Annotated in this window: 52 protein-coding genes and 14 tRNA genes (1 of these 66 running past the window's edge); 47 read left to right on the top strand and 19 right to left on the bottom strand. The window is 34.2% G+C overall.

What is annotated here, in order from left to right; all coding sequences use genetic code 11:
* Positions 1-207 precede the first annotated feature (207 nt).
* On the bottom strand, positions 208-648 hold the full coding sequence (locus H2O64_RS11960; protein ID WP_187562447.1) for an exosortase F system-associated membrane protein: 441 nt from the start codon (positions 646-648) through the stop codon (positions 208-210).
* A 4-nt stretch (positions 649-652) separates the two neighbouring features.
* On the bottom strand, positions 653-1180 hold the full coding sequence (xrtF, locus tag H2O64_RS11965; protein ID WP_187562448.1) for an exosortase family protein XrtF: 528 nt from the start codon (positions 1178-1180) through the stop codon (positions 653-655).
* Positions 1181-1350: 170 nt separating this feature from the next.
* On the opposite strand from xrtF, the gene H2O64_RS11970 reads away from it, so the two are divergent.
* From H2O64_RS11970 to H2O64_RS12010, 9 genes are all read left to right on the top strand, one after another.
* Complete coding sequence (locus H2O64_RS11970) at positions 1351-1809, top strand: GAF domain-containing protein (RefSeq protein ID WP_187562449.1); 459 nt, start codon at positions 1351-1353, stop codon at positions 1807-1809.
* Between the two features lie 185 nt (positions 1810-1994).
* On the top strand, positions 1995-3527 hold the full coding sequence (gene purH, locus H2O64_RS11975) for a bifunctional phosphoribosylaminoimidazolecarboxamide formyltransferase/IMP cyclohydrolase (RefSeq protein ID WP_187562450.1): 1533 nt from the start codon (positions 1995-1997) through the stop codon (positions 3525-3527).
* Positions 3528-3593: 66 nt separating this feature from the next.
* Positions 3594-4622, top strand: a complete 1029-nt coding sequence (locus H2O64_RS11980; RefSeq protein ID WP_187562451.1) for a rod shape-determining protein — start codon at positions 3594-3596, stop codon at positions 4620-4622.
* Between the two features lie 14 nt (positions 4623-4636).
* Complete coding sequence (gene mreC, locus H2O64_RS11985) at positions 4637-5458, top strand: rod shape-determining protein MreC (protein WP_187562452.1); 822 nt, start codon at positions 4637-4639, stop codon at positions 5456-5458.
* Positions 5459-5965 (top strand): rod shape-determining protein MreD, encoded by a 507-nt coding sequence (locus H2O64_RS11990; protein ID WP_187562453.1) that lies wholly within the window; start codon positions 5459-5461, stop codon positions 5963-5965.
* On the top strand, positions 5962-7845 hold the full coding sequence (mrdA, locus tag H2O64_RS11995) for a penicillin-binding protein 2 (protein ID WP_187562454.1): 1884 nt from the start codon (positions 5962-5964) through the stop codon (positions 7843-7845). Before H2O64_RS11990 ends, mrdA begins: the two co-directional genes overlap by 4 nt.
* The gene (gene rodA / locus H2O64_RS12000) at positions 7838-9130 is read left to right on the top strand and encodes a rod shape-determining protein RodA (protein ID WP_187562455.1); all 1293 of its coding nucleotides are present in this window, start codon (positions 7838-7840) and stop codon (positions 9128-9130) included. The genes mrdA and rodA overlap by 8 nt, the downstream gene beginning before the upstream one ends.
* A 113-nt stretch (positions 9131-9243) precedes the next feature.
* Positions 9244-9405 carry a hypothetical protein gene (locus H2O64_RS12005; protein WP_187562456.1) on the top strand — a complete coding sequence of 54 codons (162 nt, stop codon included), beginning with the start codon at positions 9244-9246 and terminating at the stop codon, positions 9403-9405.
* A gap of 180 nt (positions 9406-9585) precedes the next feature.
* Positions 9586-11139 (top strand): vitamin K epoxide reductase family protein, encoded by a 1554-nt coding sequence (locus tag H2O64_RS12010; RefSeq protein ID WP_187562457.1) that lies wholly within the window; start codon positions 9586-9588, stop codon positions 11137-11139.
* A gap of 46 nt (positions 11140-11185) precedes the next feature.
* Here H2O64_RS12010 and H2O64_RS12015 read toward each other — a convergent pair whose 3' ends face one another.
* The 4 genes from H2O64_RS12015 to H2O64_RS12030 form a co-directional block, all read right to left on the bottom strand.
* Complete coding sequence (locus H2O64_RS12015; protein ID WP_187562458.1) at positions 11186-11671, bottom strand: SPFH domain-containing protein; 486 nt, start codon at positions 11669-11671, stop codon at positions 11186-11188.
* An 89-nt stretch (positions 11672-11760) separates the two neighbouring features.
* Positions 11761-12603 carry a DNA/RNA non-specific endonuclease gene (locus tag H2O64_RS12020; protein ID WP_187562459.1) on the bottom strand — a complete coding sequence of 281 codons (843 nt, stop codon included), beginning with the start codon at positions 12601-12603 and terminating at the stop codon, positions 11761-11763.
* Positions 12604-12713: 110 nt separating this feature from the next.
* Positions 12714-13823 (bottom strand): ABC transporter permease, encoded by a 1110-nt coding sequence (locus H2O64_RS12025; protein ID WP_187562460.1) that lies wholly within the window; start codon positions 13821-13823, stop codon positions 12714-12716.
* Positions 13824-13837: 14 nt separating this feature from the next.
* A complete protein-coding gene (locus tag H2O64_RS12030; protein WP_187562461.1) occupies positions 13838-15964 on the bottom strand; it encodes a carboxy terminal-processing peptidase in 2127 nt (708 codons plus the stop codon).
* Between the two features lie 236 nt (positions 15965-16200).
* On the opposite strand from H2O64_RS12030, the gene surE reads away from it, so the two are divergent.
* From surE to H2O64_RS12055, 5 genes are read left to right on the top strand one after another with little or no spacing between them, the layout of a single operon-like run.
* Positions 16201-16980 (top strand): 5'/3'-nucleotidase SurE, encoded by a 780-nt coding sequence (gene surE, locus H2O64_RS12035; protein ID WP_187562462.1) that lies wholly within the window; start codon positions 16201-16203, stop codon positions 16978-16980.
* Positions 16970-17263, top strand: a complete 294-nt coding sequence (locus H2O64_RS12040; protein WP_187562463.1) for a hypothetical protein — start codon at positions 16970-16972, stop codon at positions 17261-17263. The genes surE and H2O64_RS12040 overlap by 11 nt, the downstream gene beginning before the upstream one ends.
* Positions 17264-17267: 4 nt before the next feature.
* The gene (gene lpxB, locus H2O64_RS12045) at positions 17268-18377 is read left to right on the top strand and encodes a lipid-A-disaccharide synthase (protein ID WP_187562464.1); all 1110 of its coding nucleotides are present in this window, start codon (positions 17268-17270) and stop codon (positions 18375-18377) included.
* Between the two features lie 8 nt (positions 18378-18385).
* Complete coding sequence (locus H2O64_RS12050) at positions 18386-18907, top strand: C40 family peptidase (RefSeq protein ID WP_187562465.1); 522 nt, start codon at positions 18386-18388, stop codon at positions 18905-18907.
* A gap of 25 nt (positions 18908-18932) precedes the next feature.
* A complete protein-coding gene (locus tag H2O64_RS12055) occupies positions 18933-19445 on the top strand; it encodes a hypothetical protein (RefSeq protein ID WP_187562466.1) in 513 nt (170 codons plus the stop codon).
* Here H2O64_RS12055 and H2O64_RS12060 read toward each other — a convergent pair.
* On the bottom strand, positions 19438-21723 hold the full coding sequence (locus H2O64_RS12060; protein ID WP_187562467.1) for a T9SS type A sorting domain-containing protein: 2286 nt from the start codon (positions 21721-21723) through the stop codon (positions 19438-19440). The two genes, H2O64_RS12055 and H2O64_RS12060, sit on opposite strands and share 8 nt — an antisense overlap.
* Before the next feature lie 241 nt (positions 21724-21964).
* On the opposite strand from H2O64_RS12060, the gene H2O64_RS12065 reads away from it, so the two are divergent.
* Positions 21965-24001, top strand: coding sequence for a ComEC/Rec2 family competence protein (locus H2O64_RS12065; protein ID WP_187562468.1), 2037 nt, complete (start codon positions 21965-21967; stop codon positions 23999-24001).
* Between the two features lie 350 nt (positions 24002-24351).
* On the opposite strand, the gene H2O64_RS12070 is transcribed toward H2O64_RS12065, so the two are convergent.
* The 4 genes from H2O64_RS12070 to H2O64_RS12085 all read right to left on the bottom strand — a co-directional run bounded on the left by H2O64_RS12070 (position 24352) and on the right by H2O64_RS12085 (position 30471).
* On the bottom strand, positions 24352-24900 hold the full coding sequence (locus H2O64_RS12070) for a thioredoxin family protein (RefSeq protein ID WP_187562469.1): 549 nt from the start codon (positions 24898-24900) through the stop codon (positions 24352-24354).
* A 162-nt stretch (positions 24901-25062) separates the two neighbouring features.
* Positions 25063-26844: a peptide MFS transporter gene (locus H2O64_RS12075; protein WP_187562470.1), complete on the bottom strand. Its 1782-nt coding sequence runs from the start codon at positions 26842-26844 to the stop codon at positions 25063-25065.
* An 11-nt stretch (positions 26845-26855) separates the two neighbouring features.
* A complete protein-coding gene (locus H2O64_RS12080) occupies positions 26856-28265 on the bottom strand; it encodes a peptide MFS transporter (RefSeq protein ID WP_187562471.1) in 1410 nt (469 codons plus the stop codon).
* Between the two features lie 37 nt (positions 28266-28302).
* On the bottom strand, positions 28303-30471 hold the full coding sequence (locus tag H2O64_RS12085; RefSeq protein WP_187562472.1) for a S9 family peptidase: 2169 nt from the start codon (positions 30469-30471) through the stop codon (positions 28303-28305).
* A gap of 330 nt (positions 30472-30801) precedes the next feature.
* On the opposite strand from H2O64_RS12085, the gene H2O64_RS12090 reads away from it, so the two are divergent.
* The gene (locus H2O64_RS12090) at positions 30802-32127 is read left to right on the top strand and encodes a hydroxymethylglutaryl-CoA reductase, degradative (protein ID WP_187562473.1); all 1326 of its coding nucleotides are present in this window, start codon (positions 30802-30804) and stop codon (positions 32125-32127) included.
* Positions 32127-33035: a GYDIA family GHMP kinase gene (locus H2O64_RS12095; protein ID WP_187562474.1), complete on the top strand. Its 909-nt coding sequence runs from the start codon at positions 32127-32129 to the stop codon at positions 33033-33035. Before H2O64_RS12090 ends, H2O64_RS12095 begins: the two co-directional genes overlap by 1 nt.
* 190 nt (positions 33036-33225) lie before the next feature.
* Here H2O64_RS12095 and H2O64_RS12100 read toward each other — a convergent pair whose 3' ends face one another.
* From H2O64_RS12100 to H2O64_RS12130, 7 genes are all read right to left on the bottom strand, one after another.
* A complete protein-coding gene (locus tag H2O64_RS12100) occupies positions 33226-35340 on the bottom strand; it encodes a peptidylprolyl isomerase (RefSeq protein WP_187562475.1) in 2115 nt (704 codons plus the stop codon).
* Positions 35341-35437: 97 nt separating this feature from the next.
* Positions 35438-36715 (bottom strand): hemolysin family protein, encoded by a 1278-nt coding sequence (locus tag H2O64_RS12105; RefSeq protein ID WP_187562476.1) that lies wholly within the window; start codon positions 36713-36715, stop codon positions 35438-35440.
* Positions 36716-36916, bottom strand: coding sequence for a DUF6526 family protein (locus H2O64_RS24040; protein WP_187562477.1), 201 nt, complete (start codon positions 36914-36916; stop codon positions 36716-36718). It lies immediately after the preceding gene.
* 31 nt (positions 36917-36947) lie between these two features.
* Positions 36948-37520 (bottom strand): LPS export ABC transporter periplasmic protein LptC, encoded by a 573-nt coding sequence (gene lptC, locus H2O64_RS12115; RefSeq protein ID WP_187562478.1) that lies wholly within the window; start codon positions 37518-37520, stop codon positions 36948-36950.
* A gap of 1 nt (position 37521) precedes the next feature.
* A complete protein-coding gene (locus tag H2O64_RS12120; protein ID WP_187562479.1) occupies positions 37522-38895 on the bottom strand; it encodes a tetratricopeptide repeat protein in 1374 nt (457 codons plus the stop codon).
* A 17-nt stretch (positions 38896-38912) separates the two neighbouring features.
* Positions 38913-40226, bottom strand: a complete 1314-nt coding sequence (locus tag H2O64_RS12125; protein WP_187562480.1) for an outer membrane protein transport protein — start codon at positions 40224-40226, stop codon at positions 38913-38915.
* The gene (locus tag H2O64_RS12130; protein ID WP_187562481.1) at positions 40219-40956 is read right to left on the bottom strand and encodes a type III pantothenate kinase; all 738 of its coding nucleotides are present in this window, start codon (positions 40954-40956) and stop codon (positions 40219-40221) included. Before H2O64_RS12130 ends, H2O64_RS12125 begins: the two co-directional genes overlap by 8 nt.
* 98 nt (positions 40957-41054) lie before the next feature.
* On the opposite strand from H2O64_RS12130, the gene H2O64_RS12135 reads away from it, so the two are divergent.
* Positions 41055-41127, top strand: a tRNA-Phe gene (locus H2O64_RS12135).
* 212 nt (positions 41128-41339) lie between these two features.
* Positions 41340-41558, top strand: a complete 219-nt coding sequence (locus H2O64_RS12140; RefSeq protein WP_187562482.1) for a hypothetical protein — start codon at positions 41340-41342, stop codon at positions 41556-41558.
* Here H2O64_RS12140 and H2O64_RS12145 read toward each other — a convergent pair.
* Positions 41555-42571 (bottom strand): helix-turn-helix transcriptional regulator, encoded by a 1017-nt coding sequence (locus H2O64_RS12145; protein ID WP_187562483.1) that lies wholly within the window; start codon positions 42569-42571, stop codon positions 41555-41557. The two genes, H2O64_RS12140 and H2O64_RS12145, sit on opposite strands and share 4 nt — an antisense overlap.
* Positions 42572-42732: 161 nt before the next feature.
* On the opposite strand from H2O64_RS12145, the gene H2O64_RS12150 reads away from it, so the two are divergent.
* The 28 genes from H2O64_RS12150 to H2O64_RS12285 form a co-directional block, all read left to right on the top strand.
* Positions 42733-43029: a phage repressor protein gene (locus H2O64_RS12150; RefSeq protein ID WP_187562484.1), complete on the top strand. Its 297-nt coding sequence runs from the start codon at positions 42733-42735 to the stop codon at positions 43027-43029.
* Between the two features lie 104 nt (positions 43030-43133).
* Positions 43134-44162, top strand: a complete 1029-nt coding sequence (locus H2O64_RS12155) for a T4 RnlA family RNA ligase (RefSeq protein ID WP_187562485.1) — start codon at positions 43134-43136, stop codon at positions 44160-44162.
* Positions 44163-44195: 33 nt separating this feature from the next.
* Positions 44196-45077 carry a phosphatase domain-containing protein gene (locus H2O64_RS12160; RefSeq protein WP_187562486.1) on the top strand — a complete coding sequence of 294 codons (882 nt, stop codon included), beginning with the start codon at positions 44196-44198 and terminating at the stop codon, positions 45075-45077.
* Between the two features lie 111 nt (positions 45078-45188).
* Entirely contained in the window at positions 45189-45914 is a 726-nt protein-coding gene (locus H2O64_RS12165) for a DUF434 domain-containing protein (RefSeq protein ID WP_187562487.1), read from the top strand.
* A 141-nt stretch (positions 45915-46055) separates the two neighbouring features.
* On the top strand, positions 46056-46619 hold the full coding sequence (locus tag H2O64_RS12170) for a 3'-5' exonuclease (protein WP_187562488.1): 564 nt from the start codon (positions 46056-46058) through the stop codon (positions 46617-46619).
* Between the two features lie 120 nt (positions 46620-46739).
* Positions 46740-46964 carry a hypothetical protein gene (locus tag H2O64_RS12175; protein ID WP_187562489.1) on the top strand — a complete coding sequence of 75 codons (225 nt, stop codon included), beginning with the start codon at positions 46740-46742 and terminating at the stop codon, positions 46962-46964.
* An 11-nt stretch (positions 46965-46975) separates the two neighbouring features.
* Positions 46976-47722, top strand: a complete 747-nt coding sequence (locus H2O64_RS12180) for a nucleotidyltransferase domain-containing protein (RefSeq protein WP_187562490.1) — start codon at positions 46976-46978, stop codon at positions 47720-47722.
* Positions 47719-48780, top strand: coding sequence for a nucleotidyltransferase domain-containing protein (locus H2O64_RS12185; protein ID WP_187562491.1), 1062 nt, complete (start codon positions 47719-47721; stop codon positions 48778-48780). The genes H2O64_RS12180 and H2O64_RS12185 overlap by 4 nt, the downstream gene beginning before the upstream one ends.
* The gene (locus tag H2O64_RS12190) at positions 48777-49487 is read left to right on the top strand and encodes a hypothetical protein (protein WP_187562492.1); all 711 of its coding nucleotides are present in this window, start codon (positions 48777-48779) and stop codon (positions 49485-49487) included. The genes H2O64_RS12185 and H2O64_RS12190 overlap by 4 nt, the downstream gene beginning before the upstream one ends.
* On the top strand, positions 49474-50841 hold the full coding sequence (locus tag H2O64_RS12195) for an SDR family oxidoreductase (RefSeq protein WP_187562493.1): 1368 nt from the start codon (positions 49474-49476) through the stop codon (positions 50839-50841). Before H2O64_RS12190 ends, H2O64_RS12195 begins: the two co-directional genes overlap by 14 nt.
* Before the next feature lie 13 nt (positions 50842-50854).
* Positions 50855-50931, top strand: a tRNA-Ser gene (locus H2O64_RS12200).
* 33 nt (positions 50932-50964) lie between these two features.
* Positions 50965-51035, top strand: a tRNA-Met gene (locus H2O64_RS12205).
* A 15-nt stretch (positions 51036-51050) separates the two neighbouring features.
* Positions 51051-51123, top strand: a tRNA-Asp gene (locus H2O64_RS12210).
* Positions 51124-51854: 731 nt separating this feature from the next.
* Positions 51855-51938 (top strand) — tRNA-Tyr (locus H2O64_RS12215).
* A 6-nt stretch (positions 51939-51944) separates the two neighbouring features.
* Positions 51945-52015: transfer RNA gene (locus H2O64_RS12220), tRNA-Trp, on the top strand.
* 87 nt (positions 52016-52102) lie between these two features.
* Positions 52103-52175: transfer RNA gene (locus H2O64_RS12225), tRNA-Asp, on the top strand.
* 6 nt (positions 52176-52181) lie between these two features.
* Positions 52182-52253 (top strand) — tRNA-Glu (locus H2O64_RS12230).
* 151 nt (positions 52254-52404) lie between these two features.
* Positions 52405-52478, top strand: a tRNA-Leu gene (locus H2O64_RS12235).
* A 28-nt stretch (positions 52479-52506) separates the two neighbouring features.
* Positions 52507-52578: transfer RNA gene (locus H2O64_RS12240), tRNA-Arg, on the top strand.
* 6 nt (positions 52579-52584) lie between these two features.
* Positions 52585-52655, top strand: a tRNA-Gln gene (locus H2O64_RS12245).
* 7 nt (positions 52656-52662) lie between these two features.
* Positions 52663-52733: transfer RNA gene (locus tag H2O64_RS12250), tRNA-His, on the top strand.
* A 6-nt stretch (positions 52734-52739) separates the two neighbouring features.
* A tRNA-Phe gene (locus H2O64_RS12255) sits at positions 52740-52812 on the top strand.
* Between the two features lie 94 nt (positions 52813-52906).
* Positions 52907-53221, top strand: coding sequence for a hypothetical protein (locus tag H2O64_RS12260; RefSeq protein WP_187562494.1), 315 nt, complete (start codon positions 52907-52909; stop codon positions 53219-53221).
* Between the two features lie 123 nt (positions 53222-53344).
* Entirely contained in the window at positions 53345-54352 is a 1008-nt protein-coding gene (locus H2O64_RS12265; RefSeq protein WP_187562495.1) for an RNA ligase, Rnl2 family, read from the top strand.
* Positions 54353-54972: 620 nt separating this feature from the next.
* Positions 54973-55062, top strand: a tRNA-Lys gene (locus tag H2O64_RS12270).
* Positions 55063-55393: 331 nt separating this feature from the next.
* Positions 55394-56494 (top strand): slipin family protein, encoded by a 1101-nt coding sequence (locus tag H2O64_RS12275; protein WP_187562496.1) that lies wholly within the window; start codon positions 55394-55396, stop codon positions 56492-56494.
* A gap of 106 nt (positions 56495-56600) precedes the next feature.
* Positions 56601-57041, top strand: coding sequence for a helix-turn-helix domain-containing protein (locus tag H2O64_RS12280; protein WP_187562497.1), 441 nt, complete (start codon positions 56601-56603; stop codon positions 57039-57041).
* A 403-nt stretch (positions 57042-57444) separates the two neighbouring features.
* A protein-coding gene (locus tag H2O64_RS12285; RefSeq protein WP_187562498.1) for a S53 family peptidase crosses the window boundary here: on the top strand, positions 57445-57671 show its start. The gene runs 1312 nt beyond the window's last position; only the first 227 of its 1539 coding nucleotides appear in the window; its start codon is at positions 57445-57447; its stop codon lies beyond the right edge, outside the window.

Below are 57671 nucleotides of genomic sequence, written 5' to 3' on the forward strand. Positions count from 1 at the left end.
TCCAAGAGCGAAGCGATCCAAGAGCGAAGCGATCCAAGAGCGAAGCGATCCAAGAGCGAAGCGATCCAAGAGCGAAGCGATCCAAGAGCGAAGCGATCCAAGAGCGAAGCGATCCAAGAGCGAAGCGATCCAAGAGCGAAGCGTTCCAAAAGCGAAGCGTTCCAAAAGCGAAGCGTTCCAAGAGATTCCACCTTCGCAGGAACGAGCCTACACTTCTTCATGCTTAATTTTTCTTTGATAGTAAAAAGCGGGCAGTAAAATCATGACGAAAAGCGGTTGAATCAGAAAGCGGCGTACGTAAAACGTAAGTAAATAATCGTGCTCTAAATCGTGTTGAATCAAGTAAAAATACAACGCGACTAAAATCACGAAAGCAACGATGTATAAACCAAATGAAAACTTCAATACATGACGGTTTTCAAATGCAATGTAAATAATTGCTAAGGAAACAATCATGTTTAATCCAAACCTAAAAATATGATTCAAAAATAACAACCAAGCATTGTATTCGGGAATATTTGAATGTAAATAATCGTCTTTAAAGAAGCTCAAAAATGGATCATAAAAGAGTTCGTTTTCAAACGCTCTAATCAATACGAGCAATCCAAAAAGGAAACCAATCACGATATATTTCCAGACTTTATTCACACATTTACTTTTTTGAAAATTTTTGAACCCAAAACATCCACAATAAAAACACCATTCCGTAAATAATAGTTGGAAATATAATATGATGTAATATATATTCGTGTTGTGGAAAACGATACAATCCAATTCCTAAAATAACAATTCGCAGCAAGTTTGCGAGATACACTAAAATGCTTCCAATACTAATAAAAAGCACCGTGTTCTTAAGGTTTCCTGTAAAGGCAATCACAAATGTGATAAATAAAATCAAAACACTGATAGAATTGCAACCTTCTACAATTCGCCCAACGTAATTGTCATGTACCAATAATTTCATTGTTGGTTCTACTTCGTGTTGAACGACTTCTGCTGAATATCCAAATGCATTAATGATTTGTTCGGTTTGTTGTGCTACAATTCGGGTAACTCCATCAGGTTCACCTTCAAAATTAGACAAATACGTACTATATACAAACGTTAAAACGGCGTATACAATAAAGAATTTTATCATAAATCCAAGAGCAGATTTATATCGCTTAATACTTTCTAACACAATTCTAATTAAAGGTCAAACTCATACAAACTTACTGTAAAAGCAGTTGAAAATCTCACATTTTATCTAAATTTTGTGTGATTCGTTTTTTTAGCAACTTTATTCGGTATTTCATGAAAGATATTTATATATTTCTCGACTATTTTTGCCAACATTAAAAAAGGAACATCATGACATTCGCAACATACAAACCTCAAGTAACCGAAATAGTAGCTAACGAAACGCTTTCTGTAAATGATCGCATGACAAAAATCTGTGAGTTATTACAAGAAAATATTTCACATTACGATTGGGTTGGATTTTATTTTAAAAACGGCGACAAACCTGAACTTAAACTCAGAGCGTTTGCTGGTGAACCAACAGATCACACGATTATTCCATTCGGAAAAGGAATTTGTGGACAAGTAGCCGTTTCCAACGAAAATTTCTTAGTCCCTGATGTAAAAGCGCAAGACAATTACATTGCGTGTAGCATTTATGTAAAAGCTGAAATTGTAATTCCGTTGTTTGTCAATGGTGAAAATATTGGTCAAATTGATATTGATTCGCACACACCAAATCCATTTACAAAAGAAGACGAAGAGTTTTTAGAATTTATCAATGCGAAAGTTGCGGAGATTTTGAGCTAATTACTCAAAAAACAATATTAAATTCAAAATAAGGAAGGAATAAAATAGCATATTTCTTTATTTCTGCTATCTATCTCATAATAAGTTGAATTTCTCTGTTTTTTTCTTTCGATAAGAAGGTGTTTTTTTAGTGTTAATTATTACTTTTGCAGCTTCACAACAACACATTAAACAACACAACTCGAATGAATTCCCAGAAACAAGCAAAATCAGCTTTAATTTCGGTCTTTAGCAAGGACGGATTAGCGCCAATTGTTAAAAAACTGCATGCATTAGACATTACCATTTACTCTACTGGTGGCACAGAAAAATTTATCAAAGACCTTGGTATTCCTGTCGTTCCTGTAGAAGATGTAACTTCATATCCTTCTATTTTAGGTGGACGCGTAAAAACATTACATCCAAAAGTATTTGGAGGAATTCTAAATCGTCAAAATAATGAAAGTGATGTTGCTGAATTAGCAGAATACGAAATTCCACAAATTGACATTGTCATTGTAGATTTATATCCTTTTGAAAAAACAGTAGCATCTGGCGCAAGCGAAGCCGATATTATTGAAAAAATTGATATTGGAGGGATTTCATTAATTAGAGCTGCCGCGAAAAACTTTGCAGATGTACTTTGTGTATCTTCTGTAAATGATTACACGAGCTTTTTAGACTTATTAGAAACACAAGAAGGACATTTTTCAATAGAAAATAGAAAAACGTATGCTGCAAAAGCATTCAATGTTTCTTCTCATTACGATACAGCAATTTTCAACTACTTCAATAGCGATCATGAAATTCCTGCTTTAAAAATAAGCGAAACAGAAGGAAAAGTGTTGCGTTATGGTGAAAATCCTCACCAACGTGGATTCTTCTTTGGAAACTTTGATGACATGTTTGATAAATTACATGGAAAAGAATTAAGCTATAACAACTTACTAGATGTGGATGCAGCTGTAAACTTAATGAACGAGTTTACACATGACGATCCAACATTTGCTATTTTAAAACATAACAACGCTTGTGGTTTTGCAACACGCTCAACGATTCATCAAGCATACAAAGATGCCTTAGCTGGCGATCCGATTTCTGCTTTTGGTGGCGTTTTAATTTCAAATACAAAAATTGACAAGGTAACGGCGGAAGAAATTCACCAACTATTCTGTGAAGTTGTCATTGCGCCATCGTATGATGATGATGCATTGAAAATGCTAAAAGGAAAGAAAAACAGAATCATATTGATTCAAAATGAAGTTGCCTTACCAGAAACACAAGTTCGTTCGTGTTTGAATGGTGTTTTAGTACAAGACAAGAATGCGAAAACAGATACGTTGGAAGGTTTAACATATCCAACAAACAATAAACCCACAACTGCGCAGTTAGAAGATTTATTATTTGCTTCTAAATTGTGTAAGCACACAAAATCAAACACGATTGTTTTAGTGAAAAACAAACAATTATGTGCGAGTGGAACTGGACAAACAAGTAGAGTTGACGCGTTGAATCAATCAATTGTGAAGGCAACGAATTTTAAATTTGATTTACATGGAGCTGTCATGGCAAGTGACGCATTTTTCCCGTTCCCTGACTGTGTAGAAATTGCAGGCAACGCAGGAATTCAAGCGGTAATTCAGCCAGGCGGATCGATAAAAGATCAATTGAGCATCGATTATTGCAATTCAGCTGATATTGCAATGGTATTTACAGGGACAAGACACTTTAAACATTAATTTTTTCGTACCTTTATAAGTCACTAAAAATGAATTACAAACGTACATAAACAGGATATATAACAGATGGGATTTTTTGATTTCTTAACAGAGGAAATAGCAATAGATTTAGGAACCGCAAACACATTGATCATTCATAATGGTAAAGTGGTTGTAGACAGTCCTTCTATCGTCGCCAGGGATAGAATATCTAACAAAATTATTGCTGTCGGACAGGAAGCTGCTCGTATGCAAGGAAAAACCCATGAAAACATCAAAACTATTCGTCCGTTAAAGGATGGAGTTATTGCTGATTTTGATGCATCTGAGAAGATGATCAGTATGTTTATAAAAAATATTCCAGCGCTCAAAAAGAAATTATTTCCGCCTTCACTTCGTATGGTTATTTGTATTCCTTCAGGAATTACAGAAGTTGAAATGCGTGCGGTAAAAGAATCTGCGGAGCGTGTAAACGGAAAAGAAGTCTATTTGATACACGAACCAATGGCAGCAGCTATTGGTATCGGTATTGATATTATGCAACCAAAAGGAAATATGGTCGTTGATATCGGAGGTGGAACTACTGAAATTGCCGTGATTGCTTTGGGCGGAATTGTCTGTGACAAATCTGTGAAAGTTGCGGGAGATGTATTTACCAATGATATCGTATACTACATGCGTACACAACACAACTTGTATGTTGGAGAACGTACTGCAGAAAAAATTAAGATTCAAATTGGAGCTGCAACAGAAGACTTAGAAGTTCCGCCAGAAGAAATGTCGGTTCAAGGACGTGATTTGTTGACAGGGAAACCAAAACAAGTACAAATATCATATAGAGAAATTGCGAAAGCTTTAGATAAATCAATTTTACGTATTGAAGATGCCGTAATGGAAACGTTGTCACAAACGCCTCCAGAATTAGCTGCTGATATTTACAATACAGGAATTTATCTTGCGGGTGGTGGATCTATGTTACGTGGACTCGATAAACGTTTGTCTCAAAAAACAGATTTACCTGTATATATTGCTGAAGATCCGTTGAGAGCCGTTGTACGTGGAACAGGAATTACCCTGAAAAACTTAAGCAAATTTAAAAGTGTATTGATCAAATAAGAACATAAAAGTAGATGCAACAGATTATTAATTTTCTGATAAAGAATAAAAACTTTATTCTCTTCATGCTGTTGCTGTTTATTTCGCTTGTTTTTACCATTCAATCACATTCTTATCACAAAAGCAAATTTATCAATTCTGCCAATTGGCTTACAGGCGGCGTTTATGAACAAGCCAATGGTGTTTCATCCTACTTTTCATTAAAATCTGAGAATGAAAAATTGGTGGAGGAAAATCGTCGATTGAAGAATATTTTATACAGTAAAAAAGATAGTTTAGACACCGTTCAGTTTATTGATAGCACTTCCTATCCGACGGATTATTTGTTGCGTACTGCCAAAATCACAAAAAACAGTTATTCCAAATCCAATAATGTAATTCTCATCAATAAAGGGAGCGCTGACAGTATTAAAACAGATATGGGCGTTATTACACCTAATGGAATTATTGGTGTTGTTGATAGAGTTGGTGGAAGTCATGCAACAGTAATTAGTATTTTAAATTCAATCTCTAAGATTAATGCGCAATTAAAAAACACAACGCATTTTGGAACGTTAAGCTGGAATGGTAAAAATCCAAATATTGTGCAATTGGAAGATGTTGAAAAATTGGCAAAGTTTAAAATAAGTGACACCATTATTACTGGTGGAAACTCTACATTATTTCCAAAAGGAATTCCAATTGGAACCATAAAAGACTTTACACTGAATACTAGTAAAAATTTATATGATATAAACGTGCAATTGTTTAATGACATGACCAGTTTGGAACATGTATACGTCATTGAAAATTTACACAGAGAAGAAATTGATAACTTATTAGCTCCTAACAATTAAATGGGTTCAGTTGTATTTTGGAATAGTCTCCGATTTGTTGTGGCAGTATTAGCCCAAATATTGATATGCAATCATATTGATCTCTTTGGCTATATTAATCCGTTGGTATATATCTATTTCATTTTGTTGTTTCCGTTTAATGCAAATAGAAGCTTGTTTCTTATACTCGCTTTTGCTTTGGGGTTGACTATTGATCTATTTTCCGATTCTGGTGGCGCAAATGCAGCAGCATGCGTTATTATCGCTTATATACGACCTTTTGTGTTGCGTTTTGCTTTTGGAATCAGCTACGAACATCAATCTGTAAGACTAGAAAACACAGCCTTCGGACAGCGAATGGTATACATTATCATCTTGGTATTTATACATCATTTCTTTCTGTTTTTACTAGAAATTTTTAACATTTCTAATATACTACTCACACTTAAGAATACGTTATTCTTTAGTATCTTTACGATTCTAATCATCACATTATCAATAACTTTATTTAGTAGAAAAAGCTCATGAGGAAACTGTTGTTATACCTTGTTGTTATCTCTGTTGGAATTATTTACACAGGAAGACTTTCGTATCTTCAAGTGTTTAATGAGGATGCAGTCGCCACAACGATTGAAAATGACACAGCTATCAAAACAATTTATGATTATCCCGAACGTGGATATGTGTACGATAGAAACGGAAATCTTCTAGTGGCCAATCAGCCATCGTATGATGTCATGGTCATTCCACGTGAAGTGAAAGCATTAGACACCTTAGGATTTTGTAAATTATTACGAATTCCGAAAGAAGAATTTACAAAAAAATTACAAAAAGCAAAAAACTATTCTTGGCGAATTCCTTCGGTTTTTGTGCCACAAATGGCAAAGAAAGATTACGCGTTTCTTCAAGAGAAAATGCATCGTTTTAAAGGTTTTTACATTCAAAGACGTTCCATTCGTAATTACCAGACAGCTGTTGGCGCCAATGTTTTAGGTTCTATTAGTGAAGTGAATGATGCCGATTTAAAGAAAAATCCAGAATATCAATCAGGAGAACTTATTGGGCGAACAGGAATTGAAAAATCGTATGAAGACGAATTGCGCGGTACGAAAGGTATAAAACGACTTCAAAAAGATATTCACAATAAAATATTAGGTCCATTCGAGAACGGAAAACACGACACACCTCCGGTAAACGGAAAAGATATTCAAATCACGATTGATAGCAAATTGCAAGAATACGGTGAAAAATTGATGATTAATAAACGTGGCGGAATTGTTGCCATTGAACCTTCAACAGGAGAAATATTAGCGTTGATTTCTGCGCCAAGCTACAACCCAAATTTATTAGTCGGACGACAACGTTCTAAGAATTACAGTGCGTTACATTATGATTCTATCAATAAACCTTTGTATGATAGAGGTTTATTGGCTTCTTATGCACCAGGTTCGCCATTTAAAACTATGAATGCGCTAATTGCGCTACAAGAAGGTGTTGTTACGCCACAAACAACTTACACCTGTCATCACGGTTATATTTATGGTAGAAGCGGTCGAAAAATGGGTTGTCATTGTGGAGGCGGAAGACGAAACATTATCAATGGTGTAGCAAAATCATGCAATGCCTATTTTGCCAATGCATATCGTCAAATTATTAGCAAATATGATTCACCTCGCGAAGGAATGAATGTTTGGAGCGATCATCTTAAAAGCTTTGGTTTGGGTGATTATTTTGGGAATGACTTATCTACTGGACGCGCAGGAAGAATTCCATCAGGCGATTATTATACGAATAGCTATTTTAAGCATAATAAATGGCATGTATTAAATACGATTTCAAATGCTATTGGACAAGGTCAAGTAGAAGCAACACCGATTCAATTGGCAAATATGACGGCAGCTATTGCCAACAGAGGTTTTTATTATACACCGCATATCATCAAGCAAATTGATGGTCAACCAATAGAGAATACACATTTTACAGAAAAAAAATATACGACAATTGATGCGGAGCATTTTGAACCTGTTATTGAAGGAATGCATGATGTATTTAGCATGCAAAAAGGTGGAACTGCTCGTTATTTGAATGTTCCTGGAATTGAAATTTGTGGAAAAACAGGAACTGCTGAAAACTTCGCCATTGTTGAAGGAGAAAGAAAACAATTAACAGATCATTCTATTTTTATTGCGTTTGCACCAAAAGATAATCCAAAAATTGCGATTGCTGTTTTTGTAGAAAATGGCTATTATGGTTCACGTTGGGCTGGAAAGATTTCTAGTTTAATGATTGAATTGTATTTGAATGGTGAAATTACCTTGAAGCAAATGGAAAAATTGGTCTTAGAGAAGAGTTTGGAAGAAGAATACGCAAAACCATTGAGCGGAAAACCATTTATAATTAATGAGTAGAGAAGTAAAATTTGTCAAAAAAATCGATTGGCTTTCCATTCTCCTCTATTTTTTATTGGTCGGAATTGGTTGGATTAATATTTACTCGGCTTCTGTTACGGATACTTCAATAGGTATTTTTGACATGACTCAGTTATACGGGAAACAACTCGTTTTTATTAGCACAAGCATCCTACTTATCATTCTTATACTATCGGTAGAAGCCAAGTTTTATGAACGGTTTTCTAGTATTATTTACATCATTGGGCTCTTAAGTTTACTGGGATTAATGGTATTTGGTAAAAATATAAATGGCGCAACTTCCTGGTATGCAATTGGAAGTTTCACGCTTCAACCTTCTGAATTTGCAAAAGCCGCCACAGTATTGGCACTCGCAAAATTTCTGAGTGATATACAAACAAATATTAACGTCTTCCGCGATCAACTCATTGCCTTTGCCATTATTTTAGCGCCACCAGTACTCATTATGCTACAACCCGATGCAGGAAGTGCTATGGTGTATTTGGCGTTCTTCTTTGTTTTGTATAGAGAAGGTTTGCCTTCTTTTTATTTATGGATAGGTTTATCGCTCGTACTCCTATTTATCATTACGCTCAAAGTTGGCTACATCTATACCATAATAGCAACACTAATTTTAGGCTTGGTGTGTATTTTTATCATCTTTAAAAAAGTACTGAAACGACGACGAAAAACAACGTTGGCATTGACTTCTTTAGTGGCTGCAATCGGATTTGTTTTAGCGGTAAATTATATCTTTTATAATATCTTTCAGCAACACCATCGCGATCGTTTTACCTTAGTTTTAGGTTTGGAAAAAGATCCTGTAAAACTCGAAAAGATTCGAAAAACTTTTGGCTTCAATACCAATCAATCTGAAATTGCAATTGGTTCAGGTGGTTTTTGGGGAAAAGGTTGGCAAAAAGGAACACGAACCAAAGGTGATTTTGTTCCTGAACAAGATACAGACTACATTTTTACAACTGTGGGTGAAGAATGGGGATTTGTTGGAAGTTCAGTTGTTATTTTTCTTTTTATAGCATTACTATTGCGAATTTTGCATCGCGCCGAGCAACAAAAAAACAAGTTTAGTCGCGTGTATGGATATAGTGTCGCCGCCATACTATTCTTTCACTTTGCCATTAATATCGGAATGGTGATTGGACTCTTTCCAACCGTTGGAATTCCACTGCCTTTCTTTAGTTATGGTGGATCGGGACTTTGGGGATTTACTATTTTACTCTTTATTTTTATAAAGCTTGATGCGAATCGAATTAATGAGTGGTAGCTTTAACCATTTATGATCTAAAATGTTACAGAAACGTTAAGTAAGGACTTCCCGTAAAAGCGTGTTCTTGAGTTTTCGTACTTTTTGATATGTTTAACCAAAAATTATAAATCATGTTAAAAAGTATTTCAAAATTAGGAACTGAATTAAGTAAAACAGCACAAAGTAAAATTACTGGTGGTATGTGGCCACGAACCCAAAGAGAATGTGAAATTTGTGGTGGTGAATGGGGCGCACCATTGTGTGCCTTGCCAATGAATTCTCCTTGTGCATAATACTCTAAGCGAACTTCGGTTCGCTTTCCTTTTTTTTATTGAATCCTATTTATTTTATAAATTGAACAGATGAAGTCTTTAAAAAAAGCCTTCCATACTTCGCACTTCAAAAATACTTTCTATCTTTAGCTATCTGTATTACAAATTTTAATTTCCCCTACCAAAATTGAAATGAATTAGATGGAAAATATTATACTTTCTTTGTTAACGAATAATAGTTATTTAGATGTCGATCGCGAACGTCTAAACCTACAGTTATTATCACATCCTGAATATCCAAGTTTAAAATCGATTACCGATACATTGGATTATTTTGAGATTGAAAATCTAGCTGCTACAGTGCCAAAAGAAGCATTGTCGCAAATGCCAGCATCATTTTTAGCATTGATCAGCACTGACAGTGGTGACGAAGTCGTGCTTACTGAAAAGAAACGCGGCATGGTGCACATTACATATCCTGATGAAAAGAAAGAGAAAGTAACCGAAGCCGTATTTACAGAACGTTGGACAGGAACCATCATCGCAGTTGAAGCACAGGAAAAAACAGTCAATACAAAATCTATTGAAACTGCATTACCGTATTTTATTGTTGCCGCAGTTGCTTCCACCAATGTAATGCTCAACTTTAGCTTAACGTATTTATTGTACACTGCGCTTACGTTGGTTGGCCTGTACATTAGTGTGTTAATTATCCGAGAAGATTTAGGCATAAAAAGTAAAGCTGTTGCCAAAGTTTGTGGTGCTATTTCAAAAAATAGTACCTGTGGCGACGTGATTAACACAGTTGGAAATAAACTATTTGGAATCATTTCTTTGAGTGATGCTTCTTTTGTATTCTTTGCAGGATTGTTCTTGATATTATCTTCTATTGGTTTTCACCAAACTACACTTTTAGGACTTTCATTAGCAGGACTTCCCATTGTACTTTATGCATTGTATAGACAAGGTGTTGTTTTAAAACAATGGTGCGCGCTGTGTTTATTAATTGCTGGAATTTTAGTACTTCAAACTGCATTGCTGGCAAGTACATTTAGTTTTATTTGGGTATTAAATTCAGCATATATTGCAAAAGCGATTGGAATCTTCTTATTGATTTATATCGGTTGGATGTATTGCAAATCGTATTGGGAAAGCCATGAAAAATTGGCTGCTACCGAAACCGATTTTTTAAAATTTAAAAGAAATCCAGAGTTGTTTAAAACCATGTTGCAAGAAGAAAGCGTGTTGAACACAAAGGTGATTCCTGAGCAATTAAGTGTTGTATTTGGAAATCCTAGTGGCGCTATAAAACTTCAAGGTGTTACCAATCCGTTGTGTGGTTTTTGTACTGGCGCATTTGAATCGTATGATAAATTAATGAACACCTACGGAAATGATATTCGGTTAGAATTTATTTTTAATGTCCCACCGGATGCTGAAAATAAGAGCACGCAAATTGCTTCCCGATTGGTCGATTTGTATTTGCAAGATCCTAAAAAATCTTATACCGCTTTACAAGCATGGTTTGCGGATAGAGATATTGATACGTGGCATAAAAACTTTGGACATTCTGAAAACCCAAAGGCTATGGAAGTATTAAACTCACACAGAGAATGGTGTAATATCAACGATATTCATTATACACCTGCGAGTATTTTGAATGATAATTTCTTCCCAAAAACATACGAGGTTAAGGATTTACCGTTATTTATTCAGGATATGATTTTAGAGTCGCAACAAGTTGAAAGTGAATAGAAACTATCTGGTTTTTTAATTGCTGAAAGAACGATTACTATTGCCCCTAATATTTATAAGGCTCAATTTTTAATTTAAAAGATTTTGTTTTTATCAATTCAGAAAATTCTATATCATTTTTAAGTATAGATATAATTTCTTTTTCAATTTCAGCTACTTCTATATCTGCAAAATCATATACTGAAGATGACTTGCGCATTATTGAACGTATTTTTGGCAAAACGAGGTTTCTATTAAAATCTACCCCAACTTTTACATGTAATTTCCTTATTGCTTTGGAATTTAAATTGTACCAATAGTCTACTTTACAAGCAATCTGTTTTGCATCTTTGGTTAGCGCCACAATATTTTCTTTAACATGCACATCTTCAAGCGAATAGTTGTAAAGTGCAGCACTACGCGGAATGTTGTGTTTTCCTGAATTTAAAATGACCATCTTTTCTGCAGAATCGTCATAATAAATTCCAATTTCAGATGGTTTTACAAGAATTTCTTTTTCCGATATCAGTTTACATGAAAAAAATAATACCATAAGAAATATTGATATAACTGAAAATATTCTTTGCTTGTTCATTGGTTAAATTGGTATTAGAAAATTTTTTAAAATAAAAGACAACGATACTATCTAAAACTCCATTTTTTATAGGTTGTCACAGCTTCTAAGGCATTTTCTTTAGAGTCTTCTAATTCTGGAAAGAAATCAATTCCTGTGCGCTTTTCAATCTCGTCAACAGAGACAACAAATTCATATAACGGCTTGTTAGAATCTTTGTGTGGCATTAAGAAAGCGATCATTTTAGTGGTTCCGCCAGAATTGTCTAACAGTATTTTATAAAAGTAATTTGGTACGGCAACGTCTTCGGTTCCGATGGCTTTTAAACCATTTTCTAAAATTCCACCTGTAATCACATATACGCCATCATATTTCTTTGCCCAATAGCGTACTTTTTGCTCCAATCGATTCCAAACACCTGCGTTAAACTTATGTTCTTGAGGCGAAATATTACTCGTTAAAAAAGTTTCCGTAAAGGCTGCTTTTGTATATTTTCGATCGGCCGCAGGACACAAATGCCCACGATCGTATCCAGATTTTTTATAGTTTCTCCAATGTGCCGATTCCGTTGTCACTGCTTTGTCTTGTTCAAAATAAGGACGTTTAAAATCGGTATACACCACTTGATTCTTTTTCAGTTCATACGCAACCCATTCTGCTTGTTCAAAAGCTTCATGGTACGACAATGAATAACCTTCATGATGCACAATTTGCCCTGTGGTAGAGCTTGGCAAATAGTAGTTATTGGTTAATGGTTTCAGAGTACTATTTGTCGTTTGCTTTTTTGTTCCATGAACTTCAACATTCGGATTGTACGTGTTTGCTTTTTCATTTTCGCTATATTTTTCATAGACAATGAATGCAGCTCCAATCAACAATACTAATAAAGGATATATTTTATTTCTTTTCAAAAGAGTTGTTTTAAATTATAAATGCTAAATTTTAAATATTCTTTTTCAACTTAGCTTACTATCTTTTTGTTACTTATTATTAATTAAAAATCTATTATCAAATTGATATATTAGTTTTTCACATCCAACGCATCACGCATTGCGTTTCCGATTAACATAAACGCCATCACTAAGCTCATAATAGCAATTCCAGGAATGATGGCTAAATACGGTTTTCCAAGAATGATGTAACTATAATGATCTTTGATCATTGCGCCCCAACTTGGCATTGGTGGCTGTGCTCCTATTCCTAAAAAACTCAATCCACTTTCTATTAAGATGGCTGCCGCAAAGTTTGCGGCTGAAATAACAATAACTGGCGCCATAATATTTGGCAATATATGCTTAACGATGATTCTAAAATCGTGATAGCCTAATGCGCGCGCCGCAGTGACATATTGCATGCGTTTGACGCTTAATACTTGTCCACGCACAATTCTCGCGACCTCAACCCACATGGTTAATCCTACCGCAACAAATACTTGCCAAAAACCTTTTCCTAGTGTAAGCGTAATAGCAATAACGAGTAATAAGGTTGGAATTGACCACGTAACATTGATAATCCACATGATGATGGCATCAACTCTTCCTTCAAAATATCCTGCTAAGGCACCTAGCGCAATTCCAATTAACAACGAAATAAATACAGCTACAAAGCCAATGGTAAAGGAAATTCGCATACCGATGAGCATTCTACTGAGCACATCTCTTCCGTATTTATCAGTTCCTAAACGGAATGTTTTTTGTTGAATGAATTGTGTTGGAATTTCACTCGCTTTTGTCAGTGTTGGAAATGATGTGAGTGGAATTTCTTTTTCAACTCCTATTACAACTCCATCTGAATATTCTGTGATAAAGAGTGTGTTTTCTTCTATTCTATAGTTTGATATTGGAATTTCAGTCGCGGTGTTTTCTTTTCCGAAAAAAAGTGTACTTATATAACTTTCCTTTGTTTTTTCTTTGGAAGGAATTGTGAGCATTTGTACTGAGAAACCAGGTCTTTTAGAGTGAATAGACAAATGCATTTGGTTTGCATTTTTGGTATCATCAGGTGTGAATAGATAGGCGAAAACTACAATAAATGCGCAGATTACAATAAAGCAAAAACTGAAAACGCCCCAAAAATTCTTTTTGAATTTCTGGAGCGCTAATCGTGTTAATGAATTTGAGTTTTTACTCATTAATGTCTTTTATATTAACCTTTTACAACAGCTCTTTTTTTCTTTTTGATGTTGTTGAGTTGAATGTCTCCTAATACATTGATCGCTTCTTCTACATATACATCTTTAGATAATTCTTCATGCCAAGCTTGTCTTTTTCCTTGTAAGGAAGAATCTTTTTTCATGAGTAATTGTTCATACGGCAATGATGTAAATGTCAATTGCGTGTTGTAATCTGAAAGTGCTTTGAATCGTTTTGCATATTCTTCATCTTCGTCTGCTTCTTTCTTGTATGCTGCGTAATTTAATGGATATTCATTATCATCACGTCGTTTCTTGATCCACTTTGCATTTTCTTCAATGAGCTTTAATTGTGGATTGTCTGCCATACGTTCTTTACTTCTACTGATGGTTTTCTCGTAATCGATATACCCATCCCAAAGGTCGTATTTTGCAGGATCAATTTGATCCCAAGGTAATGGATTTTCTTGATCTTTTTCACCAATGTCAATAAAACTGTATTTATCAACGACTACAACATCACTTTTTACACCTTCTAATTGTGTAGATCCACCATTGATTCTGTAGAATTTCTGAGTTGTCAGTTTTAAAGCACCAACGTTTCCATCGCTACCTTTCACAAATCTATTTAAGTCTACAATATTTTGAACCGTTCCTTTTCCATACGTTTGCTTACTTCCAATAACAACCGCTCTTTTATAGTCTTGCAACGCTGCAGCTAATATTTCAGAAGCTGACGCTGATAATTCGTTTACTAAGATTACTAATGGTCCGTCCCACTGAATGCGACTGTCTTCATCTTTTAAAACTTCTTTTCCATCAATCGAACTTTTTACTTGTACAACTGGGCCATCTTTGATGAAAAATCCAGCCATATCCACAACAGTTTTTAACGATCCACCACCATTGTTTCTAAGGTCTAATACTAAACCTTCCATGCCTTGTTCTTTGAGACGTTCAATTTCTTTCTTTACGTCGCTTGCAGCATTTCTTTTGTTATAATCTTCAAAGTTTACATAAAATTTTGGCAAGTTGATCACACCAAATGTACGCTGTCCTTTTTTGACAATTGCCGATTTTGCATACGTTTCTTCAATTTCGACTAAGTCTCTTTTGATGGTGATTAGTTCAATAGAACCATCAACTTTTTTTACGGTTAAACTCACCATGGTTCCTTTTGGTCCTTTGATTAGTTTTACAGCATCATCCAATCGCATTCCTACGATATCAACTGATTCTTCTCCGTCTTGTGCTACTTTTAATATAATATCTCCTGCTTCTAGTTTTTTACTTCTCCAAGCGGGTCCACCCGAAATGATTTCAAATATTTTTGCACCTTCAGTACGTTTTTGCAAACGTGCTCCAATTCCTTCTAGCGTTCCAGACATATTCATATCGAAACGATCTTTGTCTTGTGGTGCTAAGTATGTAGTATGCGGATCAAATTCTTCCACAATTGCATTTATATACATACTAAACCAATCTTTGCGCTGTAAATCATCCATTAAGTCATAAAACTCTAGGTATGTTTTTGATGTAGATTCACGCGCTTCTTTTTCTAACGTTACATCGTCTCTAATTAGATATACATTGTCTTTTTTCTTTTTATCTTTTTCAATTTCGAGTTTGATGTCATAGTTTGCTAGTGTAGAAAATTTCAGTTCTTTTCTCCAACGTTCTTTTAATTCATCGATATCGTTTGCAAATTCTATTTTTTCATAATCTCTATTGATGGTTTCATCCTGAGTGAAATCGAATGGATTTAGCAATAATTCCTGTTGGTATTTTTTAGATTCCTCCATACGCTTCATTAAACGTGTGTGAACTAAACTAAAAAACTGAACGCCAGGTTCTTTGATTTCGTCATCAATTTTATCTTTGTATTTACTAAACTCTTCAATGTCAGACATTACAAAATAACGCTTCATTGGGTCTACTGATTTGATAAAGTCGTTGTATACATTTTCAGAGAACTCATCATTGATATCTTGTGGATCAAAGTGCCATCTGCTTAACACATAAGAAATGAGGTCAACCAATGTTTTATCTTGTTCTGGATCATCAAATGATTTTTTGGCAAAGCCACAAGACACCATTGCAAAAATTAATAGTGCTACTAAGTATATTTTATTCCTTCTCATAAACGCTTGAATTTTCGACATTTTATTTTTTCATTCACATAGATTAGCAGTGTATTTATTCTCAATTTGAATACTAAGATACGTGGGTCTGCTAATTCTTTTTAATTTTCTACTAAAATAAAGAAAAAACCATGCCGTTTTTTAACATTGTTACTAATTTTTTGTTAAAGAAAAAATGACATGTATATAAACGCTAAATTGTGTACTTTAGCAACTCAAAATGAAGCATATTTTTTATGAAAGATAAACCGTTAATTTTAGTTACCAACGACGATGGTATTACCGCACCAGGATTACGTGCATTGATTGAAGTTATGAACGAATTAGGCGATGTTTTTGTTGTAGCACCCGATAGTCCACAGAGTGGAATGGGACATGCAATTACTGCCAATTCTACTATTTATTGCAATGATATTACAATTGACGATGGTCCACAGCTTGAATATGCAAGTTCAGGAACACCTGTTGATTGTGTAAAACTTGCCGTGAATGAAATTTTGAATCGCAAACCAGATATTTGTATTTCTGGAATTAATCACGGTTCTAATTCTTCCATTAATGTCATTTATTCAGGAACGATGAGTGCCGCTGTTGAAGCTGGTATTGAAGGAATTCCTGCAATTGGCTTTTCATTGTTAGATTATGACTGGGAAGCAAATTTTGATGCCGCTAAGAAATATGTGAAGCAAATTACGAAGAAAGTAATTAAACACGGTTTGCCAGAAGGTGTTGTGTTGAATGTGAATATTCCTAAGTTGAAAGAGAAAGATATTAAAGGAATTCGTGTTTGCAGACAAGCCAAAGCCTATTGGCAAGAAGATTTTGACAAACGCACAAGTCCACAAGGAAAACAATATTATTGGCTTTCTGGAAAGTTTGTAAATAGAGATAAAGGTGAAGATACAGACGAATGGGCATTGGCAAACGGATATGTTTCGTTAGTTCCTGTAATGTTTGATTTAACAGCACATCACGCAATACAAAAACTTAATAGTTTAGGATTCAATGAAAAATAAAGAAATCATTTTAGGAGCCATTGTTGGAATAGCAACTACCGTTATTGGCACATTGTTATTTATGACGTATGTTTCTTTCTCTGAAAATGCAAGTTTAGGCGCTGTCTGGGATAATAGTATAAAATCTGGACGTATTAGTTCTGTTATAGCATGGGGCGCAGCGCTTAACTTTGTTGCCTTTTTTGGATTTTTAAAATACAATAAAGAAAACCACGCAAAAGGTGTTTTAATTATGACCATTCTTACAGCTGTTTTTGTCATGATTCATAAATTATTTGGCTAAAAATATGAAGTACTACATTGTTGCAGGAGAAGCTTCGGGAGATTTACATGGTTCTAATTTGATGAAAGCCATTGTAAAACAAGATCCAACAGCCGATTTTAGGTTTTGGGGCGGAGATTTAATGCAAGAAGTTAGCGGTACTTTAGTGAAACATTATAAAGATCGTGCTATAATGGGATTCATTGAAGTGATTATGAATCTTCGTAAAGTTTTAGGCATGATTTCTTTTTGCAAGAAAGATATTGAACAGTATCAACCAGATGTTGTCATTTTTATTGATAATTCTGGTTTTAACCTTCGTATTGCAAAATGGGCAAAGGTTGAAGGCTTCAAAACCCACTATTATATTTCTCCGCAAGTATGGGCAAGTAGAGCTAGTAGAGTTGAAAGTATTAAGAGAGATGTTGACGAAATGTTTGTGATTCTTCCTTTTGAAAAAGAATTCTATAAAAAGTATGACTACGATGTTCATTTTGTTGGACATCCCTTGTTAGATGCGATTGCAGATAGAAAACCTGCCGATCCAAAGAAGTTTAAATCCGAATTTGGCTTGGATGAACGTCCAATTATTTCGTTACTTCCCGGAAGTCGAAAACAAGAAATTACTAAAATGCTCAGCGTGATGCTTTCTATAGTAGACGATTTTCCTGAGTATCAATTTGTCATTGCAGGTGCGCCAAGTCAGGAAAAAGCATTTTACGAGACCTTCACAAAAAAGTCAGCAGTTCATTTTGTGAGCAACCGCACGTATGATTTATTGTCCGTTTCGTATGCTGCTTTGGTTACTTCCGGAACCGCAACTTTGGAAACTGCATTATACAAAGTACCGCAAGTGGTTTGTTATAAAGGAAGTGCTATTTCCTATCAAATTATAAAACGAATTATTACGTTGAAGTACATTTCCTTAGTGAATTTGATTATGGACAAGGAAGTTGTAACCGAGTTGATTCAAAACGATTTTAATACAAAAAGATTGAAAGCTGAGTTGCATAAAATTCTCGACGAAGCCAATCGAGCTACATTATTTTTAGATTATTACGAATTAGAGCAAAAATTAGGTGGTAAAGGTGCAAGTAAGAATGTTGCAAAGCTGATTATCGAAAAAATTAAGTAAATTACCGCATGATTAAAAAACTACTGTTACTTCTCCTTTCTATTTTTGTATTGTCTTGTGGTTCTTCCAAAAAAACAACTTCCACAAGAACTGTTAACAAAAAGACAACACGTACAAAAACGACGAATCCTTCTAAGAAAACAGCGACTAAAGCAACTGCTATTGTACAAACGGCACTTGCTTATAAAGGAACACGCTATAAATTTGGCGGAACTACCAAAAAAGGAATGGATTGTTCAGGGTTGATGTTTGTCGCCTTTAAGAAGCATCAAATCCAATTGCCAAGAATTTCGTATCAGCAAGCAACACGTGGAGAACGCATCAAATTGAATGCTGTAAAAAAAGGCGATTTATTATTCTTTCAAACGAATAAAAACAGAAAACGAATCAATCATGTTGGCTTGGTGGTAGAACATAAAAGAGGCGTAATTAAGTTTATTCATTCTACTACTTCTAAAGGTGTGTTGATTTCTTCTTTGGACGAACGCTATTGGAAAAATGCTTTTACAGAAGCGCGGCGTGTGCTTTAGTTTGAAACTATAAATTTCTAAGAAAATGAAAAAATATTGTTTGTTGTTACTATTGCTATACAGTTGTACTATTAACATTCAGAAAGAAATTTCATTATCAGAAATTGATATAAAAACAATATTTGAAGACTTAGAATGTGGAGAAGCGTTGGAATGGTGGCCTACTATGGAGGAAGCTACTCAATCGTTTATTAATATTTTGAAAAATGATTACAATCAAAAATATACTAAGATCGTATTAGTTGAGTTTTGTCATTCAGGAGAAACAGTCGTGCATAATTCGTTAACAATCTTTCATGATTTAGAAGGAAATATGACAGTTCTCTCATTTGGAATGGATTGGCATACCGTTCGAAAAAAAATAAAAATGCCTTTCATTACTACTGAAAAAATTCTATCAAAATTAGCTACTACTAATGGAAATTTTACTAAAATGTGGATATTAGATATAACAAAAGATACTGCAAAATGTGATTTCATAAGAAATTTCAGTTACGAAAATTACAAAGGACTTCAAGATTTAAGCTTTTTTAATTGACGATAATTTTCTTCGTGAATTGCGCTGTTGCTGTTGTGAGCTTTAAGAAATAGATTCCACTTTGTAAGCTTGAAACATTGAGTTCAATTGTTTTGCTATCTTCAACTTGTTGCAGGATTTGTTTTCCTTGCACATCAAATAGCCGCACGTTTGAAGTTTCGTTTTTATCAAATGTTACATATAATATATCCGTCGCAGGATTTGGATAGGTTGTCACGTTTATACTTGAAACTTCACCAACCGAAAGCGGTGCTACAAATTTTGTTTCAAACGTATTTGTGATCACAGGCGCATTAAAGTCAAAATAAATTCCTGCAACTCCGGGAATGATATCGCCAATAGCATATCCAGCTTTTGGTTTTATTTTAAAGTATACAAAACCATTACTTCCATCGGCATCAAACATTTCGGCAGGCAAGTTAATATCATCAAACCGCCAAACCAATTCATCATTCGTGCGAACTACTTGAAAATCATGACTTGACGCTACCATTTGAAACGTAGTTTCGTCTAATTCTGTATCTAAGGTTTCTTCTATTCGCACATTTACAGCTTCCGCAGTTCCTAAGTTTTGGAATCGGATGGTATAGTACAAATAGTCTTGTGATGTAAAATCTTCGTGAATAATTTCTGGTCCACGCGATTCTGTGATGTCATTTGGATCCCAAGAACCAATCACAGTTTCTTCTAGTGAAGATGTATTGTTTCCTAAAACGAGATCATTTGTATCCGTTGTATAGGTAACTGTATTTGTTGTGATTTCTCCTAAAGCAACTGTTACAGGACACAATAATTCTATTTCAATAAGTTCAGTCGCAAAAGGTGCTAGATTCACAAAATCGACTGTAAATCCTGTTGCTGTATTTGTAACCGTATAATTCGAATTGATGCTAATGATATTATTGAATACTAGTAAATTATCAACCACAAATTCTATCGTTCCAGACGCAACCGTTGTTGTTGAATTGTTTTTGAGCATTAGTAAATTATCATGCGTAAATCCTGGTCGTGGCGGACGCGAAGTATTTATCAAAAGTACTTCTATATCTTCACAAGCTTGTGGTGCTGTCAGTGGAAAGTCGACAAAAATAGCATTTCCAATAGCAACATTTACGTCGTTTATGGTTGGTGTTGCGATCGTGTAACAATTTACATATTCAGGAAATAAATCAAATGTAATATCATACGTATTCGCGCCATCATCACTTAGTATGGTATAAATTTGGTTCGTTGTGCCTACATTTATGATTCCATCGTCGTTTTCTTCGTATAAAACATTTCCAAACGGAACTAACACTTCTCCAACATCATACGTTCCATTAGTATTATCATCTAAAAAGCTTCTTACATTTATGATTCCGACTACTGAAGTATCTAAGCAAGACGCTTGAAATTGTAAAGGCACAAATGAATTTTGGCAAGAAATAGAACCATCTGAGTCTATTTTTACTGTAATTTCATCGCCTGTAGATTCAAAAATTAATCCTGTGACATCTCCATTATTTCCATAACCAGTATATAATACAGTAATATCATCTGAGTCAATTATAATTAGTTCATCCCAGTTTTCTTCTACCATACCTTCTATAAATTCTATGGTTACTGGAGAACCGCTTGTACTTCGAAATCTGAATTCTGTATCATCATTGTTCGTGTAGCAATAGGTCGTTGTTATTGGAGCTTGAGAACAATCTACACTTGTATATGTTATGATTTCTAAATCAAAATTTACAACAGCGAAACAACTCAAACTCGGATCTTGAGCACGTGCAAAAATAGTTTGCGGATTTGTTAGATTGGTATAACTGGTTGGATTTACAATAGGGTTGAGCTCATTTTGCGCTTCCACAAAACTCTCATAAAACGTGATTTGTAAGTTTGTATTTCCATTAATGATTTCCGGAATTTTCACAGTTAAATCAAATACATCAGAAGTTGCATTTGTGGTAGTTTCTATGATAGAATCTGACGGATTGTTTACTGCTGGTGAGCTACTAAAAGTAACCAAAGAATCATCAGAAGATGTAATTCCATTCACTATTACTGTGGCTTCATATAATCCAGATTGTGTTACAACAAGCGTTGCCGATGTTTCTCCTGCAATTGTTTGTCCATCTTGAGACCATTGGTAGGCAGTAGCGTTTTGTGTGGTTGCATCTAACACAATCGCTTGTCCATCACAGATTTCTATATCGTCACCTACGTTGACAGTTTGAGAAAATCCTATTGCGGTAAAAGATAGAAAGATAATTAGTATATAAAGTAATCTTGTTTTCATAGCGTCATTCGTTAGTTATGCTAAAAATAACATTTTATATGTAATTTCTGTAAAAAACATCTTTTAAAATTTCGGTGATACTTATTTTTAATATTCTCAAAACAAGTAAGATAAATACAAATTTTAGTTGTTTTAACACAATTTCACAACGCTTACGAAAAATAATTGACGCTTATACAATTATTTTTTATACACTAAATTTTTTAACTACTTTGAATTCGTTTTAATTAATTCGTAGACAATGAAGTGGCTCAATTTTACCATCACTAAACTTACTTTTTCTATCATTTTTGGTATTTTGATTGGTTACTACAGCAGTATTTCTTGGACCACAAGTTGTTTTATTTTTGGTGTTTTATTTGTGGTGTTATGCATTTTCTTTTGGATGGCTCGAAAGCAATTTTTACAAACAATTGGTTTTGGATTGATGGCACTTTTGACAACAGTTAGCTTAGGAATTGTCATTGAGAATTTTCATGAAGAGAAAAATCATGAAACACATTTTAGTAAAATTTCAGCAGTCGAGACTGTTCAGTTACGCATTCGCGAAGTTTTAAAATCAAACCGTTATTACGATCGATATGTTGGCGAAATGCTGAAAGCAAATGAAAAATTAGCTTCTGGAAAAGTATTACTTCACATCCAAAAAGATAGCCTTTCAAAGCCTTTACACGTTGATGCGGTTTTGCATACTACGCTGCTTCCAAAAGCAATCAAACCTGCATTAAATCCTACTAATTTTGATTATAAAACCTATTTGAACGATCGGTATATCTATCATCAACTCTATGTGAAACCTTCAGAATTTATTGTTGCCAAAACACATCCAAAAACAGTTTATGGATATGCAGATGCGATTCGAACTCGGATTCATAAAAATTTAGTAAAAAGTGGTTTTGAAGCAGATGAATTAGCCGTTGTTGAAGCATTATTGTTAGGACAACGACAGCAAATTTCAAAGGAATTGCAAGCCAATTACGCAAATGCTGGCGCTATTCATATTTTGGCAATTTCCGGATTGCACATTGGAATTCTCGTGTTGTTGTTACAATTTTTATTGAATCCGATGAATCGATTTAGAAAAGGAAAATTTGTAAAACTCCTTTTAATGGTTTGTATGTTGTGGAGTTTTGCCGTTTTATCAGGTTTGTCGGCTTCCGTTGTTCGCGCCGTAACGATGTTTACCGCAATTGTGGTGGCCTCACATTTCAACAGACAAACTAATACGCTTCAAGTGCTCACGGTTTCCATGTTTTTCTTGTTGCTCTGCAAACCACATTTTTTGTTTGATGTCGGTTTTCAGTTGAGTTATGCTGCGGTTTTTGCTATTGTTTGGCTACAACCTTTATGGAAGCAACTTTGGAATCCGAAATCATTTGTACCAAAATCATTTTGGAGTTTACTCACGGTGAGTTTTTCGGCACAATTGGGCGTTTTACCATTGAGTTTGTATTATTTTCATCAGTTTCCTGGATTGTTTTTTATTGCCAATTTGACCATTATTCCTGTTCTTGGAATTATCTTGATTTTAGGAATTTCAGTAATCGTGCTGGCTTATTTTCAAATGTTGCCCGAGTTTTTAAGTTTGATATATATCTTCGTCATTCAACAGATGAACGCTTTTGTTTCTTGGATTGCTTCTTATAAACAGTTTGTGTTTGACGATCTTTTCATCAGCTTCAGTCAAATGATTGGCTGTTATTTGGTCATTATTGCGTTTGCACAGTATTTCCATCTCCCGAAAGGGAAAAACTTAAAATTAGCTTTGTACAGTATTTTGGTGTGTCAAGGTTTGTGGTTATTTGATCGTGTTCAGCAAACTCCAACGGAAGCTTCTTTTATGGTTTTTCATCAGACTAAAACTTCTATTTTAGCCAAACAACACGGAACTTCTTTAGCATTATTTCACGAGTTGGATAGTATTGCTTTCGCGAAGAATTATGTGATTCAAAATCAAATTGGGAATCAATTTATAAAGAGCGTTTCTTTTGATCGTTTACAGAATGTATATAGTTTGAATGATTCCTATTTATTGCGAATTGATAGTTTGGGCGTATATGAAATTCCAGCATTGAAGCCTGCGTATGTATTGTTGACCAATTCGCCAAAGATCAATTTGAATCGCATGATTGATTCGCTTCAACCAACATATATTATTGCGGATGGAAGTAATTATCGAAGCTATGTGAATCGTTGGAAAGCTGCTGCTGAGAAACAAAAAATCCCTTTTCACTATACTGGTGAAAAAGGATTTTTTTCTATTTCCTTGAAAGAATAAATTTAGCTTTTGAATTCAATATAAATATATCTAAGAATGAGTTTTAATGCTAAATAAAATTATTAGATAGATAGTAAAATTGAAATTATCACTTTCATTTTCTTTGCTCGCACAAAGAAAACAGAAACAAAAGAAAGTGCGCTTTTTAGTTCATGTCATTTATATCTTAAACTAAAGTATTCATGAATCTTCGATTTCCATAGGTATTTTTAGTTTTCTCGCTGGAAAACTAAAACCGAAAAACTTTTACTAAATTTTTTCCAAGGCTTCAAAAATTCTTAACGTAAAAATTTTCTATACTGCGGAAAAAGAATGAGTTTCAAAGTAAATATTGAAATTTACTGTCAAAACTAGCTTTTGAATTCATAAACGAACTCTTTTTGATATTTCTCCCAATCTTCTTTTGATTTGACTACTTTGTATTTGTCTGTTTTGAAAAGCTTTAGGTAAATTTCTAATTGCTTTGGCACTAAATATCCTGAAATTGGCGCGATTAAATTGAAGTCATTGTCAAAAAACACCATTGTTGGATACGCGCGAACGCTTAAGTATCGTGCAAATTGATGTTGTGCGTTTCTTTTGTTTTTCTTTGCAGGATCGTAATTTGGGTTTGTAAAGGTGTTGTCCTTAAACGTAATACTCGAATCGCCTTCTGCATTGAATTTGATAGCGTAATAATTCTCATTGATATATTTTGCCACATCAGGATTTCCAAACGTATTTTTATCTAACATTTTACACGGTCCGCACCAAGTTGTATAGACATCCATGATGATTTTTCGCGGTTCTTTTTTCATTAATTCTTGGGCTTCTTCGATCGTAACCCAATTAATTTTTTGCGCATTCAGCGTTGTGATACTCACCAAAAGGATGCTTACGAGTGCTATTAAATTTTTCATCTGTGTGTTTCTTTTTCTTATCATTTGCAAAGTTCGTGCCTTTTTACAAATGCAAGTTACGAATTGAGTTTGAGATGTAATATCATTTACTGATTGAATTTGTTGCAATAAAAAGCGCTTCCTTTCGAAAACGCTTTTTTAGAATATATGTTGTTTTACACGTTATTTGACTCCGTGCATTAGTTTTTTCAAGACTCCATTTAATATTATTGAAAGTAATCCAATAACTATTGGAAATAATGTGAATATTAAAAAGAATGTACTTAAAGAATATTGAGCTGTTATTTCTTCAATCATTCCTCCCATAGTTCCTGCTGATTTTTGTCCTATAGCAATCGCTAAGTACCAAATACCAAACATAAAACCAATCATACGCCCAGGCACTAATTTACTTAAGTATGATAATCCTACTGGTGAAATACAGAGTTCGCCCATGGTGTGGAATAAGTATGCTAAAATTAAAAATACCATACTTACAGAAGCTGTTGTAGCTCCTTGCGGAATTCCTAAGGTTCCAATTACTAAGATCCCAAATCCTCCACCTAAGAGAATTAATCCGAGACCATATTTCATTGCGGCACTTGGATTGTATTTGCTTTCCCACCATTTAGAGAATAAAGGTGCTAATGTGATGATAAAGAAGGAATTTAAAATTCCAAACCAAGTTGCTCCAACTTCCGTTGTTTCTTTACCAAATTCTGCATTCACTTTGTAGAAAACTACATACCACAGAAAGGCAAATGTAAGTGCCAATACAATGTTAGATGCTAGAATTTTTTTATGTGTTTTTTTGAATAATAGATATAAAACCCATGTGATAATTGCTAAAGGAACCACCGTTAGTATTAAGTCAATGACCTTAAAAATCATTGCCGAGTTTCCTGTGAGTGCGCGTTGCGTAAAATCTCTAGCAAATAGAGTCATAGAACCTAGCGCTTGTTCAAAAGCTGCAAAGAATACCACTGTGAATAATCCAAATATGGAAACTGCTATAATTTTATCTCTTACTATTGTAGAATATCGAATGGTTCGCATTGTAATTAAGATTAAAAACAATACCAATGATAATAATACAACTACATAAGGTCCTGAAATTCCACCCAATTCAAAATCGAATAAATTTATTCCTCCAATTTTTGATAAAGGATCATTAAACAAGTATGATAAACCTCCAATAGCTGCTAAAGCCATTAAAACCTTGTCTACCGTTGTAAATGGATTCAGTTTTTCTGCAGCGTCCTCTTCATTTACTACTGGACTTTCTTCATTTATATTTTGCGGCAATTCTACTTCGTATACTTTTGATGGCTTACCACCAATTTCTCCAAATAAGTCTTTCGCTAACCAAAATTGAATTAACCCTAATAGCATGAATATTCCTGCCAATCCAAATCCGTAGCTCCATCCTACATTTTCTGCTAAGTATCCACATAACATCATCCCGAAGAAAGCTCCCGCATTTACACCCATGTAATAAATGGTGTATGCACCATCTTTTTTAGATTCTTTGCCTTTGTACATTTCGGAAATCATAGAAGTCATATTTGGCTTAAAGAAACCTGTTCCTATGATCAGTAATGCTAATCCAAGATATAGTGACCATTGCGTTTCAAAAACCATGGAAACATGTCCTAACATCATGATAAAACATCCAATCACTACGGCAACTCTATATCCTGTATATTTATCAGCTATCCAACCACCAACAATTGGTGTTAGATATAATAAAGATCCGTACGTACCAATTAATGCTAATGCATTTTCTGAAGACCAACCCCAACCTGGGTTATCTCCAAATAAAGGAGCCGTTAAGAATATTACTAATAAGATCCGCATTCCATAGAATGAAAAACGTTCCCACATCTCCGTAAAAAAGATTACGAATAATCCCGCAGGATGTCCTATTACTTTGTCTTTAAATAAATTTTCTACATCTGTATTCATAAAAGGATATTTTAGTTATCAGCTAATTCAAAACCTTCTGCTTCTTCATGCATGGTTCTTTCATTGTCTTCAGCACCATGTGTTAATGTTTCTAGTTTCTTTCTGAATACCATTACTAATAATCCAAATATTACACAGAATACAGCTATCCCAGTAAAGATTTTAAATTCTCCTAAACTTTCAGAAGCTTCTCCAAGAAGTCCTGCTAATTTGTTTCCAAAACCAGTCATCGCAAAGTAAACACCCATCATTAACGATGCATATTTTAGTGGTGCTAGTTTTGTAATGTATGATAATGCTACTGGAGAAATACATAACTCTCCAACAGTATGGAATAAGTATGCTAATACTAGCCAGTACATTGCTGAACCTCCAGCTCCGTCAACAATTGGTCCGTTGCTATTAAATTCTGCAGCAGCTGCCGTCATAAAGAAGAATCCTGCTCCCATGATGATTAACCCAAGAATCATTTTGAATAATGACGTGGAAAGTTTTCCTTTTAATTTTCTTGATGCCCAATATCCTGCAACTAATGTTCCTAAGAAGATGATAAACATAGCGTTTAATGATTGGAACCATGAAGCTGGCACTTCCCATCCCATTAACATTCTGTTTGTTTTTTCAGAAGCATAAATGTTCATTAATCCACCTGCTTGCTCAAAAGCTCCCCAGAATACAATTACCAATAAGAAAGAGATAAATAATACTACAATTCTATCTTTTTCTATTTTCGTTAAAGGCTTGTTCATTGCCTCTTTTTCAGCTTTATTTTCAGATGTTCCTAAGAAATTTCCAACATGTGTTAAGTATTTTTGACCTACTAGGTATTGTAATAAACCTAATGCCATTCCGATACCTGCTAATCCAAATCCGTAATGCCACCCATGTACTTCTCCAACATATCCTACAATTAAACTTGATAGAAAAGCTCCAACATTAATTCCAATATAGAATATGGTAAATCCTTTGTCTCTTCTGATATCTCCTTGCTTATAAAGTCCACCAACCATTGTTGAGATATTTGGCTTTAACATTCCTACACCAGCTATAATTAATCCTAAACCTGTGTAGAATGCCCATAATTCTTCAACTGCTAAAATACTATGACCTGCAACTAGTAAAATTCCTCCATAGAGTACAGATTTTTTTTGTCCTAAAAATTTATCTGCAATCCATCCACCAGGAATAGACATTACATATACTAACATTGTGTACGTTCCATAAAGCGATAACGCTTCACCATTTGTCCAGCCTAATCCTCCGTTATCACCTTGTGTTTGTGCTACAAGATATAATACTAAGATTGCTCGCATTCCGTAATACGAAAAACGTTCCCACATTTCTGTGAAGAATAATACATACAGTCCTACCGGATGTCCAAATAGCTCTTTTTGATGAGCTTGTTTTACTGAGTTTGTCATTGTATTAAATAGTTTGGGTTAGTGTAAATTGTTGTTATTATTTTAATAAAGTGTTTTCAATGAAATCTGTCATTTTTGTATACAAATGCAATCGTGTGTACCCACCATAAATTCCGTGGTTTTTATCTGGATAGATCATCCAATCGAATTGTTTGTTAGCTTTGATTAATGCATCAATCATACGCATGGTGTTTTGTACATGCACATTATCATCGCCCGTTCCGTGGATTACTAAGTAATCTCCTTTAAGCTTTTTAACATGATTTATTGGTGAATTGTCATCATAACCACTTGCATTTTCTTGCGGAGTTTGCATATACCGTTCCGTGTAGATTGTATCATAGAAACGCCAGCTTGTTACAGGCGCAACCGCAATTGCCATACTAAATACATCGTTTCCTTTTAAAATACAGTTACTAGACATAAATCCTCCGTAACTCCATCCCCAAATTCCGATGCGATCTTTGTCTACATACGAACGCTTTCCTAATTCTATTGCTGCATCTATCTGATCTTCTACTTCGTATTTCCCTAATTCTTTATAGGTTACTTTTTTAAAGTCAGCTCCTTTAAACCCTGTTCCGCGTCCATCTACACAAACGATAATAATTCCTTTTTGTGCTAACAATTGATACCAGTAATCATTTGGGCTATTCCATTTGTTTGCTACTTGCTGCGAACCTGGACCCGAATATTGATACATCAGTACAGGATATTTTTTTGAAGCTTCAAAATCTGCTGGTTTTATCATCCAAGCGTTTAATTCATGACCTTTTGCAGTGGTTAGTGTGAAAAACTCTTTTTTAGACATTTTGTAGTTGCCTAATTTTTCTTTTACGTTCGCATTGTTTTTAATTTCTTTTTCCAACTTACCATTCTTTGCCCAGTGAAGTGAATATTCCGGTGGCGTTGTAGCACTTGTGAATGTATTAATGTAGTAGGTGAAGTTTGCACTAAATTTAGCACTGTTCGTTCCTTCTTTAGTAGAAAGTCTTTTCTTTTTCTTTCCGTTTATTTTAACAGCATAAATATCTCTATTTACAGAACCATTTTCTACCGATTGATAGAATACACGATCAGAATCTTCATCGTATCCGTAATAGTTGGTTACTTCCCAAGGTCCTTTTGTTACTTGGTTGATGAATGTCCCGTCTTTTTTGTAATGATAAATATGATTGAATCCATCTTTTTCGCTGGTCCAAATAAAACTGTTATCTGCTAAAAACGTTAGATTGTCTGTAATATCAACATACGCTTTGTCCGTTTCTTTCAATACTACTGATTTCTGATTGGTCGCGGCGTTGTACATCATCAAATCTAACTCGTTTTGATGTCTGTTGATGACTTGCACACTTAATACCGCTGGGTCATTTGTCCACTTGATTCGTGGAATGTAGAAATCATTATAATTACTTAAATCTATTTTGGAAGTTTTTCCAGCATTCAAATTATATAAATGCAGTGAAACATCTGCATTCTTTTCACCTGCTTTAGGGTATTTGAATACGTGTTGTTGTGGATATAATTTACTTCCATACACGTCCATTGAAAATTCTGGAACGTCTGTTTCATCAAAACGAATAAACGCAATGTGATCACTTGCTGCATTCCATTGAAAGGCTCTTACGAAGCTAAATTCTTCTTCGTACACCCAATCCGTCACACCATTGATGATTTTATTTTTTACACCATCCGTTGTAATTTGCGTTGAAGCACCAGACATTAAGTCTTTTACATATACATTATTGTCATAAACGTAAGCAACCTTTTTTCCGTTAGGAGAAAAGGTTGGCTCTTGTATTTTTTTATCTGAAATTTTTGTCGCTTTTTTTGAAGCTATATCGTATACAAAGTAAATCCCTAAACGCGATCTTCTAAAAACTGGTTCTACTTCTGTTGCCAGAATGAGTTTGCTTTCGTCATCACTAAAACTATACGAAGAAAATGAACTGATTTCTGAAATATTACTAGCACTAACAATCGTTTCTACTTTTTGAAGCGTTTTGTAGTCATACTTATCAACAGAACCTGTACCTCTATTTAACACAGTATATTGTTGTCCGTTATTCATAGAATGCAAAACATCCATTCCGCGTGTTCCAAAAGCACCACTCCAAATTTCCTGTAGTGTAATTTCCTTTTGTTGTGCAATTGTCAAGTTTGCTAATCCTAGAAAGACAAAAAGAAAAACGTATTTTAATTTCATTCGTGTTGAGTTTTTAAGTAATTTTTTAACAATTATATTGCATTGAATACTTGCAAATTGTTCTTATTTTTATGGATAAGGCTGACAATATACAAATATCAAGCAAGTACCACAAAAATCGAACCTTAAATTATAATGGAGAAAAAAGGGTTCTTTTTGAGTTACATTTACAGCAAGTTTACGCTAAATACACTACAAAATCTTCACTTTTAGATACATTTTATGCGAAAAGGGTTGTTTATAGGTTCTATTTTAGCACTTTCTGATTAAAATTGTTCTTATTTCATTACGTATCTTTGCAGGAATCTAACGGATATTAAACCCTATTTTATGATTGCTCCTATTGCTGGATTTTCTAAACTTTCCAAAAACGAAAAGATTGAATGGCTTGCAACTACCTATTTTCAGGATGATGAAACTGTTGTAAATACCTTGAAAAAGTATTGGAATTCAGACGAAACATTGCAAAAGTTACACGATGAGTTTATTGAAAACACTATTTCTAACTTTTATCTTCCGTTAGGAATTGCGCCAAATTTTTTGATTAACGATAAGTTATATGCTATTCCAATGGCAATTGAAGAAAGTTCGGTAGTTGCTGCTGCAAGTAAAGCTGCCAAATTTTGGCTAGAACGCGGTGGATTTAAAGCAACGGTTTTGAATACCGAAAAAGTAGGTCAAGTACACTTTATGTATTTCGGCTCGACCGAAAAATTACATGATTATTTTAATTTAATTAAACCTGAATTAATTGCCGCAACAAACCATATTACGCAAAATATGGAAAAACGTGGCGGCGGAATTACAGATATTATACTACGCGATAAGACACAAGAACTCGATGGTTATTTTCAATTGCATTGCACATTTGAAACCGTAGATTCTATGGGCGCAAACTTTATCAATTCGTGTTTGGAACAATTTGCCAAAACGTTTGAAGAAGCTGCAAAGTCCTATGAAGCGTTTTCTGAGCAAGAGGCAGCCATTCAGATTGTGATGAGCATTTTATCGAATTACGTTCCAAATTGCTTGGTAAAAGCGGAAGTGAGTTGTCCTGTGAGTTCTTTGGTAGAAAATGAAGCGATTGATGCAGAAGAATTCGCTGAAAAGTTTGTGCGTGCGATTCAGATTGCCAAAATAGAACCGTATCGTGCCGTGACACATAATAAAGGAATTATGAACGGAATTGACGCTGTTGTGTTAGCCACAGGAAACGATTTTAGGGCCATTGAAGCAGGAATTCATGCTTACGCAGCTAAAGACGGACAGTATTCTAGCTTAACACATGCGGAAGTGAAAGACGGTGTTTTTAGATTTTGGATCGAAATTCCATTGTCTTTAGGAACTGTTGGTGGTTTAACATCCTTGCATCCGCTTGTAAAATTAGCCTTGCAACTGTTAGGAAAACCAAACGCAAAAGAGTTGATGCAATTGGTCGCTGTTGCGGGATTGGCGCAAAATTTTGCCGCAGTTCGTTCCTTAACCACCACAGGAATACAAAAAGGACACATGAAAATGCATTTGGTGAATATTTTAAATCAATTAGAAGCTACAGACGCTGAGAAGAAACATTTTATTGCCTTTTTTAAAGATAAAACTGTTACACATAGTGCCGTTGTAAATGCATTTACAGCGTATAAATCGCAACATGCCTAATGAATTTTTATAGCAACGGAAAGTTATTGTTAACAGGCGAATATGTCGTGTTAGATGGTGCAAAAGCATTCGCCATTCCGACGAAGTATGGACAATCGTTAGTTGCAACTCCGATTAATGAACCAAAATTGATTTGGGAAAGTTTAGATTCAATAGGAAACGTCTGGTTTCAACACGAATTCAATTTAGATAGCATTACTTCAGAAACTACGCATACTGATGAAGTTTCTCAAACATTAAATAAGTTGTTAGCAGAAGCTAAACGACTAAATCCTGAGTTTTTAAATAATACAACTGGTTTTCACGTGAAAACTACCTTGACATTTCCTAGAAATTGGGGATTGGGCTCTTCTTCTACCTTGATTCATAATATAGCGCTTTGGGCAAACGTAAATCCGTATACATTACTCTGGAACGCTTTTAAAGGAAGCGGCTATGATATTGCTTGCGCGAAACACCATACGCCAATTATATACGAGATAAACGACCAACAACCGAAAGTTACAGAAGTATCTTTTTCGCCATCTTTTAGCGATCAATTGTACTTTGTACATTTAAACAAAAAAGAAAATAGTCGCGATGCAATTATTCGTTATAACGAACGAAAAGGAACGATTGCCAACGAAATAAAAGTCATTAACGCCATTACTACCGAAATGATTGCGAGTAAGTCGCTGCTAGATTTTGAATTGTTATTGAAAGAACACGAACAAATTATTGCCGATATTATTCAGGAAATACCTGTGCAAGAACGTTTGTTTGCCGATTATTTTGGACAAATAAAGAGTTTGGGTGCTTGGGGCGGCGATTTTGTATTGGCAACTGGAAATGAGGAAACACCTGCATATTTTGAGAAAAAAGGATATGAAACGGTGATTCCTTTTAGTGATATGATATTGTCAAATTAACGTGAGTTCGATGTAAGTTCTTTTTATTATTTAGCTTCTCGACTGCGCTCGAAGTGACAAGATGTTCATTTTATTACACTTAGTTTCTTTTAGATAGTAAAAATTATTAAAACATAAAAAAACCTGTGAAGTTGATTTCACAGGTTTTTTTTGATCATTCTAAAGTTAGAATGCTATGTTATTTTGAGGTTTAGTAAAATATGCCTCTGTTGTCTTCAATTTCAGCCGCACTCTTTAATGCTTCAAACACAGAGTTTGTTGCATTTGCAGCTCTTTGATTTTTCAACGTATTCATTTCAGTTAAGTACGTATCTTTTGGTGCTGCTGGTGTTTTCTCTACGATTTCAATCATAAATACACCACTTTTTCCAGCAATTAAACCAGATGTTGCGCCTTTGTCTAATGCAAATGCAGCTCCTACTACTTTTTGCTCTTCTCCAACTACGCCAGGAATTGATGGTGCTACCATAGATAATGAAGTAGCTTGTTGTACCGTAGTTCCATTTGCAGATGCAAGCTCCGTTAATGTTTTAAAACTAGCATTGTTAGTCTTAATCGTTTCAGCTTTCTTTTCGTTTCTTAATATTGAAACTACTCTTGCAGATGCTTCTTCTACTGAAGACAATCCTGCTGGTTGTTTTGCAGTTAATTGTACTACGATAAATCCACTTCCTACAGAGAAACGTCTGATATCACCAATTTCAGTTTCTTCATCAAATGACCAACGTACTATTTGACGTTGTTCTGGTAATCCAGAAATTCTTGCGTCTAATTCTTTGATTTTATTTACTGGCTTCACTTCGTAGCTACTTGCTTTTGCAACTTCTAGGAATGCATCTTCAGATTTTCCTGCTTCAGATTCAAATTTTGAAGAAATTGTAAATAAGTCAGCTAATGTTTTTTCAGTAACTTCTACTTGCTTGTTAATCGTTGCCAGCTTAACAGTTTTTTGCGTATTTTTTTGTTCTTGAATTTCAATAATGTGGTATCCAAAAGGAGATTCTACAACGTCCATTGCTCCAACTGCTTCTTCGAATACGAATTCTCTGAATGTTGGTGTTAAGTTAGCTCTAGTACCAACGCTAAACCAACCTAAATCTCCACCTTTATCTTTAGAAGTATCATCAGACATTTTTGTTGCGATATCAGCAAACTTAGATTTACTTCTTTTTACTACAGCTAAGATACTGTCTGCTTGTTTTTTTGCTTCCTCTTTTGTTTTTGTTAAACCTGGCTCAGCTCCTTGTGCGCCTGTAAAACGAATTAAGATATGTCTGCTTCTTACAGAATCAGGAAGTTGTTTTGTTTCTAGCAATCTAACGATTTTGTATTGATTCCCTACTTTATAAGGTCCGTATACATCTCCTACTTCCATTGCCATGATACCATCTGCTGTTACACCTGGTAATTGCGTTTTGTAAGTAAAGCTAGGCGCTTCGTTCGTTTCTGTATATTCAGTAGCATACGCATTGGCATCTTCTGCAGCTGCGAATCCTGCTTTAAGATCTTCTACATATTTTTCTGTTCCATCTTCATCAGATTTTGAAGGAACTTCTGGAAAGTATACATATTGAATGTCTCTTGATTCTTTTACTTCAAATGCTGACTTGTGATTGTCAATGTATTTTTGAACATCACTTTTTCTGATTTCAACTAGTGAATCAACAATAGATGTGTAAGGAATTTGAACATATTTGAAGGTTACTTTGTCATTTTCCATACGGTATGCCAATTCTCCTTCTTTTACTGTTGCAATAGAACCTGCTTTTACTAAGTTGTAGTATAAAGCTTTTTTAGCTTCTCTTTCTGTGTACTGCTCAGTAGAAAGCCAATTTTGGTAATCAGCTTTGTTTTGTGGAGTAAGATCTTGATTTGCTTCAAGGTTGTTTACATACTCTCTTAGTCTTCCTTCTACAAAAACACCAGCTTCATCCTTGAATAATGGATTGTTTGTAATGTTTGGACTTGTGATTAGAAGGTTCCAGATTTCGTCTTTTTCAATTGTGATGCCTAACTCGTCTAATTGTTGTGTAATTAGCGTGTTTCTCACTTCTTCATCCCAAATAGCGTTTACGACTTGCATCGTAGATTGACTACCTCTAGAGATATTCATCCCATATTCTACTTGGTTTTGAAATTTCCTTAAAGGAATATTTTCTCCATTTACGGTTCCTATTTCGTTTGGTAATTTTTCTCCAGTATCATTGTTGTTGAATACGTCGGAAATTACGAAAGCAAATAGTGCCAATCCAATGATTAGGATTAGGACTAATGTACGTTGTCTAATTTTTGCAAGAATTGCCATTTATCTTCTAATTTTATGAAATTCAGTGGGCGAAAATACAATTTCCTGTTAAATAATGAAAGAAGAACTTCGTATTAATTCGTTTATTTTAGGTATTTTAATCTTCTGAAAGAATTTGCAATTGAATCGTATCTATTTTTGTGTTAGAAACTTCCACGATTGTGAACTTCAAATTATTGATAATGATTACCTGATTTTGCTCTGGAATTTCTTCTGTTTCGCTTACGATTAAGCCACCTAAAGTTTCATAGTTTTCACTTTCGGGAAGATTTAGTTTGTAGGTTTCATTAATGTAATCTACTTCTAATCGGGCAGAAAACATGTATTCGTTTTTGCTGATGCGCTTTTCGAGTAATTCTGTAACATCGTGTTCATCTTCAATTTCTCCAAATAATTCTTCTACAATATCTTCCACAGTGACAATTCCTGAAGTTCCGCCGTATTCATCTAATACGACTGCAATACTTTTGCGTTTTTTCATGAGCACGTTTAGTACATCATTTGCCAACATTGCTTCAGGTACAAATACAACTGGCAATACGATACTGCGAATTGTTTTTGGCTTTTTAAAGAGTTCAAATGAATGCACATATCCGATTATATCGTCAATAGTGGTTTTGTAAACTAGTACTTTAGAGTAGCCAGTTTCCGAAAAGAGTTTGGCTAAACTATTTGTAGTTTCACGAAGTTCTATGGCAACAATTTCCGTTCTTGGAATCATTACTTCGCGTGTTTTTACCGCTGAAAATTCGAGTGCATTTTGAAATATTTGAATTTCCGAATCTATGTCTTCATCTTGATGTCCGGCTTCCATTTGCTCCGTAATGTAATCGCCTAGTTCTATTTTACTAAATTCTAGTTGTACTTCATCGCCTTCTGTTTTGAAGAATTTTTTTAGGATAACATTTGAAATCCACATGACAAATTCAGAAATCAACCAGAATAATTGATAGAATATATACGCAGGAAGCGCTAAAAATTTAAGCAACTTGTTTGCATATACTTGAAAGAATACTTTTGGCAAGAATTCTGCAGTTACCAAAATCACCATTGTAGAAATGATGGTTTGAAAAAGCAGCTCATATTCGGACGTAATGTATTGATTGAGCCAAGGAGTTTCATGAATCCAATCTACCAACAATTCGCCCATACAAAACCCATAGATTACTAATGCTATATTGTTTCCAACGAGCATTGTTGCTATAAATTTAGAAGGTTTTAAGGTAAGTCGTTTCAAGATTTTAGCTAAAATCCCGTCTTGTTTTTTTTCTAATTCAATATGAATTTTGTTCGCGGAAACGTACGCGATTTCCATACCCGAAAAGAACGCTGAGAACAGTAATGCCGTTACGATAATGAGCAACTGTACTTCCATTTACTTGTCTTTTCCTTTTTTGCGGTCTTCAAATTTCTTTTCATAATGTCTTCTAAAGAAAAACATAAATAATGAAACTACGGCAAATGCAACAAACATGTAATCAATTTTCTTTACACTACTCCATGTTTCTATTATTTTATAGATAGATAGTATCGCTACAAGAAGATATAAATATTTGGTATAGCTTAAAACTTTCACGGTCGCTTGATTTTGTTAGTTTGGTGTACTTTTATTTGTCTTTTTCGTCAATTGGAATGGTACTATCATAGATTTCATGCGCATCTATAATGGTTAAATCCCTATTGAAATCGATTCCATTGGTTCCTTGTAATAACACGCCATATTCGTTGCTCCATTTGAATTTTCCTTCTGTAAAGATCCATTCTTTGTCTTGATCCCAATACAATTGTGGTGCTTCTAGGACGTTTCCATCATGTGTGGTTAATACAACATTTCCTTGTAAATCTACTAATCTTGTGTCACTATACAAAATAGCATAGTCTGAAGTTACGACACTTTTGTTGTTTTGCTCGTCAAAAAATTCTAAAATAATTCCATTAGGAAATTCCATGAATGGAAATTGTTGATTGGAAAAATCTTTGTTGTAAGGACTTCTAAGAGTCGATTTTACTTTTCCTGAATCGGTATAGACTAAAAACATATTTTCAGCTTCACCAACAGGAAAACGTTTAGAATAGGAAAGTTTTTGGATTTCGCTATAGTTGTCCTGACATGAAAAAAACAGTGTCACAGCAAATGCTGTGACAATGAATTGTAAAATATGTTTTGTATGTTGTTTCATTTTATAAACTTGGAACTCGAACGCTTCCACCAATCCAACAGTTTAGTGAGATTTTTTCTCCTCCTTTGTATCCTTTACTAAAGATTTGAGACTTGCTTGGCGCTGATTGCATGTATGAACTTACCGTTCTGTTTGCAATACTTTTTAATGATGGATCAACTTGCCCAGCTTTTCTTGCCATTTCAGCAGCTTTCCAATATCCAGCTCTTTTTGTAAACTCATCGTTTCCACACTGATTTACACTTGAAGCGTATAGTTGTGCAATTTTTAAGTATGCACTTCCTAATGATGGATTGTTTTGTACCGCTTCTAGGTAATATTGTCTTGCTTTAGATTTTTGACCGCTTTTCTTAGCTTTGTCAGCAATTTTGTATAACAACTTTCCTTTTCTAATAGGATCTGTTTCCATACTTAATGACTGCTTTAGGTAATCTTCAGCTTTCCTTGAGTCTCCCTTTCTTTGATAGATTCCAGATAAGTATCTTTTAGAGTTTGCAGATGGCTCTAAAGCATCAACTGCTTCTACCAATTCTACAAATAATGGATCTTCATCACATCCTTTAGCATCTAATCTTCCAGCAGCTCTTTTTAACCAAAGTACATTGCTTCTGTTTGAATCAAAATTCTTTCTGAATAATGGAATTAATGTTTCACAAGTAGATACTTTTTCAATTAAAGACTCCATATTTCCTGAGAAAATTGCGATTGCTTTTACGTTTGTATCTGCAATTCTTTCAGTTCTCTTTTCCTTGGAAGTCAATTCTTGACCAGCATCTTTTTTCTTGATGATTTCGTTTTTCGTGATTGCTAATCTTTCGCTTTCAGATTCAAACTTTTCGTTTAATTCTTCAAACTTCTCAATTAAGTTTTCCAATTCTATACCTTGATTTCCTGATTTGTACATGTTATAGTACAATTCAAAATACAAGTATAATGATTTTGGGTTTTTGAAATTTACCAAGTCAGTTTTGAATGCTTCATCAAATATATCATACTGCTCTTTTGGTGTTCCTATTTTATAATCGACCATTAACGTTCCAATATCTCCTAAAACATCTCCTTTTTTAGTTTTAGCAGGAACATTTGCCAATCTATCTTTATACAATTGTATCATCTCTTGTACAACTGCTTTTTTATCAGTAGCCTCTTTAAGCTTAGCTTTATAGATTCTTTCTCCATACGCATAGATAGCTGAATTGATTGTTGGGCAATCTTTTCTTAATTCAGCAAGTTGAGTCTCTGCTTCTGAATAGTTTTTTGCTTTCACGTTTTCCGCGAAAATAGACAACTTGGCTTTGCAATCTTGTGCATTTAAAGTTGTGAAGCTAGTTATCGCAAACAACCCTGCAACTAATAATGTAATAATCTTCTTCATTTCTTTAATTTTATCGATTAATTATACTTTCTTTTTATAAACCATTTATCATTTAATGATAAACTTAGGTGGAAATTTACATAATTTTCTTTGATCAATCCTGAGTTTGTAGTTCCTCTTTTTCCGAACTCAAAACCAAGGTTTACATTTGATAATGATCGTCCCACAGGTAACCCTAGTCCAAAAGATATGCCAAAGTCGTTTATACTTTCATTTCGCACCATAATTCCTGAGTCTTCATAACGAACTCCAGCCCTATATGTAACTCTTTCCCAATAACTTGTAAAAGAATTATATTTTGGAATATAAAATCCTCCAACAGATATTTTTGATCCATTTTCATAATTTACATTTTCAATAGTCGTAAGACCATTTCCAAAATCACTACTATTTAAAATTGTGTATTCTGCTCCTGCAAACCATTTATTTTTGTGTCCCAAACCAGCTCCAAACGCTATTTTTGAAGGCAATGTTAATTCTGTTTTTCTTCTATCTCCTAAATCAACTTGATCTATTTGACCTGAACTGATGATTTCGCCACCATTTGCAGAAATATTCAACGCAGATAGTTGACGTGTATTTTCTGAATTGATATCTGATTGCGGTGAGAATGTAAGTGATGTTGTTAACGATAACTTATCGTTGAACTCAGTTTGGTAGTAAGCACCTAAGTTGTAGCTTAATCCACTAAGTTTTGATTCATCTTTAGAACGTGTTCCATAATTTAGGGTTCTTACAAATTGTCCTTCATCATTTAACTCTCCTAAAAATTCTGTGTTTTGGTTTTTTATGTTTCCAAAGTTATAGTTGACGGTTCCTCCTACTGAGAATCCTTTGGAAATTTTATATCCTAATGATAAGAATACCGAATTCAATCCGCCTTCTCCTTCATATTGTGCAAATTTATTTGGTGCAGAGGCAATTCCTGTTTCTCCAATACCCTCAAAATTATATCCAACGGAGCTAAATGGTAAAATTCCAAAACCAACGCCCACTTTCTTTCCAATTGGAAAAGCTACTGCTAAATATTCTAAAGCAGTTGATGAACCTTTGTCTTCAACAGATGAACTTTCTAATCGCAATTGACTGTAACTTGCTCCAAGTGTATATGTTGTGAATTTCAAATTTCCAAACGCTGCTGGATTTTGTAGATTTAAATGAATACTATCTGAATAGACACTCATTCCTCCCATACTTCTGTTTTCTGTTGTACCTTTAAACTTCAAGTCTCCTATTCCTAAGAACGAATACGGTGAAGCAGTTCCTTGCTGTGCCATACTTATTTGGCAGATAAACAACAAAATTGATAATCCTAAAAACTTTCTAATCATTATATCTATTATATTCTAAAATAGTGTTCAATCCTTGTAACAAGAATTTTGAATTCGCAAATATGGTATTTTTTAACCTTTTAGCCAAGAAATTAGTATCACCACCTGTTAAAATAACTGTTAAATGTTCAAATTGTCCTTTGTAACGTTCAATTATCCCATCAATTTCAGTAATTACGCCAATAGTTACACCTGAATGAATTGCACTTTCGGTAGTGTTACCAATATAATTTTCAGGCACTTTAGGTTCTAATAACGGAAGATTTGCTGTTAATAGGTTTAATGTTTTGTATCGAAGTTGTATTCCGGGCGAAATTCCTCCACCTAAATATATTTCGTCGCTGGTTTTAAAATCATACGTAATACAAGTTCCGGCATCAATCACAAGCACGTTTGTTTTTGGATATTGTGCAACGGCAGCTACAACCAATGCAATTCTGTCTACACCTAATGTTTCAGGCGTGGCATAGTTATTTTGAAAAGGAACCTTCGTTTTATGCGTTAGTTTGTGCACTTTTAGATCAAGATTTGCTATAAATTGTTTTGTGTCGTCACTAAACGTTGTTACCGAAGAAGTAATCATTTGATCAATCTCGGCATGCGTTTTTAAAAGTTTTTCAATTTTTTTTTGAAATAATTTTTTTTCAAAACTTTCGTGAGACAACATTTTATCTCCCTGAAAGACAGCAACTTTTACATACGTATTTCCAGCATCTACTATTAAATTCATAATACATTTTAAACATTGCTAAAGTAAGAAACGTTTTTTTTGCAAAATAGTTTTGTGAGTTTTAAAAAACGCTTATATTTGCATCCGCATTTGGCACTGGTGCCTTAGCTCAGTTGGTAGAGCAAAGGACTGAAAATCCTTGTGTCCCTGGTTCGATTCCTGGAGGCACCACTAGAAATGTTAACCCTTGATAGACAATGTTTATCAAGGGTTTTTTGTTTTTACCCAACATTCTCCATGTGCCGAAAAAACATCTCATCGAAGAATTATCTATTAATTCACTACAAATTCTTTTAATACTTCACATCACAATTTATGGCATTACCACAATCGTAATTTATTAATTTTTAGTAACTTAATCTTCTAAACACAATTCTTTAATCATGAAAAAGAAAGCCATTACATTATCCTTAAACAAAAAAATAGTGTCTCATTTTGATACTTCAACACAAAAAGGCGGTAGGGCTGGAACATTGGTTGGTGGTCCGTGTCCTGGTTCTGTTGGTGGACCATGCATATCCATACAAATTCGATGTACATACGAGACTGATTGTCCAAAACCTATTACATTAGATCCAAAAGAGTGTTCTCTTGATATTTAAGTTGCATCATACTTCTTTACAGCATCTTCCAATTTTCGCTGAATACGTTTGCGTAATACTTTAGGAGCAATTACTTCAATAGTATCGCCAAAACCGAGAATCAAACGTTCCAATTCAAAGTTAATATGTACCATTAATTTTATTGTTACGCTTTCGTCTTCATGTGTTTCTAAAATTTCTTGTGTACTGTGAAAAGGTTTTGTCACCACATACGGCGCGTTGCTTTTATCGATTTTTAAGATAATTCCCTGAATGTGTTTTACATCCAAAACGGTCACACCAATTGTGTTTTTATAATACTCATCACCGTTAAAATGTTCATTTCGATACGGAATATCCAAATCGTAATCTACTTCAACAATTCTGTCCAAAGCAAAAGTCATAATCTGTCGTTTATTTCCAGTGACACCCACCAAAAACCAGCGATTGTTATATTCTTTTAAAATAAACGGATGAAAAATAATTTCAGAAGCAGTTCGCGCTTTAAACGATTGATACGTAAGTCGTAATACGATTTTCTTCAAAATAGCTTGATACAACAAATCTAAATGTTGCAATCCTTTTAAATTTTCATTTTTGTCTAAATGAATAATAGAAGCTTGATGCGTTTTTTCACTATACACTTTATCTTCCAATCGTTGAATGATGCCGCCCAATTCAGAAAACAGTGAGAAATCCTTGAACTGTTTCAACATTTCAACCGTTTCCGACAACACATTCATATCGTTTTCCGTCAGCGGAATATCCGTGATGGAATACTCTTCATCTTCATATCTATAAAACTTACGGTCGTAAACAACAATTGGCGCATTATAACCCAATTTATCACTTCGCATCATTTGAATGTCCAATTGAATCGTTCTGCGGCTTACACTTACTTCGCGACCTTCATATTCGTGCAACACGTCCGAACACGCTTCAATCAAATCGTTTAAAGTCCATTGTCGATACTTATTCTGCAAACATTTATCAATGGTTTTATAACGAATCAATGCGTTTTTATTAATTGCCATGCTTCTTTTATTTCGTGTGAAAATATAAAAAATTATGAAGTGCGTAAAAACATTGCGTACTTGTTTTCTTTATTCGCCTCAGTTCATTGAAACTCTTTTGAAAAGATTTTAAAAAAATATGTGTATCAATACTGATGCATATAATTTTTATAAACTAAAATATGAATTGGAAAATTCAAAAACTACTTGATGGAGAAACCATCATTTCAAAAGAACCTGGTAATTCTATGTTACCACTTTTAAAATCGAAGCAGCCTGTAAAGTTGCAACCAATTTCTTGGGAAGATTGCGAAGTTGGCGATATCGTTTTTTGTAAAGTTCGCGGCAATGTGTTTACACATTTAGTCAAAGGAAAAAACGAAAAACGTGGTTTACAGATTGGAAATAATCGTGGGAGAATTAACGGATGGACAAAAAATGTATATGGAAAAGTAATAGCGATATTACCAATGTCATAGACATTCTTCACTTTATAAAAAATACACCAACTTATGGATAAAAAATAGTACGCAAAATGATTGCGCAGTTAAATTTAATATTTGCTCTGTAATAAAAAAACACAATGACAACAAGTGTATTCCATATCGAAAAACTAAAACAAGCAATTGCTGACGGCTATATCCATTCCTGTAAACATCCAACAGCAAATCTTTGGATTTACAACTATACGCAATCCGCGCAATACCATAATTATTGGACAGACGAAACGTTAGCGTGTAGAGGTTTAATTTTAGATGAAAACTATGCGATTGTTGCACATTCGATTCCGAAATTTTTCAATATTGAAGAAATTGGATATAACGCATTGCCAAACCTTCCATTCAAAATTTATGACAAACTAGATGGTTCATTCGGGATTTTATATTGGTTAAAAAACACACCATATATTGCAACGAGAGGTTCATTTGCAAGCAAACAAGCAGTAAAAGCAACAGAATTATTACATTCAAAATATGTTTCCGCGATAGCACATTTAGATAAAAGCAAAACGTATATTTTTGAAATTATCTATCCAGAAAACAGAATTATTGTAGATTACGGTTTGGACGAAACATTAGTTTTATTAGCAATTGTAGATACAAAAACTGGCAGCAACGAAACACTAAAAGAGATTGGTTTTCCATTGCCAACAATGTATGCATTTAGCTCATTAAGCGAATTAAAAATGCTCAACTGGAAAAACAAAGAAGGTTTTGTCATTCAATATGAAAATGGTTTTAGAGTAAAAATTAAATTTGAAGCGTATATTGATTTACATAAAATTGTAACGCAAATTTCATCGTTGACTATTTGGGAAGCGTTAAAAACAGATGGAAGTTTAACGCAATGGATTGAAAATGTTCCTGATGAATTTTTCAGTTGGATCCAAAAAGTTGAAGCAGAATTAGTATCAAAATTTGAGGCAATAGAAACCATCGCAAAAGCAGAATACAAAGAATTAGGAACCGATAGAGAAACCGCAGCATATTTTAAAACCTGTAAATATTCAGGGGTATTATTTGCAATGAAGAATAACAAAAACTATGCGCCAATTATCTGGAAAAGAATTCGTCCTGTATTTGAAAAAGCATACTCAAACGAGTTTAATTAAAATTTAAGATTCCCGCTTTCTCGGGAAAATATTATGAAGAAAATAATCATATTACAAGGAATTCCTGCTTCGGGAAAATCAACGTACGCTAAGAAATTAGTCAGCGAAAATCCTGGTATGTACAAAAGAATCAATCGTGATAGCTTACGCGAAATGTTAGACTGCGGTCGTTTTTCAAAAGGAAATGAAAAATTTATCAAAAAAACACGCGATTTTCTCATCAAAGAATCGTTAATCGCTGGAAAACATATCATTGTAGATGATACAAATATTGATCCTTCCAATTTGGAACACATCAATGAAATTGCAAAAGCATACCGAGAAGAAACTGGACATATTGTAAAAGTGGAATTAAAAACCATGGAAATTGATGTGGAAGAAGCCATTCTTCGTGATTCAAAAAGAGAAAAACCTGTGGGTAGAGAAGTCATCTTAAAAATGCACAAACAATTACACACCAAGGAAAAATTGAAGAACGAATACCGAACACAAGATGAAACGTTGCCAAAAGCAATTATTTGTGATTTGGACGGAACTTTATCGCTGATCAATAACAGAAGTCCTTTTGACGGAAGCAAATGCGAACGAGATTTGCCGAATGTTCCTGTTATTAACTTAGTTAAGAATTATCAAAAACTAGGTTTTAAAATTTTATTACTATCAGGAAGAAGTGGAAAATTTCAACCAGAAACAGAACGTTGGTTGCAAAAATATGAAGTAGAATATGACGCTTTGTGGATGCGAGCAGAAAAGGACAATCGAAAAGATTCTATTATTAAAGAAGAATTATTTACACAAAACATAGAAAATAAGTATTTCGTAGAATTTGTACTGGACGATCGTAATCAGGTAGTTGATTTATGGCGACAAAAACTACAACTACCTTGTTTGCAAGTTTTCTACGGAAATTTTTAAAAACAAAATTCGGAAGCACTTGAAAAGCATCTGAAACTATTTGTCATGATGGCAAAACAATACATTAAATTATGAATACAAAAAAATGAAGAGCTGTAAAAAACTAAAGTAATGGCAACCAAAAACAGAGGAAAAGAAGGAAGTGACGATCGTTTGTTTGGTAACAAAAAAATGCAGAAGAAAATGCGAGAAGCCATTAAAGACGTTTCGTATTTGTTAAGTAGAGGATTTTCGGAAAAATCATCATTGCAATTAGTCGGAAATCGTTACAAACTCAATACGCGACAACAACAAGCTGTACAAGGAATGAGTGAAGCTTCTGAAAAGTTGATCAAGCGTGAAGAAAACTGTTTAAAACCCGAACAGTTAGCAAACAGAGAAGTCATGTTAGATGGTTTTAACGTATTAATTCTGCTCGAAAGTGCATTGTCAAAAGCGTATCTTTTCAAAGGTTTAGATGGTTGCTATCGCGATGTGTCAAGCGTACATGGAACGTATAAAAAAGTACAACAAACACAAGAAGCAATTAATTTGATTGCTGATTTTTTGCAAAAAAATAAAGTAAAAAAAGCAACGTGGATTTTTGACAAACCCATTTCCAATAGCGGACGCTTAAAAACGATGTTACGCGAAATTGCGGAAGCAAATAACTATAAGTGGAAAATTATTTTAGATAATAATCCCGATAAATTAATCGCGGAAAGCGGAAACATCGCCATCAGTTCAGATGCCTGGATTTTAGACAATGCAACAACTTGGTGTAATATGGTAAGACATATTGTGGATGAGAATATTTTGCAAAAAAATGTAGTTGAAAGCGACGACTTCAACAACTAATGTATCTTTTCTTTAACTAATCATGTCACATCGAGCGCAGTCGAGATGTTTGGCAAACAAAGACATCGAAGATTCATGAGTTCCTATTTAAGAAAATAGAGAACTTACGAACTAAAACGAACAATTAAATAAATAAAAAAAATGAATCATACAAAAAACATAATCATCATTGACTTAGAAGCAACTTGTTGGAATGGAAAAATTCCCGACGAACAAGTCAATGAAATCATAGAAATCGGAATTTGCGTTTTAGACACAGAAACTGGAAACATCACGCAGAATGAAGGAATTTTAATAAAACCTACACGTTCACAAGTGAGTGAATTTTGCACAGAATTAACAACAATTACGCAAGAATTACTAGATTCGGAAGGAATTTCATTTGACGAAGCGTGTACAAAACTTCGCAAGGAATTCGACCCAAAACAATATACATGGGCGAGTTACGGACAATACGATCTCAATATGATGAAGCGTCAATGCAGTCTCAGAAATGTAGAATATCCTATGGGACCAAATCACATTAATGTAAAAACTACCTTTTCAGCAGTAAAAGGACTGAAGAAAAAAGTAGGCATGAATGGTGCGCTTCAAATATTGAATATTCCATTAGAAGGAACACATCATCGCGGTGTTGATGATGCAAAAAACATTGCCAAAATATTACATTGGTGTGTGAAAAACAATCAAAATACAACTACGTAAAAAAATTGCGCAGTAGTATTTCATCTTTGTCACAGATATAAAAAACGATATAAAATTAACAATCATGCAAATTAGAAAAGGCTCACTGTTTTAAGTATTTAACAAATAACTTAAAACAAAATGAAAACGTTCAAGAACAAGAAATTTTATAATTTCAAAGAAGTTCACAAACGCAAAAAAAGAACACGCGCTTCCAAAATTTACTGGAAAAGCAACACTTGGGAATATCGCAGATACTTACGTCAACAGTATCGCGCAAAATGTAAAGTAATTCTCAGAAAACAAGTAAACGGGCAAGAAATAGAATTTCCACGATTCAGAAATACACTTTGGTGGGAATACTAAAAGCATTCAAAATGAAAACACGAATACTAGAAAAACTCAACGAAATAGAACGCGATAAAAATATCGAAATCTTATTCGCTGTCGAATCAGGAAGCAGAGCTTGGGGCTTTGCTTCGCCTGATTCTGATTACGACATTCGCTTTGTGTACAAACACAAAACCGAGTGGTACTTGAATCTTTGGGAACAAAAAGATACGGTTCAATTCATGACGGAAGACGAATTAGACGGTTCAGGTTGGGATATTCGAAAAGCACTCAAATTGCTTTCAAAATCGAATGCTTCATTACTTGGGTGGCTCTTCTCGCCTATTGTGTATCGAAGTTCTGGAACGTTTTTGGAAGAAGTGAAAGCGGTTGCAACTGACAATTTCAATCCTGTATCTGGATTTTTTCATTACCATAGCATGAGCAAAGGTTTTGAAGAAACGTTGGGTTCTGAAGAAATGACGCTTAAAAGTTATTTCTACGCGATCAGAACGGCTTTATGTGCCAATTGGATTTACAAAAATGAAAGCATTCCGCCCGTAGAATTTCGAGAACTATATTCATTACTTGATGAAGATTCTTGTCTTTTGCTAGATGAATTAATTCTGCTTAAAAGCAAACACATCGAAAAAAGTGACGAACCTGTAAACGAACATTTAATTAATTTGGCAAAGAAAATAGTTGCGGAAAATAATGAAGTTCGAAAAGAAATTGCACATAGAACATCTAATCCTGATGATTTTAATACATTGTTTTTAAAAACAATCTCATGACACTCTCAGCACTTAAAAAATCGGGACATATAATCTTTGAATGTATTAGCGGAAGTCGCGCGTACGGATTGGACACACCAACTTCGGACACAGACATTCGCGGTGTTTTTGTATTGCCAAAATCAATGTATTATTCGTTGGATTATATTGATCAGATTAATGATGAAACGAATGACGTTGTATATTATGAATTGCAAAAATTCATTTCGTTATGCGCAAAAAACAATCCGAACATCTTAGAATTACTGAATGTTTCTGATGATTGTGTGCTACAAAAAGATCCGCTATTTGATCAAATTAAGTTAGAAATTTTTCTATCAAAACAATGCGAAAAATCATTTGCAAACTACGCGTTTACACAAATCAAAAAAGCGCGCGGATTGGAAAAAAAGATTGTGAATCCGATGGAAAAAGAACGAAAATCTGTGTTGGATTTTTGTTTTATCTATGACGAAGGAACTTCAATTCCGTTGAAAACGTTTCTAGCTGAGAGAAACATCAAGCAAGCACAATGTGGCATTACAAATATTCCGCATTTAAAAGATTGTCACAATCTATATTACAACGAAAATATTCCCTACAAAGGAATTATCAAAAGTGAAAACGCGAATGAATTGGCACTGAGTACCATCCCGAAAGGGGAAAAAGCAATTGGACTCTTATTTTTTAATAAAGACAACTATTCATCGTATTGCAAAAAATATAAAGAATATTGGAATTGGGTTGAAAAACGAAATGATGAACGTTATAAAACTACCATTTCACACGGGAAAAATTACGATTCCAAAAACATGATGCACACATTTAGATTGTTGCGCATGGCAAAAGAAATTGCTGTAGAAAATACGATTCATGTAAAACGTTCAGATAGAGAATTTTTGCTAGACGTGAAACATGGTAAATATGAATATGACGAATTGGTTACTTGGGCGACGGAACTGAAAACCGAATTGGAAACGTTATACGCGGATTCAAACTTGCCAGAAAGACCGAATTTAAAATTGATCAACGAACTATTAATTAAAGTAAGAACCGAATTTTACAATCAAAAATCGTGAACACATTACTAGACATATCATATTCATGCAAAAGCTTTCTTTCTGACGAATGGAAAGCACAATATGGCGCGTTTTTGCAACGTGAACATTTAGTATTGCTTTCGCGAAATGTATCTGCGTTATATCAAAATGATGTTGAGAAGTTTCACGGGAAACCAAATTTTGAAGAAGAGATTATTCCTGATATTAAAGAAGCATTTACAATCTTTAAAGCGCAATTTCGAATGCTAAAAAAGTATCATTTTGAAGCGAATCATCTCACGCGAAAAGCTTTTGCAACTGCGTTGAAAGAAACATCTTTTGCGCACATTTTGATCCTTTCCGGACAACGATTAACCTCCGCAAGTATAAAAGATGAACGCGCAATTCCGCCTTTGCAACAAGAATTATTAAAGCGTAGTTTTGAACTGCACAATGATCAAATTTCGAAAGCAGTGCGCGCTTGGGAAAAACACGCGCAACGTTCTACGGAAAGTTTCTGGGGAGCCGTAAAAGGAAACAGTGAAGACAAAGAAATCAAGGTCCAAAAACTGATCAAACATATTTTGAAACATAAAACCTGGTGGAATGTATTTACACATTACAAACACGATTTGGTATACGAAATTCGAATTCCAAGCGGTCACGGAATTCGCTGGAAAAAAGAAAATTTGGAACTCATTGGATTTTTAGAACCTTTTGAAAATTACGATTATGACAGAAAATGAACAGACATATAATTTTTCGCAGGAAGAATGGGAAACCTGTTTGAAGGTTTTGCATGTGCTGAAGGAAAATCCGTTTGAGAATCCAGACAACAAACAGTTTGGAACGCTGATTACGAAAATCTCTAAAAAGGCAAAAAAAGCAAATCGGAAAGATGCATTTTCTTCAAAAAAACAAGAAGATTTAGACACCATTCTAAACAGTGAAATTTCTAAAAATGCACTAGAAAACACAACAGTTTATCAAGATAATTCGGCAACTCCGCAATCATTTACAAAGTTGAATGTTCCTAAAAATTGTTATTGCTGTAATGAATCGTTTTCGCTTGCGCATTCGTTTTACAATCGATTGTGTCCGAAATGTGCCGAACTCAACTATGAAAACCGATTCAAAGATATTAACTTAACAAATCGCAACATAATTTTAACTGGTGGACGCGTAAAAATTGGCTATGCAACTGCGCTCAAAATGTTGCGTTCAGACGCACATGTAACCGTAACAACTCGTTTTCCAGCAAGTGCATTGGATTTGTTTCGCCAAGAAAAAGATTATGAAAATTGGAAAGACAACTTAGTACTTTTCGGATTGGATTTACGAAATCTAAAAGCAGTTGAAAACTTCATTACTTATTATAAAAGCAAGCATGAAACACTCGATATTTTGATAAATAATGCAGCGCAAACCATAAAATATACAGATCAATATTACACGCCATTAATTGCAAAAGAACAAGAATTAGCATTTGGTTTTTCTGATCAACAAAACTTGATCGCAAACGAAACGCCAGTGGCGAATGTGAAATTATTGGAAAATCATGTAGAAAAAAGCTATTTAGAACTCAATCGTTTTGGACAACCTATTGATAGTAGATCTAAAAATAGTTGGAATGCTACTTTAGAAGAAATCTCGATGCATGAATTAATCGAGGTAAACTTGATCAATCAAATTTCTCCATATTTTCTGATTAAAGAATTGTTACCACTTTTGAAAAATTCAACCTTTCAGAAAAAACACATTATCAACGTGACTTCTTCCGAAGGACAATTCAGTTACAACAACAAAACGATGTTTCATCCACATACAAATATGACTAAGGCAGCATTGAATATGATGACGCGAACGTCTGCGATGACTTTTGAAAAAGATCATATTTATATGAATGCGGTTGATGTTGGTTGGGTTTCCACGGGCGCACGCGAAACCTTACGCAAAAAACAATTTGAAAAAGGATACATTCCGCCACTCGATCCAGTTGATGGTGCATCGAGAATCGTACATCCGATTTATGAAAATGAAAAAAACAATACTATATTTACAGGAAAGTTGTTAAAAAACTACTGTATTGTAGATTGGTAAAAAGATAAAAGATGTAGCAGTAATTCAACAAACCGGAAGAACACTACCTTGCTAAGGTAGAGGATGCGGGTTCGAACCCCGTCTGTTGCTCTTTTAAAGTAATACAAATATATAATTAAGCAAAGATTGATGGTTTAATTGGAAGAACACTTGGCTCATATCTAGAGGCGCGAGTTCGAATCTCGCTCAATCTTTGTATAATAACGGCAACGGTAGTAGCTCAGCTGGAAGAGTGCCTGCCTGTCACGCAGGAAGACGTGGGTTCGAATCTCACCTACTGTTGCTTATTTAATTAGAATACCTTTCATTAGATTAATTATAAATAGCCCATCAAATTTGGAAGGAACACTATAAAAATTACATATTTGCCACACTAATGACGAAAAATTATTTACATATAGCCTCTATTTGTCTGAGAAGTCAGGACAAAAATCGCGAAATGGTTGAACCATTTTCGGGAAACAGGACGCCTTATGTATATTTTTATGAGTGAAATTTAATATGAAATAACACAAAAACTATAAATACAGCAAGCGTCCAAGAAATTGGGCGCTTTTTTTATGAAAAAAAATTAAAAAATGATCAAAGCATAACCAAATAGAAAAATAAAAGATTGAAACGAAAAACAATTGAGAGACAGCCAGTTGCTAAAAAGTTCAGTATCCGTTAAAAAACGGACAGGGATTCTTATGTCTAAAATTAAATACAACTAATTGATTATCAATAAATTAAATTAAAAAATAGTTGTGTAATCAAAAAAACGTTTTCATATTTGCAACGTCAAAAACAAAAAGACACATCATGAAATTTAACATACATCACATATCCGCCTTAGCAAGTATTCTCCGATCGCTGGAAAGTTGCAGACTGTTTTTACAAGAACAGACAGAGGATTTTATGTATTTAAAAAAATGGGAGTATTATAAAGATATGTTACGCTGATCGTAACTATACATAAACTTTATAAAAGCATCTCCCAAAAAAAGAGATGCTTTTTTTATGGTTTAAAATTAGGGAATTCGTCGGAGTTGGAGAGCCGAAGCAGACTGTAAATCTGTTGTGTAATAACTGAGTAGGTTCGAATCCTACAATTCCCACAAAATACGCTTGTGGTGTAACGGTAGCATGTACGTCTCCAAAACGTACGGTTGAGGTTCAAATCCTTACAGGCGTGCAAAAAATATATAGCTATGGTGTAATGGATAGCACTAGAGATTTCTAATCTCTTAGTCTAAGTTCGAATCTTAGTAGCTATACTAATAGTATCGTGACTCAATGGCTAGAGTGCTCGACTGTCTCTCGAGAAGTTGCGGGTTCGAATCCCGTCGGTACTGCAAAATGCTCCGTTCGTCTAACGGCTAGGACACCTGCCTTTCGAGCAGATAATAAGAGTTCGATTCTCTTACGGAGTACAAATTTACCTGTGTGATGGAACTGGTATACAAAACAGTCTTAAACGCTGTTGTGCGAAGCACATGTGGGTTCGAAATACTTTAGTATTCATGAACTCCGAATTATCAGATAAATAGAGGTGAACTAATCCCACCGCAGGTACTAAAAAATGCAGGAATGGCGGAACCGGTATACGCGGCTGTCTTAGAAGCAGTTTTTTGAGAGTTCGAATCTCTCTTCCTGTACAATATGCAATCTTGAAAGGAGTGCAATAAGTTTATGGTGTAATGGATAGCACTTTAGCCTACGAAGCTGAAAGTATAGGTTCGAATCCTATTAAACTTACAAATTGATCTGTTGTGTAACGGCTAGCACACGAGATTTTGATTCTCGAAGTAGAGGTTCGATTCCTCTCAGATCTACAAAATGGTGACTTTAGTTTATGTGGTAAAACGCCTCACTGTGAATGAGAAGAACAGGGTTCGATCCCCGAAGTCACCCAAAAAGGAATAATAGCAAAGTTGGTCAATGCGCTGGATTGAAGCTCCAGAGATACAGGTTCGAATCCTGTTTGTTCCACAAAAGGAATGTAGTTTAATTTAAAATAGTGAGTTATTATCTCAAAGATGCAAGTTTAACCCTTGCCATTCTATAATTAGTAAAAACAAAAGTTATGAGACAAGATGTATTACAGAAGTTCTTTTACAGAACTGAAGATTCAGGAAGATTCCTCGTGACTTCAAAAAGAACTGGAGTCACCTATTTTGTGGAACCAATTGATGCTGGAAAGCCTGCTATTTTATGGGGCGATTTAGATCCAGTTACAAAAAAAATGACTGGAGATTATGGAAATGTCAGAAGAGGCGCCGTTTTAGCGAAAGAATCGTTGATTACCGAAGCTAATGGTTTCCAAAATATTTCCACATTCAAAGGAAGTCCTTTAGGAGAAATTGATCGCAGAGATCGATTGTATAAAAATAAATTGTAAAACTATAAAAACTCTTTATTGAATAAAGACTCCGTTTTTCAACGGAGTTAATTCAACTAACTATTTTGACTACACCTTAAAAGGTTTCTCAAAATTGAGTTTCATTAAAAACAAAAAGAAATCATGTTTAAAAAATATAATAGTATCGAAAATACATACCGCGAAAAAGCAATAGAACAAGTATATCTTCACGATTACGGAAATGATGTTTTTGTGGTACAAGAAAAAGTACATGGAGCAAACTTCTCTTTTATCACAGAAGGAAATACCATCAAAGTTGCAAAACGTACAAGTTTAATATCAGAAGATGAAAATTTCAACAACTACAAATACGTAGTAAATACATACGAAAAAGCAGTTTTGGAATTATTTAAGCTTGTAAAGGTTGATTTTCCCGAAACAGAAATGATCACTGTTTACGGTGAGCTTTTCGGAGGAAGTTATCCGCATCCTGATGTGGAGACACCAAAAGAAATGACACGCATTCAAAAAGGTGTTTTTTACAGTCCTGAAAATGATTTTTACGCATTTGACATTTGTATCAATCATAAACAATATGTTGATGTAACTATTGCAAATACATACTTTGAAAAGGTAGGATTGTTTTACGCAAAAACACTTTTCGCAGGAACTTTTAGTGAATGTATGGCATATCCAAATGCATTTGAATCAAAAGTACATGAATGGTTAAACCTTCCTACCATTGAAGATAATGTTTGCGAAGGAACAGTTATCAAACCATTAGTCAGTAGCCGTTTTGGAAATGGACAACGTGTTATTTTCAAAAATAAAAACGAAAAATGGTCTGAGAAATCACATATCAAAAGAAAAGATGTTCAAAAACAAAGTGTTACGGAAGTTCTCTCAGCTACTGAAAAAGAACTCATGAACACACTTTTAGGATATGTGAATGAAAATCGCTTGATGAATGTTCAAAGTAAACTTGGTGAGTTTTCACCAAAACAAACTGGAAAAACCATCGGATTGCTAGCCAAAGATGCTTTGGAAGATTTTGTGATGGATTATGAAACAGCTTGGAAAAATACCGAGAAACAACATCAAAAAGTGATGACTAAAATACTAAACAGAGAAGCTGCTACTGTTGTAAAAGAAGTGCTTTTATTTAAGTAATGTAGAAGTGACTGCCCAAAAATAAGTGTTTGGGCAGTCTTCATAAATAAAATAAAGGAGACATAGTTTAAATCTTAAAATAGTGGATTTTTATTCCAAAGATGCAGGTGAGAATCTTGTTGTTTCTAAATTTTAAAACATACTAAATCTGAGATTCCGTTCTTCAACGGAATTAATTCAACTTACAATTATGAGTGCGTCTCAGATACTGAATCAAGTTCAGCACAAGCTTTTCAAAATTGAGTTTCATTAAAAAAATATCACTGCGCAAAATGATTGCGCAGTAGCAAGGAATATTTGCAGTGTCAATAAATAATAAGTATCACACGTATTGTGAAATTTATCAAAAACGATCTTTAAAATATTAAAAATATCAAGCGAGTCTTGTTGCGTGTTTCTGTATAGCACGATTGTATAAAATGGTGCAAAAAATTGTATGCCGTTTTTATATTCAACTCGACTTGGAGGCTTTGGGTTATTAGCCAAATAATAATCCTCCATAGGGAAACGTAGGTCGTGGGTTCGATTCCCATTCTCGCAAGAGATAGTTCAGTCTGGTAGAACGACGTTGTTGGATGTCATCGGTTCGAATCCGATCAATAGCTTGGATGCAAATCCTTGGCTTTTGTAGCTCAGTGGTAGAGCACTACACTTTTAATGTAGCCGCGGGAAACCGCCTGAAGTTTGATCTCTTCTAAAAAAGATCGCCAGCCTGTCACGCTGTTTAAATTGACAAAAACGATGACGTATCAATCTGCTGAAGTTTCAAATGAAATGAACAGCAGTTTCAACATCACCTTGACATATTGAAGGTTTGTAGCTAGAAATTAGCATTTCTTGAAAATCAAATCAACCTAAAAAAATACTTGTAAAAGTAATTTGCTTAGCGCGATTCCATTCTCAAAAAAACAACTAATAAACTACTGTAAACATTAATATTTCCGTGAAAGAGAAATGATTGATGCGAATCGTTTTTACTCACTACGTGAAAATTAAAAATTGTATAACCGCCAATTAGTGGCATTTATAAATAATAGAGACATGAAACGAGCACGAATTAACGTAGGAAATGTAGGTTTGGTTTTCAAAAACGGAAACTACCAAAAAGTAATTACCGCAGGAACATATTGGCTAAGATTTAGTCAACATGTAACCGTGTACAATCTTATCGATAAGTTTCAGGCTCCAATTGCTAGTGAAATTTTATTGCAAGATGAAACATTGGCAAACATGTTAGATGTAATTGATGTAAAGGATAATGAACTTGTATTACTATTTGAAAAAGGCAATATAAAAGCAGTTTTAGAAGTAGGACAACACTTGTATTGGAAAGGTTTGAAAGAACGAACGTATACACGTATTGACTTAAGCAAAGTTGAAATTACCGAAATCAAAGATGTGAATTTGTTGGGAAACCACAGATTATCAGCATACATCAAAAAGTTTGAAGTTCTTGAGTATGAAAAAGCAATTTTATTGATTGATGACAAATTTGAAAAAATCTTAGATTCAGGAATGCATCGCTTCTGGCAAAATACCACAAATATCAAGATTTCAAAAATAGATATGCGCCAATTACAATTAGAAATTTCTGGTCAAGAATTGTTAACCAAAGACAAAGCTGCGATTCGAATTAATTTTTACACACAATACAAAGTTATCGATGTAAAAAAAGCAGTTTTAGACAATAAAGACTTTGAGAAGCAATTATACATTGCCATGCAATTAAAGTTGAGAGCTTTCATCGGAAACTATACGTTGGATGAACTGTTAGAGCAAAAAGAAAACATTGCCAACGCTGTATTTGAAAACATCAAAGATAGTGTTGATGCTTTAGGAATTAAAGTATTGAGCTGCGGAATTCGAGATGTGATTTTAACTGGAGAAATGAAAGAAATCATGAATCAGGTATTAATCGCACAGAAAAAAGCACAGGCAAACATCATTACACGTCGTGAAGAAACTGCTTCTACAAGAAGTTTGTTGAACACTGCAAAATTGATGGAAGAAAATGAAATGCTTTTCAAATTGAAAGAAATGGAATATGTGGAAAAAATCGCGGAAAAAATCGGCGAGATTACTGTCGCTGGAAACGGCGGTGTTGTAAAACAATTGAAAGATATCTTTTCAGTCAATAAATAAGCATTCAAAGTACATAATCACTATGTTTTTAAACCCGGTCTCATTACCGCTCTACCAAAGCAGTTTTGAGACCATTTTAATATAAAAAAATTCAAGTATCATTAAAATGTCTCTCTTATCAAAAAATATAAAAAACTTTTTTTGGAGTCTTTTTAAATTAAAGAATGAATCCCAAAATAGCATCATTGAAATCAGTCAGGATATTATTTTGAATGTAATGGACAAACTTTCTAATTTTGAAAACAAGCAAGGTTTTTTAAAACCTATTTCGTTGCATTCATTAGCAAAAAAACTTCAAACAAATCCGAAGTATTTATCTAAAATTATCAATACTCATTATGAAAAAAACTTTAGTTCGTACATCAACGACTTACGAATTCAATATCTATTGAAAGAATTAAAAACTGACGATTCACTAAAAAAATATACCATAAAAACGTTGGCAAAAAAGATAGGTTTTAGAAGTACAGAAGCGTTCTCAAAAACGTTTAAAAAACATACAGGTTTTAATCCTTCTACTTATTTAAATACTATAAAACACAAATAATTATTGTTATTTAATTTGTTATTTACTCTCTTGAACCAGAAAAGTTCCTTCGTCTTTATATGAAAAAGATGTTGGAGCTTTTTTTTATAGATTGATTTAAAAATTGTGCTATTCAACACAGGTTGAAATATCATGCTTCCATAAAAACTGTTTTTTAAACTTCAACCAGATTTTAAAACTGAAACACAATGTAATCAGAAAAATGAATCTCATACAACTTACCTTACAAATTGCTGACTATCAAGCAAAAACACTACTAAAAAAACAACACAAAAGTGTCTTTAGGTATTTTTTACATACTAAAAAGGGATAACCCTCAATCTGAAAACCAAGTATAAACACGTAGATATACTAAAAGGTTTATGCAGAACTTTGAGATCCTAACCAACCTTATCATTTTTTTATGGAAGCCACACAAGAAAACACTTCGCAAGGAGATGTATTAGAAATTAAAGTATACGTTCCTATCAACGAAGTTACTGAACGACAACAAGGAATAATTGACAATGCAATTAAAAAGCATCCTAGAGATCGCAAATATTTATCAAACACTTCACACGGTAAAATATTTGCTCCAAGCAAAAATGAAGCAGATGCTATTATTGAACATGCCAAATCTAAAAATTGGGA

The sequence above is a fragment of the Kordia aestuariivivens genome (assembly GCF_014397005.1).
Lineage (GTDB): Bacteria > Bacteroidota > Bacteroidia > Flavobacteriales > Flavobacteriaceae > Kordia > Kordia aestuariivivens.

Coding starts and splice junctions, on each gene's coding strand:
- H2O64_RS11970 (WP_187562449.1), top strand. CDS start 1,351: ATGACATTCGCAACATACAAACCTCAAGTAACCGAAATAGTAGCTAAC.
- purH (WP_187562450.1), top strand. CDS start 1,995: ATGAATTCCCAGAAACAAGCAAAATCAGCTTTAATTTCGGTCTTTAGC.
- H2O64_RS11980 (WP_187562451.1), top strand. CDS start 3,594: ATGGGATTTTTTGATTTCTTAACAGAGGAAATAGCAATAGATTTAGGA.
- mreC (WP_187562452.1), top strand. CDS start 4,637: ATGCAACAGATTATTAATTTTCTGATAAAGAATAAAAACTTTATTCTC.
- H2O64_RS11990 (WP_187562453.1), top strand. CDS start 5,459: ATGGGTTCAGTTGTATTTTGGAATAGTCTCCGATTTGTTGTGGCAGTA.
- mrdA (WP_187562454.1), top strand. CDS start 5,962: ATGAGGAAACTGTTGTTATACCTTGTTGTTATCTCTGTTGGAATTATT.
- rodA (WP_187562455.1), top strand. CDS start 7,838: ATGAGTAGAGAAGTAAAATTTGTCAAAAAAATCGATTGGCTTTCCATT.
- H2O64_RS12005 (WP_187562456.1), top strand. CDS start 9,244: ATGTTAAAAAGTATTTCAAAATTAGGAACTGAATTAAGTAAAACAGCA.
- H2O64_RS12010 (WP_187562457.1), top strand. CDS start 9,586: ATGGAAAATATTATACTTTCTTTGTTAACGAATAATAGTTATTTAGAT.
- H2O64_RS12015 (WP_187562458.1), bottom strand. CDS start 11,671: ATGGTATTATTTTTTTCATGTAAACTGATATCGGAAAAAGAAATTCTT.
- H2O64_RS12025 (WP_187562460.1), bottom strand. CDS start 13,823: ATGAGTAAAAACTCAAATTCATTAACACGATTAGCGCTCCAGAAATTC.
- H2O64_RS12030 (WP_187562461.1), bottom strand. CDS start 15,964: ATGAGAAGGAATAAAATATACTTAGTAGCACTATTAATTTTTGCAATG.
- surE (WP_187562462.1), top strand. CDS start 16,201: ATGAAAGATAAACCGTTAATTTTAGTTACCAACGACGATGGTATTACC.
- H2O64_RS12040 (WP_187562463.1), top strand. CDS start 16,970: ATGAAAAATAAAGAAATCATTTTAGGAGCCATTGTTGGAATAGCAACT.
- lpxB (WP_187562464.1), top strand. CDS start 17,268: ATGAAGTACTACATTGTTGCAGGAGAAGCTTCGGGAGATTTACATGGT.
- H2O64_RS12050 (WP_187562465.1), top strand. CDS start 18,386: ATGATTAAAAAACTACTGTTACTTCTCCTTTCTATTTTTGTATTGTCT.
- H2O64_RS12055 (WP_187562466.1), top strand. CDS start 18,933: ATGAAAAAATATTGTTTGTTGTTACTATTGCTATACAGTTGTACTATT.
- H2O64_RS12060 (WP_187562467.1), bottom strand. CDS start 21,723: ATGAAAACAAGATTACTTTATATACTAATTATCTTTCTATCTTTTACC.
- H2O64_RS12065 (WP_187562468.1), top strand. CDS start 21,965: ATGAAGTGGCTCAATTTTACCATCACTAAACTTACTTTTTCTATCATT.
- H2O64_RS12070 (WP_187562469.1), bottom strand. CDS start 24,900: ATGAAAAATTTAATAGCACTCGTAAGCATCCTTTTGGTGAGTATCACA.
- H2O64_RS12075 (WP_187562470.1), bottom strand. CDS start 26,844: ATGAATACAGATGTAGAAAATTTATTTAAAGACAAAGTAATAGGACAT.
- H2O64_RS12080 (WP_187562471.1), bottom strand. CDS start 28,265: ATGACAAACTCAGTAAAACAAGCTCATCAAAAAGAGCTATTTGGACAT.
- H2O64_RS12085 (WP_187562472.1), bottom strand. CDS start 30,471: ATGAAATTAAAATACGTTTTTCTTTTTGTCTTTCTAGGATTAGCAAAC.
- H2O64_RS12090 (WP_187562473.1), top strand. CDS start 30,802: ATGATTGCTCCTATTGCTGGATTTTCTAAACTTTCCAAAAACGAAAAG.
- H2O64_RS12095 (WP_187562474.1), top strand. CDS start 32,127: ATGAATTTTTATAGCAACGGAAAGTTATTGTTAACAGGCGAATATGTC.
- H2O64_RS12100 (WP_187562475.1), bottom strand. CDS start 35,340: ATGGCAATTCTTGCAAAAATTAGACAACGTACATTAGTCCTAATCCTA.
- H2O64_RS12105 (WP_187562476.1), bottom strand. CDS start 36,715: ATGGAAGTACAGTTGCTCATTATCGTAACGGCATTACTGTTCTCAGCG.
- lptC (WP_187562478.1), bottom strand. CDS start 37,520: ATGAAACAACATACAAAACATATTTTACAATTCATTGTCACAGCATTT.
- H2O64_RS12120 (WP_187562479.1), bottom strand. CDS start 38,895: ATGAAGAAGATTATTACATTATTAGTTGCAGGGTTGTTTGCGATAACT.
- H2O64_RS12125 (WP_187562480.1), bottom strand. CDS start 40,226: ATGATTAGAAAGTTTTTAGGATTATCAATTTTGTTGTTTATCTGCCAA.
- H2O64_RS12130 (WP_187562481.1), bottom strand. CDS start 40,956: ATGAATTTAATAGTAGATGCTGGAAATACGTATGTAAAAGTTGCTGTC.
- H2O64_RS12140 (WP_187562482.1), top strand. CDS start 41,340: ATGAAAAAGAAAGCCATTACATTATCCTTAAACAAAAAAATAGTGTCT.
- H2O64_RS12145 (WP_187562483.1), bottom strand. CDS start 42,571: ATGGCAATTAATAAAAACGCATTGATTCGTTATAAAACCATTGATAAA.
- H2O64_RS12150 (WP_187562484.1), top strand. CDS start 42,733: ATGAATTGGAAAATTCAAAAACTACTTGATGGAGAAACCATCATTTCA.
- H2O64_RS12155 (WP_187562485.1), top strand. CDS start 43,134: ATGACAACAAGTGTATTCCATATCGAAAAACTAAAACAAGCAATTGCT.
- H2O64_RS12160 (WP_187562486.1), top strand. CDS start 44,196: ATGAAGAAAATAATCATATTACAAGGAATTCCTGCTTCGGGAAAATCA.
- H2O64_RS12165 (WP_187562487.1), top strand. CDS start 45,189: ATGGCAACCAAAAACAGAGGAAAAGAAGGAAGTGACGATCGTTTGTTT.
- H2O64_RS12170 (WP_187562488.1), top strand. CDS start 46,056: ATGAATCATACAAAAAACATAATCATCATTGACTTAGAAGCAACTTGT.
- H2O64_RS12175 (WP_187562489.1), top strand. CDS start 46,740: ATGAAAACGTTCAAGAACAAGAAATTTTATAATTTCAAAGAAGTTCAC.
- H2O64_RS12180 (WP_187562490.1), top strand. CDS start 46,976: ATGAAAACACGAATACTAGAAAAACTCAACGAAATAGAACGCGATAAA.
- H2O64_RS12185 (WP_187562491.1), top strand. CDS start 47,719: ATGACACTCTCAGCACTTAAAAAATCGGGACATATAATCTTTGAATGT.
- H2O64_RS12195 (WP_187562493.1), top strand. CDS start 49,474: ATGACAGAAAATGAACAGACATATAATTTTTCGCAGGAAGAATGGGAA.
- H2O64_RS12260 (WP_187562494.1), top strand. CDS start 52,907: ATGAGACAAGATGTATTACAGAAGTTCTTTTACAGAACTGAAGATTCA.
- H2O64_RS12265 (WP_187562495.1), top strand. CDS start 53,345: ATGTTTAAAAAATATAATAGTATCGAAAATACATACCGCGAAAAAGCA.
- H2O64_RS12275 (WP_187562496.1), top strand. CDS start 55,394: ATGAAACGAGCACGAATTAACGTAGGAAATGTAGGTTTGGTTTTCAAA.
- H2O64_RS12280 (WP_187562497.1), top strand. CDS start 56,601: ATGTCTCTCTTATCAAAAAATATAAAAAACTTTTTTTGGAGTCTTTTT.